We start from the raw sequence: 57,671 nt of genomic DNA, 5'->3' as shown, positions 1-57,671 counted from the left end.
CCTCAAAGGACTGAACAAGCTGTTGTTAAACAACGATGCTATTGCTGCCGACCTGGAAAATAACTGGGCTGTAGTTGCAGAGGCGATACAGACCGTACTGAGAAGAGAAGCATATCCTAATCCGTATGAGGCGCTGAAAGACCTTACACGTACGAATGCCAGGATCACTGCACATACCATGGCCGAATTTATCGACGGCCTGCAGATTGATGAAGACCTGAAACAGGAATTAAAGCAAATTACCCCTTTTAACTACACGGGTGTGTTTTAACTTCTTTTGATCACACTGGTGTATTTAGCATCTTTAAGTACACGAGTGTGATTTAACTTGTCTTGATCACACTGGTGTATTAGCATCTTCAACTACCCGGGGCGTGTTTTAACATATAATGACCTAAATCAGACATCGATATCTGGATTTGAATTACGAATTAATTATTTTTGTAAGAAAAAGAGACCATGACTATTAACGTATATACAGAACAAACCCCGAATCCTGCCACTATGAAGTTCATGGTAAATAAACTTCTGATCAATGGCAGTGAAGATTTCGCTACCAGGGAAAGCGCTGAGCATTCTCCCTTTGCGAAAGAGTTATTCAAGTTTAATTTTGTAAACGGAGTGTTCTTTGCAAGTAACTTCGTAACTGTTACAAAAACTGATGATGCTGAGTGGGCGGATATCGAGCCGATTTTAAAAGAGTTTGTGAAAGGTGCTGTTGAATCAGAATATAAAATTAAAGAAGCTACGGCAGAAGAAATGCCTGATTTTGAGGGCTCTGACCTGGAGGTAAAAATCCAGCAGATCTTACACGATTACGTACGCCCTGCTGTTGAACAGGATGGTGGCGCGATCAGCTACAAATCATTTGAAGAAGGCGTAGTAACAGTTGAGCTTCGCGGTTCATGCAGCGGCTGCCCTTCGTCTACCATTACCTTAAAATCAGGTATCCAGAACCTGTTACAGCGTATGGTTCCTGAAGTAAAAGAAGTTGTTTCCAACGCTTTATAACCAGGGAAATTGAGCAGGCAACAGACCTGTCCGACCCGGTGAATAAAAAAAAAGTGATCATGTAATTCATGATCACTTTTTTTATAACTGACAATTTAATATCTGCCGGGTACAGCTACCTGTATTCTTCGGGAAGCTATACTTTAACTGTTAAAATTTCTTTGCAGGGCTTCCAGCATTTCCTGATCGAGCAAACCGTTGGTTGCAAGGATCTCACGCTGGTTGATAAATTCGGGGCCTCCGCTGAAATTCATGATCTTCCCCCCTGCCTGCTGCACGAGGTAAGCACCGCCGGCAACATCATATGAATTCAGGTTATATTCAAAGAAAGCATCAAATCTCCCGCAGGCTACATAGGCCAGGTCAACAGCCGCTGAACCAATACGCCTCAGGCCATGTGTTTTCTGCATCAGTTCTGACAGCAGCTGCATATACTGAGGCTGTTTATCAAACTGGTAATAGGGGAACCCCGTCGCCAGCAGGCTGTCTGAAAGATGGGCCCTTTGAGAAACCCGGATTTCTTCATGATTTAAAAAAGCCGGGGCATCTTTATAGCTATGGAACATTTCTGCTCTGTTGATCTCATAAACAACCCCTAAAACAGGTTGCTCCTCTTCATAAAGCGCAATGCTGATGGAATATGTTGGCAGCCCATGTATAAAATTGGTAGTACCATCCAGCGGATCAATAATCCAGTTATAGGTTTGCCCCCTGCTGTTGACGGTATCTTCTTCGGTTTCAAAACCAGCGCCGGGTATCAGTTTAGAGAGATTGCCTACCAGTTGCTCTTCAGCAGTTTTATCCACGTAGGATACAAGGTCGTTGAGCCCTTTGAATTCAATAGCAGCAGCATTGAAGTTCATGGATTCTTTTCTGATAAAATTTCCTGTCAGCCGCGTGATAGCGATCACCTGTTCAGTCAGTAATTCGTAATTCAAATCTTAAAATTTAGTAGTTCGCGTGTTTTTCTTTATTTCTAACAGCAAACACAACAAGGAGCAGGCCACAAATAAACAGCAGTGAAGAAATCAATTCTGCCTGGGTGAATGAAAGCCCGCCTACGTGATATCTTGTATTTACACGGATCAGCTCAACGGAGAACCTTTCCAGGCCATTCATCATCAGGTATATTCCGAACATCATGCCCGGAAGTTTGATCTGTTTGCGGATATTCCAGAGGATCAGAAACAGAATAAAACAAACGATCACCTCATAGAGCGGCGTAGGATATACGGGCAGAGGAAGTACGCTGCAAAAACGACCGGTACAACCAGGAATGGCAACACCTTCCATCGCTACGTTATTTGGATAGGTATAAGCCCAGATCCAGTCGGGCATCCAGCCAAAAGGTTTGGGATGCAGGTTTACAATGCCCCAGTCGCCATCACCAGACAAATGACAGCCAATACGGCCAACGCTGTAAGCCAGCATCATGCCCGGTCCGCCCACGTCAAGCATATGCAGGGGCTTTATAACATTCTTTCTGGCGATATATAATACCGCAGCCCCTCCGCAGATCAGTCCGCCATAAAATGTAAGTCCGCTGAAGGACAATAAACCACCTATAGGGTCTTTAACAAAGCTGTCCCAATGTTCCAGGTTATCAAAGATCTTGGCACCAAGCAGGCCCCACACCGCAGCCCAGACAATCATGTGCCCGGTAAGCTCATAAGGATGTTCGGTTACTTCAACCTGTTTTGGCTGGCTAAGTTTAAATTTACTTTTCTCTTTATAATCCCAGTAAGCGAAAATAGCCGCAAAAACCAATCCTCCCAGCAGGCTTCCTTTAGAGGAAAGCAATACGCCCTGGGAGTCATTTACAAATAAACGGTAATTTAGGAAAGCATATACGAGTTTGTACCCAATCAGGAAGCCGAACAGGGCATTCATAATTATCTCATTGGTGGTAGCAGGCTTGCCCACTGTCACTATTTTTTTAACAGGATGCAATATGCCCAGTGCTTCCTTGCGTTTCAGTTCTTCTGAGAAGGCCCAGTAACCGGCTACAAACGCAAGCGCAACAAGCAGCCCGAAAGTATTTAAGGGCAATGGGATCTGTACACCAAAAGCATACTCAATGAAATGGGAAACCGTAGGGAACATTTGCGTAATTTTTTTACGCGAATATAGGATTAATGTGCTAAAACTTCTTCAGTTTCCATAACTTCTACCTCGCCGTCTGCAGTCATCTCCATCAGCTTCACAGTTTTGATTTCATTGACCATTACGGGATCATATTTGGCTTTTACCTTCACATAGTTTTTGGTGAAGCCGTGCATAAATCCGTTTTTCTGATCGTCTTCAAATAAAACTTCGGCAACAGTGCCCAACTGCGACTGATAAAATGCCCTGCGTTTTTTGTCTGACAATATATGGAGCATCTTGCTCCTGTCTGCACGGGCACTTCCGGTAACTACACCAGCCATATCAGCAGCCTCGGTCTGCTCGCGTTCAGAATATGTAAACACATGCAGGTAAGAGACGTCCAGCTCATTTAAAAACTGGTAAGTGTCCAGGAAATCTTCATGTGTTTCGCCGGGGAAGCCCACAATTACATCCACACCGATACAGCAGTTGGGTATCAGTGCCTTGATCGTAGCCACACGTTCTGTATACAGATCTCTGCGGTAACGTCTTTTCATCAGGCCAAGGATCTTGTCAGAGCCGGATTGCAGCGGGATATGAAAATGTGGTACAAATCTTTTTGAACCAGCCACAAAGCTGATGATCTCATTGCTCAGCAGATTGGGCTCAATAGAGGATATACGAATCCTTTCAATTCCTTCTACTTCATCCAGTGCTTTTACAAGGTCGAAAAATTTATCCTCGCGCTGGCCATTACGGATACCGAAATCACCAAGGTTCACACCTGTCAGCACAATTTCTTTCACGCCGCTTTCAGCGATCTGTCTGGCCCTGTTTACCACATTTTCTATGGTATCACTTCTGCTTCCCCCTCTCGCAAGCGGGATCGTACAATAGGTACAAGGGTAGTCACAGCCATCCTGAACTTTCAGAAAAGTCCTGGTCCTGTCACCTATTGAATAGGCGGCAATAAAATTATGATTTACTTTTTCGATATTTTGCTGATGAACAACGGCTTTAGGCAGTTTTGTGAGGTCAGAGATATATTCCACAATGCGGAATTTCTCTGCCGCCCCCAGAACCATGTCCACACCTTCAATTTCAGCTATTTCAGCAGGTTTGAGCTGTGCATAACAGCCTACGATGGTGATATAAGCATTTGGAGCATACTTCAATGCCTCTTTCACCACCTTGCGGCATTTTTTATCCGCATGTTCGGTTACTGAACAGGTATTGATTACATATACATCAGCAGCGTCGGTAAAGTCTACCACAGCATAACCTGCGTCAGTAAAAAGACGGCCGATGGTCGAAGTCTCAGAAAAATTTAACTTGCAACCTAATGTATAAAATGCTACTTTTTTCATGCGTATCTGATTGCGGATCTGCCAAATGCTAATTTTACCAGTTCCATCCAAAATGCAAAGATAACTTTTTACACGGGCATATGGATGACAAACGATTTGCGGATTGTCAAATTCTAAGAATTTTCACTCCAGCGATAGCTTTCCTGTTCCAGTCCCGCGAGATCAATCACACGGCTCACTACAGTTTGGGCAACCTCTTCAATGGTTTTAGGGATACTATAGAAGGATGGGTTGGCAGGGCAGATAATCCCGCCGGCTTCTGTCACAGCTTTCATATTATTAATATGGATCAAGCTAAAAGGCGTGTCCCTTACCACTGCGATCAGTTTCCTCCGCTCCTTTAAAATCACATCGGCTGCCCTGGAGATCAGGTCATTTGATATGCCATGGGCAATTCGTCCCAGCGTTCCCATCGAACAGGGTATAATGATCATGGTATCAAACTTAGCTGAGCCAGAAGCAAAAGGTGCATTAAAATCCATTTTCTGATAAAAATCAAAAGGGTAATGATCATAGTCACTATTCCCAAGCTCAAAGCGCCATACTTCTTTTGCATTATCAGACATGACCACACCAACTTTCTCAATCTGTGAGGATAGTTGCTGCAGGTTGTCCATTAACAATTTAGCGTAGACGGCGCCGCTGGCACCGGTAACTGAAACAATGATTTTCTTCTTTTTCATGGGCGGGCTAAAGATACATAACGTGCAGAAAAAAAAAGGGCCGAAAATAAATTTTCGGCCCTACATCTACCTATGAAAAACATACCCTTGAAAGGGTAAGCCCAAATGTAATATTCTTTTCCAATAAAACGAAAGTTTGAACATTCTTTTTTGGGCGAATGTTAAACATTTAACATTTGGATGTTAATTCTTGTTGATCTATAGCGCCTGCTAAATCCCTGCTAAACCGGCGTAACAGGCATTCAGGCTATATTTTTCACAAATCCGTGTATTAAATGAAATTTTTTATTTTTTTTTCGGTTGCAATAAGCTGTTTATGAATTGTTTAAAAAAAATTTCAAATTCTTCTTCAAAAAGATTTGTATAGATACATTAAAATTGTACTTTTGTCAAACTGAAAAACATGGTGGTTTTAGCTCAGTTGGTTAGAGCATCGGTTTGTGGTACCGAGGGTCGTGGGTTCGAGCCCCATATTCCACCCAAGTTTTGAAAGCAGCCTCAAAGGGCTGCTTTTTTTGTTTAAGAACAAATTTAAAAAGCTCAATACTCCAGAAACATAAAAATGATTGAGATTTATACTGACGGCGCAGCAAGCGGCAATCCAGGTCCGGGCGGGTACGGAGTGATCCTCCGTTCCGGCAGCCATTACAAAGAAATGAGCGGCGGATTTCGCATGACCACCAATAACAGGATGGAATTACTGGCCGTCATTGTTGGACTCAGCACGATCAAAAAACCAGGACAGCAGGTAACCGTTTATTCAGATTCCAAATACGTAGTGGACTCGGTGGAAAAAAAATGGGTATTCGGATGGGTAAAAAAAGGATTTCAGGGCAAGAAGAACAAGGATCTGTGGATCCGCTTTCTGGCCGTGTATAAGCTGCACGACGTCAAATTTGTATGGATCAAAGGCCACAACAGCCATCCGGAAAATGAAAGGTGCGATGTGCTGGCCGTAGCAGCCGGCAAACAAAAAAGCAGCCTCGAAATCGATACAGAATTCGAGGCTGAAAGGCAAAAAGGTACTTTGCTGGATTAAAGGTTCTTTGCTGGATTAATTGATGACTACATGTTGATCGCCCCTGCTTCGAGGGCAAATTCTGTCATCATCTGCTCCGCCATCCTTACCATTTTCTTTGAACCTATAAAGATGGATGAGCGCTGGTGAAGTTCTACCGGCTCTATTTCTAAAATTCTTTTAAATCCGTCAGAGGCAAATCCGCCTGCCTGCTCTACAATAAAGGCCATCGGGTTACATTCATATAACAACCTCAGTTTTCCATTAGGAGAGCTGGCTGTGGTGGGGTAAATATAGATCCCGCCCTTGATCAGGTTACGATGGATATCGGCCACCATAGAACCGATATACCTTGATGTGTACGGCCGGTTGGTAGCAGCATCATGTACCTGTGCATATTTGATATATTTCTTCACGCCTTTTGGGAAATGAACATAGTTCCCTTCATTGATCGAATAAATGCTGCCGTCTTCAGGCATTTTCAGGTCAGGATGCGAGAGACAGAATTCCCCGATGGAAGGATCGAGGGTAAAACCGTTTACGCCTTTGCCCGTGGTATACACCAGCATGGTTGAGGATCCGTAGATCACATATCCGGCAGCTACCTGCTCGGTTCCCTTTTGCAGGACGTCGGCAATTGTTGCCATGCCATCCGTGGATTTTCTGCGGTAGATGGAGAAAATCGTACCTACAGCCACATTTACATCAATATTCGAAGATCCGTCCAGCGGGTCTATACAAACAATATATTTCGCATTTTTTGATACCGGGGAATCTATCGGCACAAATTCATCTTCCTCCTCGGTAGCCACGATGCAGCATTCTCCCCCGCTGGTTAAAGCAGAAATAAACTGGGTATTTGCAAATATGTCGAGCTTCTTTTGTCCCTCTCCCTGGATATTGACAGTGCCTGCATCTCCAAGAATGTCAACCAGGCCAGCCTTGTTCACCTCGCGGTTTACGATCTTCGCCGCAATGCCGATATCTCTTAATAACCTTGAAAGTTCGCCTTTGGCGTAAGAGAAATCAGCCTGTTTCTCAATGATGAATTGTCCTAATGTTTTTATACCCGACATAGTTTACTTAGTGTATTTAATACGTTATCTATTACCTAATTCTATTGCCTCTAAGGTATGTATTTTTTCATATGAAATACAAAAACGTATTAATGTTTTCACTTTGTGCCAGCCGGATTTGCCTGCTGCACCGGGATTTATGTGCAAGCACTGGATCTTTGGATCGAACATAACTTTTAAGATATGTGAGTGCCCTGTGATGAACAGCTTTGGGGGCTTATTGTATATTTCTGCCTTAACATTGGGTGCATATTTGCCCGGATATCCTCCGATATGCGTCATCCAAACATCCACTTCCTCGCAGCTAAATCGTAAATGCTCCGGAAACCGGGCGCGGATCTCTTTACCGTCAATATTTCCATACACACCTTTCAACGGTTTGAACGCGGCAAGCTGATCTGCTACATCAGGACCAAAATCTCCGGCATGCCAGATTTCATCACATTCCTCAAAGTGCTTAAATACCGCATCGTCTAAATAACCATGGGTATCAGATATGAGCCCTATTTTCTTCATATTATTTTTTTTGATACGACTAAAAGTTGTGCAGCCTGGTTAAAACGCCAGGAAAAAATCCTTCAGCAGCTGTTTATACTGATCTGTGTACTGCCCCTGCGACTCATAAATATAAACATGTTCTTCCTTTAAAGGTTTAGCACCATTGAAATCCAGACAGATGATCTGTCTGAATTCAGGTTTAAATTTGTCTGAATAGATATGGACAATCCGGGCAGGATGCAGTTGATACAGGACCGCGCTGATTATCACTTCCTGTGCCTGTTTAACAGGTAGTATCATCCATAAAGACCCTGTGCTGCTGAGCATTGCGGCAGACTTGCGTGTGAGCATCTCAAAAAAGTCTTCCGGTGCATGGCGCGCTACCTGCTTGCGCTTTTCAGGGTTCTTCAGGTCGTTTACAAAATATGGAGGATTAGAAACGATCAGGTCATACTTTACAGCACCGCTGAATTCTTCAAATGATACCGGATAAGCCTTCATCCGGTCTGCAAAAGGAGAATGAATAAAATTCTCAGCTGCAGCTGCCCCTGCTGCAGGGTCTATTTCAACGGCATCGATCCTGGCGTCAGGATAGCGCTGGGCCATCATCATAGCAATTACTCCGGTACCCGTACCGATATCCAGGATGTGCAGGGGCTGCTGCTGAACAGCAATGGCGCCCAAAAGGACGCCATCCGTATTTATTTTCATTGCACAGCCATTCTGGTTCACTTCAAACTGCTTAAACTTAAATATACTTCCCATCAGTATTGATATAATTCGAGCGGCAAACCATCCGGGTCACTAAAAAAAGTGAACAGCTTACCGGTATGCTCGTCTACCCGGATATCTTCAGTAATTACACCTTTTGCATTCAGCTCTGCTGCCACAGCAGCCACATCATCTACTTCAAAAGCCAGGCGGCGCAATCCCCGCGATTCAGGTCTCGATGGCCTTTCGGGAGGGTTCTCAAAAGAGAAAAGTTCAATCTGATAGAGCCCGCCTACAGAAAGGTCCAGTTTATACGACTTTCTTTCCACCCTGTAAACTTCCTGTACCACCTTAAGGCCTAATATATTCACATAGAAATTTTTGCTGGTTGCATAATCAGAGCATATAACAGCAACATGATGAATTCTTTTTAACATACAGCAAAGATAAACAAAGAGCCGGCAATTGAAATCGGCCCTTAGCTTTCTTAGTGGCTCAGCATAAAAGATAAAGGCATATTGTAACGCACCCTCACCGGAAGATTATGCTGCATCCCCGGTCTCCATCTTGGCGATTTCCTGATCACGCGGATGGCCTCTTCATCGCAGCCTCCGCCTATTCCTTTTACAATGTTCACATTAGAGATTGTGCCATCCTTCTCTACTACAAAACTCACAAATACCTTTCCCTCTATCTCCCTTTCCATCGCCATTTCGGGATACCGCAGGTTGCGCTGGATAAATTTTGCCCATGCACCCATTCCGCCCTCAAACTCGGGATAAAGCTCTACTCCGCCGGTGTCATAAACTGTATTATCTTCGGCAGGCACCGCGCCAGTGCCGGTACCGCTGCCCGTAACCGGAGTAACCGTTTCATGTGTAGCCTCTCCTGCCTGGTTTAGCTGTCCCACAACCGCGTTTTCAATTTCTTTCACCGTAGGCGGTGTTTCGTCCGCCACAGGTTGCTCCACCACTGTTATTTTGGAGGGCAGCTTTACGGTTTTCACGTTGTCATGCACTGGCTCAGCCTTAGGCGGTTCTTCTTTTTTCAGCGGAGGTTTGCTTATGTCAGGACTGATGGGCCGCAGTTCAACCGGAGTGCTGATAACAGCGGGTTCAATCTGTTTTGGGCTGAATTTCCGGTACAATACCGGCCCCGCAAACAGGAGCACAAAAGCAGGGACAACGATTAAAAGCGAACGGGCAGTGATGGATGACGACTGGGCGCGCAGCTGGTAGGCACCATAAGCTTTGTTCCTGTTTTTAAAAACGAGTTCTGTCCAGCTTGATTTGTAAAGATCGGATGAAATATTAATCATGATGTTTGGAATTAGGTTCTTTAACATGATGACATAAATTATCCAATTCCATAACGAAAAAAGATTAAATTAAAGGAGATAAACGCCCTGATCTGCCAATAAAGGGTACATGTGAAATCAGCAAAATAATCGAATCTGATCCGGCGATAAACAATGAAACAAAGATCTCCCACCAATGTTGTAGATTTTTGAATTTTTTACATCATTTTGTTGATATTTTAATTATTAAAATTCTATTTTTGGTCAAATTTTAAAGAAACTAATGAAAAGCTTAAGAACAAATGCATTAAAAGAAGCACAAAATAGAGTTTCCCCGGAAGTTATAGCCCCATCGGTTAAGATTTCTGAGTTTTTCGGCTCTAATGTGTTCGATAGAAAGAAAATGAAAGATTTCTTATCGAAAGATGTTTATGAGAAATTGGTGTCGGCAATCGAACAAGGTGAGTTAATCAATTCTGATGATGCTAACCAGATCGCTACAGCAATGAAACACTGGGCAATGTCTAAAGGTGCAACCCATTATACTCACTGGTTTCAGCCGTTGACAGGTTCAACAGCAGAGAAACATGATTCATTCTTTGAGCCAAGCAGTGAAGGTGCAATTGAAAAATTTGCTGGCAGTGCATTAGTACAACAGGAGCCAGATGCTTCAAGTTTCCCGAACGGTGGTATCAGGAATACTTTCGAAGCCAGAGGTTATACGGCATGGGATCCTTCTTCACCCGCATTTATTATGGAAAGCAAAGCTGGAAAAACATTATGTATCCCTACAGTATTTGTAGCTTATACAGGCGAAGCCCTGGATTATAAAGCACCTTTATTAAAAGCACTGAACGCATTAGATAAAGCAGCAGTTGATGTTTGTCAGTATTTTGATAAAGGAATCAATAAAGTAACTGCTTCTTTAGGTATCGAGCAGGAATATTTCCTGGTTGATCTTGCATTGTTCAATGCTCGTCCTGACCTGGCATTAACCGGCCGCGCTTTGTTCGGTCATATGTCTGCCAAAGGACAACAATTGGATGATCATTATTTTGGATCTATTCCTGAGCGTGTTTTCACTTTCATGGTAGATTTCGAAAATGAATCACTGAAATTGGGTATCCCTCTTAAAACACGTCACAATGAAGTTGCGCCATTACAATTTGAATGCGCTCCTATATATGAAGAAATCAACCTTGCAATTGACCACAATCAATTGTTAATGGATGTGATGGAAAAAGTTGCCCGCAGACATAACTTCAAAGTGTTATTGCACGAGAAACCATATGCAGGCATCAACGGTTCTGGTAAACACAATAACTGGTCTCTGATTACAGACACTGGTAAAAACTTACTTGCTCCGGGAAAAACTCCAAAAAACAACCTGATGTTCCTTGCTTTCTTTGTGAACACAATCAAAGCTGTACATGAGCACGCAGACCTGTTAAGAGCAAGTATTGCTTCGGTAAGCAACGATCACCGTTTAGGTGCAAACGAAGCTCCGCCGGCAATTATCTCTATCTTCCTTGGCCAGCAGTTAAACGAAGTGTTAGACGAGATCGAGCACTCACGCATCAGCAAAAAAATCAAAGAAGACAATGCACTGTGGTTAGGTATCCCTAAGATCCCGCAAATTCTTTTAGATAATACAGACCGTAACCGTACTTCGCCGTTTGCCTTCACTGGTAACAAATTTGAATTGCGTGCGGTAGGTTCTTCTGCCAACTCTTCTGCTCCAATGACTGTATTGAATACAATCATGGCAGACCAACTGATTAAATTCAAAGTTGACGTAGATAAACTGATCAAAAAAGGAGAGAAAAAAGATATCGCTCTTTTAACTGTAATCAAAAAATACATTAAAGAATCAAAAGATATCCGTTTCGAAGGAAATGGTTACAGCCAGGACTGGGAAGACGAAGCAGCTAAACGTGGTTTGGCAAACATCAAAACTACTCCGGTAGCTTTAGATGCTTACATTTCTGACAAATCAACTGATCTGTTCGAGAAAAACAATGTATTCACTAAACGCGAATTACATGCCCGTCATGAAATTCTTTTAGAAAGCTATTACAAAAAACTTCAGATCGAAGCAAGGGTTATGGGCGAGGTTGCCAATACCATGATCATTCCTGCTGCTATCGCTTATCAGAATGAGTTATTGCTGAACGCAAAAAGCCTGAAAGAAGTTGGTTTGAGCAAAGAAACATTAGAAACTCCGCTTTCAATCATCAACAAATTATCAGAGCATTTAGCTGTAGTAAAAACAAGTATTGATGCAATGCTTGAAGAACGTAAAACTGCCAATGGTATTGAAGACCACAGAGAGAAAGCTATCGCTTACGATCTGCATGTGAAATCTCACTTTGACACGATCCGTTACCATGCTGATAAACTGGAGCAAATGGTTGACGACAGCGTTTGGCCATTGCCTAAATTCAGAGAATTATTATTTTTAAAATAAAATATCCTCATTCAATGATTATAACCTCTGCCCTAAAAAAGCAGAGGTTATTTTTTTTTAACCTGTATCGTGTACATTCGCGCGTTTCCCTATCTTTGCAGCAATATGAGTGATAACCGGTACAACCAGCGTGGCGTCTCAGCCTCGAAAGAAGATGTGCACCAAGCCATCAAAAACATAGATAAAGGTATTTTCCCACAAGCTTTTTGCAAGATCATCCCTGATATTCTGGGCAATGATGATGCCTTTTGTAATATCATGCATGCTGATGGTGCAGGTACCAAATCATCGCTCGCTTATGTATACTGGAAAGAAACCGGTGATATCTCTGTGTGGAAAGGTATTGCACAGGATGCAATCATAATGAACCTGGACGACCTGATCTGTGTGGGTGCTACCGATCATATCCTGCTTTCTTCTACCATCGGCAGAAATAAAAACCTGATCACCGGCGAGGTCATCGCTGCCGTGATCAACGGAACTGAAGAAATTCTGGCAGAACTGCGTGAAATGGGCATATCTATCTATTCTACCGGCGGCGAAACTGCCGATGTAGGTGATCTGGTACGTACAATTATTGTAGATTCTACTGTTACCTGCCGTATCAAACGTGAGGATATCATCAGTAACCATCTGATCCAGCCGGGCGATGTGATTGTTGGTTTGTCTTCCTCAGGACAGGCTACCTATGAAACGGAATATAACGGAGGGATGGGCTCTAACGGGCTGACTTCTGCCCGTCATGATGTTTTTGATAAATCTGTTGCAGATACTTATCCTGAAAGTTTTGATCCTGCTGTTCCTTACGACCTGGTATTTTCCGGTGGCAAAAAACTAACAGATAAGATCAGGATCGACGAAAACACCGAGATCACTATCGGAAAACTGGTACTGTCCCCTACCCGTACCTATGCACCTGTCATCAAACAGGTACTGGAAAAACACAGAAAACAAATCCACGGACTTGTGCACTGCAGTGGTGGTGCCCAAACTAAGGTGTTGCATTTCATCAATGAAGATATCCATGTAATCAAAGATAACCTATTGTCTGTTCCGCCGCTTTTTGAGCTCATACAGGAGCAATCAGGCACAGCATGGGAAGAAATGTACAAGGTATTTAATATGGGCCACAGAATGGAGCTATACGTGCCTCAGGAAATTGCTGACAGTATCATTGCGATCTCAAAAAGTTTCAATATCGATGCGCAGATCATTGGCCGCGTAGAAGCTGCTGATCAAAAGCAGGTGACAATTATCAGCGATAAGGGAACTTTCAACTACTTATAAATTTAATTTATTGCATTCTCAGTTCAATGCAATGATTATATTATTTTAAGACGGGTGGAAGACAGTTGAAAGACAGATATGTCCTTCAACTGTCTTCCACCCGTCTTTTAACTTTGCACCAGAAGATAATCGAGTCAAATCCACAGGTGAACTTGATGAATGACTACGCTGGTTTTATCAGGTTGTGTCACTGAAAGACAAGTCATTTTAAATAGTCAGTGGTCGTGTATCAGCCATATACTAGTCGTATAGTAGTCGTATACGGACCTGGCAATACCAATCAAAGAGAAGGCCTATGAACATGTCAATACCTGCCAATAAATGCGAGCAGGCCATGGCGGAACCAGCCAATTTTAGAACAGCACATCACCCTCGCAATACCGACCACCACTGGAAGGATATGCGAACATGACACATAACAAAACAGCCGCACCATAATTAAATGATGCGGCTGTGTTTATTTACCAGGTCAATTGCCCTGCAGATTAATCTGCATGCAATGTACCTTCGTGCTCTTCAGGTTTATAATTTGCCTGCAGCTCTGCAAGTTTTTTCTTGCCATAAGCCAGTTTTGTGATCAGTACAAACAGTACCGGTACAATAAACAGCGCCAGGATCGTTGCTGAGAGCATACCCGCAGCTACCGTCCAGCCAATGGTCTGACGGGATACTGCACCTGCACCTGTAGAGATGATCAGCGGTATAACCCCAAGGATAAAGGCCAGGGAAGTCATGATAATTGGTCTCAACCTTAGTTTAACCGCATCAATGGTCGCAGCGATCAGCTCCATACCCCAGTCCACACGCTCCTTCGCAAACTCTACGATCAGAATCGCGTTTTTCGCGGAAAGACCAATCAGGGTGATCAGACCAACCTGTGCATAAATATTATTATCCAGTTTAGGCAGGAAGATCAGCGCAAGGATCGCACCGAATAAACCTAGCGGTACTGCTAACAGAATGGAGAAAGGTACCGACCAGCTTTCGTACAGCGCTGCAAGCAGCAGGAATACAAAAACAACGATCAGTCCGAAAATCAGGGTTGTACTGTTACCCGCTTCAGTTTCTTCCAAACTCAGTCCGGAGAAGTTATAGGTATATCCCGGTGGCAGTGTTTGTGCAGCAACTTCGCGCAATGCCTGCAAGGCATCACCAGAGCTGCTTCCCGGTTTGGCAGATCCACCGATCTCGATTGATCTGAATAAGTTATAGTGATTGATAATTGCAGCGTTTTCCGCAATATTGGAAGTCACCAAAGTATTGATCGGAACAGGAGTACCCTTATTGTTCTTCACATACAGTTTGCTCATATCCTGGATGCTGCTTCTGAAACTGGTATCAGCCTGCGTTACTACCCTGAAACTACGTCCGTATTTGGTAAAGTCGTTCACATAGCTACTTCCCAGATAAGAGGAGATCGTGCTGTAAACATCACCGATAGAAACACCCATTTTCTTCGCTTTATCACGATCTACGTGGAATTGATAGTTTGGTGTTCTGGCGTTAAACAAGGTATAGGCCATTCCAATTTCAGGACGCTGGTTCGCTGCAGCAAGGAACTTCCCTACCACCCCTTCAAACTTCTTGATATCGCCCGTCTGCTGTTCCTGGATCTGCAGGGTAAAACCACCACTGATACCTAAACCTGGAATCGGAGGCGGAGTTACCGCGATCAGACTACCTTCCTTGTCACCAGCAAACATCGTAGAGACGTCTGTGAGTACACTCTGGATATCATTATCACGCTCATCCCAGTTTTTCAGCTGCACGAAGAACGTACCGGCATTCGATTTGAACGACCTGTTCAGGATGTTGATACCATTGATCGCTGAAATATTTTGTACCTCCGGGTGTTTCTTCTGGATACTGTCAGTAATCCTGTCCATGAAATGGTCAGTCCTGGCCGACGATGAACCCTCAGGAAGCGTAACCCCCATGATAAAGATACCCGCATCCTCTGTTGGAATAAATCCGGAAGGTTTTTTGATGAACAGACCAACTGTACCTACATAGATACAGGCCAGGATGATCATCACCAGTGGTGCTTTTTTCAGCGCCCATTTTACCCCATTGGAATATTTGTCGGTCACTCTTGCAAACCAGGTATTGAATTTATAGAAGAACTTGTTCAATCCCCTGCTGTCTTCATTCAAATTCATTGGTGTGAGCAGCAGCGAACACAATGCAGGTGTAAGAGACAATGCGATAAATGCTGATAACAATACCGAAACCGCAATCGTGATTGCAAACTGCTGATAAAGCAGCCCTACCATACCCGGAATAAATCCTACCGGGATAAATACTGCAGCCAGGATCAGTGCAATCGCAATAACCGGAGCGGTTATATCTGCCATCGCTTTGCGGGTTGCATCAGGTGCAGAAAGGCCTTCATGGTCCATATAGTGCTGAACCGCCTCTACCACAACAATCGCATCATCCACCACAATACCAATCGCGAGGACGAAACCAAACATCGTTAATACGTTGATTGAGAAACCTAAAAGCGTAAAGAGAATAAATGTACCGATGATGGATACAGGAATTGCCAGTACAGGAATCAGGGTTGCCCTCCAGCTTTGCAGGAAGAAGAATACCACGATCGTTACCAGGATCAGTGCCTCTACCAAAGTATGTACCACCTCACTGATGGATACCTTCACAATTGATACTGTTTCGTAACCTACCTTAAAATCCAGATCCTTAGGGAAGTTCTTTTTCAGTTCGGCCATTGCCTTGTCGATACCGTCAGCAGTTTCCACAGCGTTACCGCCCGGAGTCTGATTGATCGCCATCAGGGAAGCTACTTTACCATTTACCTTTGAGGTAGTAGGATAAGAGAATTCACCCAGTTCCACCCTTGCCACATCTTTCAGATAAACAGGTGAACCGTTCTCACTGGTTTTGATCACAATATTTCTGAACTGTTCTTCGGTATTTAAATCACCGTCCATTACAACCGAGAACTCGAAAGTCTGCGCGCTGCTTTGTGGCCTTCCGCCGATGCTACCACCTGGGATACGTGTATTCTGTTCATTAATTGCAGCAGATACGTCAGCCGGCGTTAAACCCAGCCGGCTCATTTTATTGGCATCAAGCCATACGCGCATACTGAAAGGCTGGCCAAAGGCCTGTACATCACCTACACCTTTGATACGCAACAGCGCATCCTTGATATATAAGTTGATATAGTTGGAGATAAATTTCTGGTCGTACGTTCCGTTTGGAGAGTACAAACCGATTACCATCAGGATATCGTTATTTGCTTTTTTGGTAGTAATCCCCAGACGCCTTACCGCTTCCGGTAAACCTGGTTCAGCGATGCCCACCCTGTTCTGCACATCAAGTGCAGCAATATCGATATTGGTACCCACATCAAATGTAACGGTAATCGCAGAACGTCCGTCGGATGTACTGTTGGACTGCAGGTACTTCATTCCCGGCGTACCGTTGATCTGGCTTTCGACCTGTGTGGTTACTGTTTGCTCAACAGTCTGGGCATCCGCACCTGTATAGGTACCAGTAACCGTAACTGTTGGCGGGGCAATACTTGGGTACTGACTGATAGGCAATGTGGTGATCACAATAGCCCCGATCAGTACAATTAATATGGAGATGACGATTGCCGTGACCGGCCGCCTGATAAATACTTCTGATATCATATGCTTGAAAATCTTTTAATAACTATTTTTTTGCTGGTGCTGCTGCTGGTGCGCCGGCTGCCTGATTTGCTTCCTGCGGAGAAACTGCTTTCACAACTGCTCCCGGTCTTACATTCTGTACACCGTCAACCACAATTACTTCCCCTACTTTCAGTCCGCTGGTCACAACTATGTTTTGATCAACCTGTCTGCCAACTTTAATTATTTTTGGAACAGCCTTGCTGCTGTCACCAACGGTAATCACGTTGAACTCTCCCAATTGTTCCGTTACAGCTTTATAAGGGATGACGATTTGATTTCCAATTTCTTTGTTCAGGGCCAATAGGTTTACATTCATACCTGAAACCAGGTTGCCGCCTTCATTTGGATAACTGATCCTCACTTTAATGGTACCCGTAGCAGGGTCAACTGCACGGTCGATCGCAACAATCCTTCCGCGACGTTTGTAGACACTTTTATCAGGCATTTCGATACTGAACAAAGAATCTTTAACAGCAGAAGTACTTTTTTGCAGTTGTACGAAACGTGGGATTTCAGCCTGCGCTACTGCGATGTCAACGGCAATCGGATCGTTTGTAGATACCGTATTCAGGAGCGTAGTTCCCGGAGAAGCCAGAGCACCAAGCTTAACCTGTGAAATACCGATCGTACCTGTTAGCGGAGAAACGATGACAGAACGCTGATAGTCGTTAGCCGATGAAGCCAGTGCAGCCTGTGCAGCAGCTACCTGAGATTCGGCATTGGCCAGATCCGTCAGTGCATAATCCACACGTTGTTTAGCTACCGCTTCCTGTGCAGCAAGTTTGGTATAACGGTCGGCATCTTTTTTTGCTTTATCACGGTTTGCCTTTGCTACCGCTACATCTGCTTTTGCAGCATTGTAAGCCGCAAGATATTTTGTACGGTCAATTTCATATAACTTCTGGCCTTTGGTTACTTTCTGACCATCTTTAATATAGATAGCAGTAATATACCCTCCTACCTGCGGGCGCAGTTCAACCTCGTTTAAGGCTACCACAATACCCGGATAAGTATCAGTAGTTGTTACAGGCTGTTCCGCTACGGTATAGGTACTTACCGGAGTGGCCGGTGGTGGCCCCTGCTGCTGCGCGGCTTTATCGCCGCCGCCGCATGATGCCAGCGTAATGGAACCAAGAATTGCAATGCTTAATTTTATGTAATGTGTGTTCATGTCTGTTATGGATTAACTGTTATGGTACCTAATGCTTGTTTTACGTCGAGTTTTGATGAAAGTAGATTATATAATGAATTCAGGTAATTGATCTGCGCGGTACGAAGATCAGTTTCTGCAGTCATCAGGTCCAGGTAGGTTTTGATACCTTCATCATACTGAAGTTTCATGGTATTGTATACTTGCCTGGAAAGATCGACATTGGATCTGTTGGTGTTCAGATCGTTGCGGTTGGCTTTATAAGTTGCCATTGCCTGCTCATACTGGGTATTGATCTGATTCTTTGTATTCAGCAGGTCGAGGTCAATTCTGCTTTCCTGCAATTTAGACTTTCTGATCTCCTGCGTACGTTTGCCACCAAGAAAGATAGGTACTGCCAGTTTCAATCCTACAACCGATCCCGGGTAGTTGGTATCGTACAAACCATTGATCTTGGCATTCTGATAATTGAAACTGTAATTGTAGAATCCAGAGAGAGATGGCATGTAAGCCAGTTTGTTATAGCTCGTATTGATTCTTTGCAGTTCACGCTGGGTTTGAAGCAGACGGTATTCGACGCGATTCTGGTAAGTCATTCCCGCGGTAGTATCCACATCGATTTCTTTTTCCATCGCATTGTTTTCATAAGAGAGGTTAAATTCTTTATCGGCACTATATCCGATCAGCTCTCTCAGGTACGCATATTTATATTTTAACAGTTCTTCAGTTCTTTTGCGGTCTGCCTTAGAATTGCTCAAACTGATTTGTGCCCTTTGAAAATCAGTCTTGTCAACCAGTCCCGCATCATATTGTGCACTTGCATCCTTCAATTGTTTCTCCAGCCGCGCGATGTTCTCAGCGATGATATTCAATTGTTCTTTGCTGGTAAGCACATCATAAAACGCTTTACTTACATCAACCACCGTATTGATCTTGGTATTCTCGGTATTCTGTTTGTATTGCTGTCTGTAGTACTTTGCAGTTTTTGAAGCCTGGATCAGACCTGCATTTAAGATCTGCTGATCTGCCTGTAACACAAATGATGATGTATTTTTTGCACCTACGGTAATGAGTGACTGCTGACCATTGTTTGTTAAAACAGAGGATTGCTGTTTAAAATTGTGATTGGCAGTTCCGGTACCATTGATTTGTGGCAACCAGCCAGACAGGGCTGATTTGATGTCAGTTTCGCCAATTTCCTCATCAATTAAGGATTGCTTTACTCCCGGCCTGTTGCCGAGCGCATAGTCAATGCAATCCTGAAGTGTAGCGTTGGATAATATTGGCTGCTGCTCTCTGACGGTGGTCTGCGCATACATTGTCCCTGGCAGGAGAAGTGGTATACACAAGAGCAATTTTAGTAAATTGTAGTGTTTCATATATATATTAAAGGGTATTGAGTGTATTAGCTTAATGGTATACTGTATTTTACTGTCTTTTAATTCCGTCCCACACGATGTTTATAATTTCGATCACATCCTCATCTGAAAACGCTGTATGCTGGGACAACTGAATATTCGCTGCGGCAACTAATGTACCCTTTACTGTGGGCGCTAATAATCGGGGATCAATATTCCGGAAATAAGCATTTTCTATGCCATAATTGAAAAACGTATGTACCTTATCTATAAATATCTGGCTGTCGTTGAGAGGGTAGTTTTTTGCATACGGTGAGTTCACATATTGCTCCAGGAACAGCAGGGCGTCCGGGTTGCCGATGTAAAAATTAAACTGGTTGATCATCAGGTTAAAAAACCTGTCTTTATAGGGCATCGCGGCATCGTCATTTGCCAGGATTGCCATAGCCAGCCTGTCTTTCACATAGATATATAATTCAAGGATTAAGGTTTCTTTGGAATCAAAATAATGGTATATGGTACCTGCTGCCACGCCGGCATGTTTGGCGATCATGCTCATGGGCGTACCATGAAAGCCATGCTCTTTGATTAGGGCAAGCGTACTGTTGAGAACAGTCTCCCTTTTTCCGCTGATATCTTCTAATTGAACGTTCATTCGGTAACAAAGAAACAGAAAAAATTTGTTTAACAATATTGTTTAACCCAATATGACAGAAAGCTGATGCGTGTCACAAAGCTGTTAATATTTATCTTAAGGATACAAATTCTGATTTTCATGACCGAAGCCAGAACCCTGAATATTAAAAAAGCCCATCCGGATGACCGGATGGGCTTAGCGTTTCCGCCCCAAAGTTAAATGGGACAGGTATAATGCTTAGTTAAAGTTATAACGAACTCCGAACTGCATGTAATAAGTAGAACTGATACTTTGTGTAGTACCAAAAGTTGACCTTACCACATCACCGTTAACAGGGTTCAGTTTGAATGTTGGAGCTACGTTCTCAGTGATTGCAGCAGTATTTTGTGGTGCAAGAAGTGACTGAGAATTTACGAATTTGTAAACGCCCCATTTCCTGTTCAACAGGTTACCAATGTTAAATACATCCATAGTGAATGAGAATGAGTTTTTGGCTTTGCCAACGTTTCTGAAAACTTCCTGAACCAATCTGAAGTCAAAATTGCTTCTCCATGGAAGGCTGGCACCGTTACGTTTAGCCTGCTCACCTTTGTGTTTGCTCAGATATGGATCCTGATTGATGTAATCCATAAAGATTTGTTTTTGCTCATCAACAGTATAGGTTTTGGTTGGCTGACCTGTAGTAGTAATTACCAGGGGCCCGCTGATTGGCAATTCCGAAGCGTCTCTCGGGATATAGATCAGGTCGTTTCCTGATACACCATCACGGTTGTAGTCACCCACATAAGTGTATGAATAACGTCCCTGTGCACTTCCTTCGTAGATCAACGAGAATGAAGTTGCTAAGTTCTGAAGGTATTCTTTTTTGTAAGATACCGTAGCTACAACCCTGTGCGGTGCTAAGTTACTTGAGGTACTTAACTGAGGATCATTTGGATTTCCGCTTGTTGCAGGAAGAGACCATAAGTTCAGTAACTGGTCACCACCCTGATCACCATAGTTACGTCCTTCAGCTCTTGTATAGGCAGCCATAACCGATAGTCCCTGGCTGAATGATTTTGTCAGTTGTGCTGTTGCAGACCAGTTATAACCGCCTTTTTTGTTGGTCATTTTGATCGCATTCACTACCTGCGTGCCACCTGTAGACGGAACACCTGCGGCAGTTGTATTCACTGCCTGTCTTGCGTTAGCAGTACTGGCAAAGAAAGGACGGCTGTCCGGATATCCGTTGATTGTGGTAAAGATTGGATCTTTAAGGTTCACGTTAACCGCTGTTGCAGCGTAAAGGTCTTTACCATAAATACCTTCCAAAGTACCTACAACTCCCCATGGCAACTGTACATCAACTGCTAAACTTGATTTCCATACCTGCGGGAATCTCAGGTCCTTAGACAATGCACTGATCGTACCCGGGATAGTAGTTCCTACGGCACCTTTTGCAGTTGTCAGATTTGGCGCAATGCTCGGGCTGAAAAAAGGAGCATTTGCACCAGTGTAGGTCTGAGTGTACTGTAGTAAACCAGCATCTCCTGATTGTGAAACGATCCATACAAATGGAATCCTTCCGGTAAAGATACCCGAACCACCACGAACCTGTAAAGTGCGGTCACCTTTAACATCCCAGTTGAAACCGAATCTTGGAGAGAAGTTAAATCTCGGTTCAGGAAGCTCACCAGTATTAATTTTCTGACCGTTTGCGAATGTTTGCTCAGCAATCAGAGGGTGAGTTCTGATTTCAGACACATCAGGATAAGTAGCTCTTTCCACACGTAAACCCGCAGTCAGTTTAAAGCGGTCAGAAATGCTGAACTCATCCTGAAGATATGCAGAATATTGTGCAAATTTAAAGCTTGGGAAAGCCTGTGAACCATCATCCGTTAACGGATAGGTTACAGTATATTGTAATGGTTTAACTGTTGCACGGTTAAGGAAATCATCCCATGTCCTGAACGTATAGAAACCCGTTCCGAAACGTTGGAAACCATTTTTAGTGGTGCTGTATTCAGCCTGTGCACCTAAAGTGATGTTATGTTTACCCAATGCGATGCTTAGATCGTCACTGTAGGTATATGTTTCCACATCTCTTAAGTTACCATAACTGAATGGTTCGTAACCAAAGGTTGTCAGCACACTTCCAAGATTTGAATTACTTGTTGGTTTACCATCAAGAATATCTACCAAAGGGAATGGGGAGCTATCCGTTGTTCTTGGGTCATTCTGGTGAGAGTAAGTAGCGCGGGCAACGTTAGTAATCTTGCTGCCGAATGATGAGTTTAACTCAGCTACTCCCGAATACAGGTTTTGTGCCTGATAATAATTAGAGTTAGAGAAAGGGATTCCTGCGTTCAATGCTGTACCTGACCTTGCATTCACGTAAGCAAAATTGGTAACAGAACCAATTGCCGATCCGCTTGTAGAAGTACTGGCTAAACTTGGAGTTTTGCTTTCCACTCTATTGTAACGAACACTGAAACGGTGGTTATTGTTGATGTTCCAGTCTAACCTTGCAAAGATTTTTTCATTTGTACTGATATTGCTGTATCCCTGGTATACACCTGGATCATAACCTAGGTTGGTTCTCAGATAGGATTGTACCTCATTAAGAAACGATGAAGTAGCCTGTACAACGGTACTAGGAGTTCCCGGTGCACCATATGCCAGTCCCGGAGTTGAAGCGATCCTGCTTGATCCCGGCTGTGTGATATTCTTTTTCTCGTAGTTTACAAAGAAAAACAACTTGTTTTTGATGATCGGTCCACCTAAGCTGAAACCAAAGTTCTTCTCATCATAAGGCTGAACCAGGGCATCAGTAAGTCTGAAATCACCGATTCTTCTTCCTTGCATATCATCGTTACGCATGGTGTAGAAAGCACCTCCGGTAAAGTCATTTGTACCAGATCTTGTTACTGCAGTAACCGAACCTCCTGTGAAACCCGATTGACGAACGTCATATGGGGTAACATTCACAGAAATCTGCTCCAATGCATCGATAGAAATTGGAGAACCACCTGCAGGAATGTTTGTTCCAATACCAAACTGGTTGTTGAAGTTTGCACCATCCACAGTAAAGTTATTTGAACGGTAGTTACCGCCACCAATACTTGTTCCGTTAGATTGTGGTGTTAAACGTGTAATATCGTTTACACTTCTTGAAATTGCAGGAAGGCTCTGGATTTGTTGTCTTGTAATTACTGTAGAAGTTCCGTTTCTGTTGGAATTCATTACAGAGTTTTTGTTTACTCCAACAACTTTAACTTCACTTAAGTTAGAGGCATTATCCGACAATGTTAAGTTCAAAACATAAGGCTCGCCTAATTTAAGGTTTACACCTTCTATTTTCTGAGGAGCAAATCCAACGAAGCTTACTTCGATAGTATAAGGACCACCTACACGCATACCACCGATAGTGAAACGGCCATCTGCATTAGTAGTTACTCCATAAATAGTTCCTGTAGGTGTGTGAACGGCTTTGACACTTGCACCTGGCAACGCAGCCTGAGGATCTTTTATAGTACCGGTCATAGATGATGTAGTAACCTGAGCATTTGCGGAGAAGATAATCCCAACAAAAGCAAAAACGAGAACTACAAATTTAAAAAGTAGAGTTTTTTGCATACGTTTTGACGTAAAAGTTATAAGTAATGTGCCCGGAGCACTTAAATAGTTAATTGCCAGCAAAAATATATATTAAAATTCCAATTTAATGTGTTCCAATGTTAAGAAATCATTAAGCACACACATTATTTTTCCACATTTAACAATAATAACATAGCCTTAACTGGCAGTTGACCAGTTATTTATTTACTAGAATAGCGATAGGCCATTTCCTATGCTTCAAATTATTACTATTCATTTACAGAAAACATCGCTACAAAAATCTTATTCGCAGTTTTAATGAACATTTTTTTTAATTTTGGGCTTTACTTAGTTAATTCCCATTTAATAAGATATGAACTACGATGTAATTATAATAGGTAGCGGTCCCGGCGGATACGTTGCTGCAATCAGAGCGTCACAGTTAGGTTTAAAGACTGCAATTGTTGAGCGTGAATCATTAGGAGGAATCTGCCTTAACTGGGGCTGTATTCCAACAAAAGCATTGTTGAAAAGTGCACAGGTATTTGAATACATTAATCACTCTGCTGATTATGGTATCACTACTGCCGGTGCTGATGTAGACTTTGCTGCAGTGATCAAACGCAGCCGCGGTGTGGCAGACGGAATGAGCAAAGGCGTACAATTCTTAATGAAAAAAAATAAGATTGACGTGATCATGGGAACTGGTAAAGTTAAACCAGGAAACAAAGTAGAGGTTAAAGGCGCTGATGGTACCACACAGGAACATACAGCAAAAAATATCATCGTTGCTACAGGCGGCCGTTCTAAAGAACTGCCAAGTGTAAAACAGGATGGCAAAAAAATCATCGGTTACAGACAGGCAATGGTTCTGCCTGAATTGCCTAAATCTATGCTTGTTGTAGGTTCTGGTGCTATAGGTGTAGAATTCGCATATTTCTATGCAACTATGGGAACTAAAGTAACCGTAGTAGAATTCCTGGACAATATTGTTCCGGTAGAAGATGAAGACATCTCCAAACAATTACTGCGCAGCTTTAAGAAGGTTGGTATCGAAGTAATGACTTCTTCAAGCGTTGAATCTGTTGATACTTCGGGCAGCGGATGTAAGGTACAGGTGAAAACAGCATCGGGCATGCAAACGATCGAATGTGATATCGTTCTTTCTGCTGCCGGTGTAGTTGCCAACATCGAAAATCTTGGTTTAGAAGAAACAGGTATCAAAACTGAAAAAGGCAAAGTAGTGGTAGACGAGTTCTACAACACAACTGTAAAAGGTTATTATGCCATTGGTGATATCGTTAGCGGACAAGCCCTGGCGCACGTTGCTTCTGCAGAAGGAATTATTTGTGTAGAGAAAATCGCAGGCCATAGTCCTGAGCCATTGGATTACAATAACATCCCGGGATGTACTTACTGTACACCTGAAATCGCTTCTGTAGGCTATACTGAAAAAGCTGCAAAAGCTGCAGGTTATGAGCTAAAGATCGGTAAGTTCCCTTTCTCTGCTTCAGGTAAGGCAAGTGCCGCAGGTGCAAAAGACGGTTTTGTAAAATTAATCTTTGATGCAAAATACGGAGAGTTGTTAGGCGCACACATGATTGGTTTCAACGTTACTGAAATGATCGCTGAAATTGTAGTTGCCCGCAAACTGGAAACTACAGGCCATGAGATCATCAAGTCTGTTCACCCCCACCCTACCATGAGTGAGGCGATTATGGAAGCTGCTGCTGATGCGTACGGAGAAGTAATCCACTTGTAATCCACAGAACAAATAATATCTAAAACCCGCTGATAACTCAGCGGGTTTTTTAATTTTACGGGCAATCAAAATCCGCATATATGATTTTACATACAATAGAAACCGGGCTTTTTAAACTTGACGGCGGCGCCATGTTTGGCGTAGTCCCTAAATCCATATGGCAAAAGAGCAATCCTGCCGATGAGAATAATCTGTGTACGTGGGCCATGCGCTGTCTGCTGGTTGAGGAAGGCAACCGCCTGATTTTGGTAGATACCGGCATTGGCAACAAACTGGGCGAGAAAATGCTCAGCCACCTTTTTCTTCATGGGGATGATACTCTTGAAAAGTCCCTGGCCGCAAAAGGATTCAGTACTGATGACATAACCGATGTGTTCCTAACACACCTGCACTTTGATCACGTAGGTGGCGCGGTTGTGCGCCAGGGCGATCAGCTGCTCCCGGCTTTTAAAAACGCGGCCTACTGGAGCAACGAAAAACACTGGGACTGGGCGGTACATCCAAACGTGAGGGAAAAACCATCGTTCCTGACTGAAAACATAATTCCTATCCGGGAAAGCGGACAGCTCAGGTTTATTGACACCCGGCAACAGATAGAATTTTTACCTGATTTCAATGTACGTTTTGCATTCGGGCATACCGATGCCATGATGCTGCCTCAGTTGAAATACAAAGGCCGCACGATCATCTATGCAGCTGATTTACTGCCATCTACAGGGCACATTCCCCTACCTTATGTAATGTCTTATGATATGTTTCCGATGCAAACTTTAACAGAGAAAAAGGAAATCCTGGAAGAAGCAGCGGCAAATGAATATATCTTTTACCTCGAACATGATCCCCTAAATGAATGCTGTACGGTGGAACAAACAGAAAAAGGAATTAAATTAAAGAATATCTTTAAATTGTCAGATTTATAATACGGCCAGGGTTGCGATAAACATTTTATATTTTCCCGCGTTTAAAATTCAATGCGAAATTATAAATTACTCTATTTGCTGCCACTTTTTCTATTTGGCTGCGGTGCGGCTGAATTTAGCCCCAATCAAAAATTTGACTCCGACTCTCCGGAAAATGTGAATGCCACACAGATTACTGCCCTGAGCAGGAAAACTCCAGGTGCAGTCATCAGAATTGCTGTTTCAAGTGATACACATACTGACTATGAGGACAGCCGGGCCTTTGTAAATTATGTCAATACTCAGGGAGGGTTCGACTTCGTCATGCTCAATGGCGATATCACAAACTTTGGGTTGCTGACTGAGTTTGAGGGCATCTATAAGATCTATGCCAAACTCAATACACCATTTATTACGGTAGTTGGGAACCATGATGAAAATGCTGAGGGAAATCACGTCTTCCGCCGGATGTTTGGCGAGCAGAATTTCACCTTCAGTTACGGCGGTATCAAATTTGTTTGCCACGATTCCAACAGCAGGGAACATACTTTTGATCATACCACACCTGATCTGGGCTGGCTGCAGCAAAATCTCACACAGGACGCAGACAACAAGTTTATCGTAGGATTTTCACATGTCCCTCCTATTGATGCCGACTTTGACCAGGACCTCAGACTGAAGTATGAAGAGCTCTTCAACAGTACGCCCGGCGTACTGGCTTCAGTGCATTCGCACCGTCATTCGGCCGATTCAATTTACAGGGCCAAGGGAGCCGGCATTCCATTTATCATCACCAATACTATACTCAACAGAACCTTTACAGTTATCGAAATCACTAATGGTAAACTTAGCACGCACCCCGTTACTTTTTAGCCTGATCATCATCCTGGGCTGCTGCACGTTAGGCCTTAAGGCACAAAATAAATTTCTCAAAGCAATTACGCCCGATCAGGCCATTCTGCAATATGCAGGCAGTATTGGCTATCTGAGCGCAGGTATAGGCTACGATTTCTTCAAAGAGAAGAGCTCCCTAAGCTTCCTTTATGGTTACGTGCCTAAAAACAAAGGCGGCGAGCTGGATATCGCTGCCGTCAAATTTGATTACAAGCCCTTTAAGGTAAAAATAGGCAATCAGCTGGTCTGGCACCCCATTAATCCTGTAGCCTTTGTTTCCTATACTTTCGGGCAGGAATTTGGCTTTGAATTTGATTCAAACGTATATGCAGACGGATATTATTTCTGGTCGCCCGCTTTACGTGAACACCTGGGAGTAACTTCAGAATTAAAGATCCTTGGAGACGGAAGTACCAAAATCAGATCAATCAGCCTGTATGCAGAAGCGAACACTAACGACCTTTATGCCATTAACTGGTACCATGACAGGAAAGGGATCGCTTTTACAGACATATTCCGTCTCGGATTTGGTTTAAAGGTGAATTTTTAAAATATATGTGTTAACTGCATCTGCCGAATCCAGGATAACAAAAAAAACGTAATATATTATAAAACAACTATTTATTATTGATTAATAATAAAAAAAAGATAAATATAAGTATATAACAGCACGCATGACAAAAGGACTTTGGAATAATTTTTGCTGTTTAACTATTCTATAATCAAGCATTGTAAAGTGTAACGTTTTCAGGAATTTATGACTTAAATTGCCTTTTAATCCTTACTTTTGCACGTTCAATACATAACGAGTACCAAAGCACATAAATGAGACAACTCAAAATCACCCAATCCATAACCAATCGCGAGAGTCAATCTCTAGACAAATATCTTCATGAGATTGGTAAAGTAGATTTAATCACCGCAGAAGAGGAAGTAATACTGGCCAGAAAGATACGCGAAGGTGACCAGGCTGCTTTAGAACGCCTAACAAAAACGAATTTACGTTTTGTGGTGTCGGTGGCAAAGCAGTACCAGAATCAGGGACTGACTTTAGGTGATTTAATTAATGAGGGTAATCTCGGTTTGATTAAAGCGGCAAAACGTTTTGACGAAACTAAAGGTTTCAAATTCATCTCTTATGCTGTATGGTGGATCCGTCAGTCGATACTACAGGCAATTGCAGAGCAAAGCCGTATCGTACGTTTGCCTTTAAACCAGGTTGGTTCACTGAGCAAAATCAGTAAAGCATTCTCCAAGCTTGAGCAGGAATTTGAACGCGAGCCTTCTCCGGAAGAGTTAGCAGATATCCTTGAGACAACTGTAGATAAAATATCAGATACTTTAAGCAACTCAGGAAGACACGTATCAATGGATGCTCCATTTGTACAGGGAGAAGAAAATACGCTCCTTGACGTTCTGGAAAACCATGAGCCTAATACAGACAGCAGCCTGATCAATGAGTCTCTTTCTGAAGAAATCAAACGGTCACTGTCTACTTTAACAGAACGTGAAAGAGAAATCATCGTATTGTTCTTTGGCCTGAGCACAAATCATCCGCTTTCACTTGAAGAGATTGGTGAGAAATTTAACCTGACACGTGAGCGTGTTCGTCAGATTAAAGACAAGGCGCTGCAACGTTTGCGCCATACTTCAAGAAGCAAAATATTAAAATCATATTTAGGCTAGTTTACCAGCCTTTATCTTTTTATAAAACGCGGCTGTCAATTCATTTTGACAGCCGCGTTGTTTTTTACGCTATCCCGGAAATTCCACATCTGTTCTTGTCCAGAAACGGCCATCAACATCCTTCTGGTACTCGCCCTCGGTGTGGTATGCACCACAGATCACTGCAGGACTAAACTTCTTGTCCTTCAACAGCTTCCATCCAGCCTCATCAATCGTTGAGTAATCCATAAATAATGTCAGTGTGCACAGACAGCCCGCAGGAAGCTTAAAGCTAAAAGTGTGGGGAGCTGTCATTTCATTTGCTTTCTCTACAACGATACTCTGTACCTCTGCCCTGCGGATCATCTTCTGGTCTTTCAGCCTGAACAAAGACAGCGCGGCAGTGATTTTGCACTTGAAACTCCTTAAGGGGAATTTGAAATCTTGCAGAAGCGGCTGCTCAAGCGTCAGACTAAGTACATCACCGTTTAAAATGCCCAGCGGATTTTCCTGCAGCAGGTTGATTACTTTAGATTTCGAGTTAAATTCCAATTGCTGCAGCCGTGAAAAGCTGTGAAGATCAAACTTGTAATCTCCTGTTTCCGGATCACAACAGTCTTTCAAAATCGGATACATCCGGCCGGTCAAACCATTAATGATATCATTGCCGAATAACCCTGCGTATTGACCGGAAACTGATTCCCGGAGCAATCTGCTCAGGGATGCAGCTTTGCCGAATACCGTTGAGGCTTTCTTTGTTGCACGGCTTTGTTTCATGGTTCCCGGGGCTACTGCTTTGGATACAAGCTGCTCACCGTTTCTAACACTAAATTTCAGAGGGCCCAATACGCCCGATAAAAAATTCTTTTTTGCTTTCATAATACATTGTTTTTTAAGTATATACAAATATAATACGTAAATGAAGGATTGCATCCAGCTATTTTAGCTATTGCAAACATTCACATTGATATATGTAAATTATTTCAATACATGTAATAAAAATTACTTATTTTATTGCTGTCAGCAATAAATAGACTTGGTCCTGAGCTTGTTTTGACTTTGATCGTAGTTTGTTTTGGGCAATACCACTCCCGAAACATTACATCTACACCTCCAGAGCACCAGGATATACGTCATGGTGCTCTGGAGGTGCAGTTGTAGTGCTGTTCTGGTGCAGTTGTCCAAACCAAACTACGATCAAACTACGGTGCAACTCCGGAGAAAGATTATAATTATGCGGCTCCATGATGAGGGGTATTGCAGAAAATTTTAGGTTTATAGATCAGGTACATACACTAGCAAATTTAATTTTTCCATTTGTCCCTTGATGTGTCATTAATTTGTAATATATTAGGCTTTACGTAATACACTAAAGCTGTACTAAAACACCTATTGCTATGAAATTATATTTACTCCTGCCTCTGGTTGCGACATTGGGTTGCAATGCGGTAAAAACATCTAATCTCCCGGCGCACTCAGATCAATTATTAAAAGACGTTCAAACGCTTTCTTCAGACACGTTTGAAGGCAGAAAAACAGGAACCAAAGGCGCCGAACTGGCTAGAAATTATATCAGTAAGCGCTTTAAGGAGATTGGCTTAAAATCTTTCCCCCTGCTGAACACTTACCAGCAGCCCTTTTCTTTTTCAGGTATAGATGACCCAAAAATTCAGGGGAAAAATATAATCGGATACCTGCCCGGCTCCAGCAGCAAGGTGATTGTAATCTCAGCTCATTACGATCATCTGGGTGTAATCAATGGCAAGATCTTTAATGGTGCCGATGATAATGCATCCGGAGTAGCCGGCATGTTAAAAATAGCAGCGCATTTTGCCAAAAGCAAACCAAATTACACGCTGATCTTTGCAGCATTTGATGCCGAAGAATTTGGCAGGAAGGGTTCAGAGTACTTTGTGAACCATCTTCCTATCGATATTAAAAGGATTAAGCTGAATATCAACCTGGATATGATCAGTCATAATGATAAGGGGGAGCTTTATGCTACGGGTACCTACAAAAATCCGCAGCTCAGAAATTATATCGTAACCACAAATCCCGACCTGAAAATTCTTTTTGGCCATGACAACCCAAAATTAGGGGTTGACGACTGGACGGAACAAAGCGACCAGGCAGCCTTCAATAACAAGAATATTCCATTCGTCTATTTTGGCGTGGAAGATCACAAGGATTACCATAAATCCACTGATACGTTTGAGAATATCAATCAGGAATTCTTTATCAATGCAGCAAACAGTATTCTGGAGATTACTGATAACTTTGATAAAGACCGTACAATCCAGAAGGTGTTTAAGGAGAAACTGCAGTCGAGGAGATAGCAGGCGTTTAATCGCCGTAAAACAAAGATGCCCGTCAGGTTTACAGCTGACGGGCATCTTTGTTTTAAATTCAGAGGGCTATGGCTGCCCCTTATTTCTTTACCGTGCGCCGTTTCTCTATCATCCCGGTAAATTCGCTGTTTGGATTGACAGGCCTTGTACCGGTAAAATCCGTAGCAGCTGCGCGGGCAGTTCTGTCGGCAACAGCACTTGAAGCACTCTGGCTTGTTGAACCGGGAGCGATGATCGTTAATGCAGCAGATAATAAAGATTCATTTTCATTTCCAAACGGATAGTATGAAGGATCGCTAACGGCCTGGTCAGGAACCATTCCGGTATAATATTTACCCTCACCTTTTGAGTTGACTGTTTCAAACAAAGGCATGAAGACCTCATAACGGTTCTCCAGGGTAATCGGAAAAAAGCCTACTGGTTTTCCATAAGTAGTGGCGCCCACGAGTTTCACCGTCACATAAGGTTTAAGCGAGTTGATCAGCAGTTCACTTGCAGAGGCAGTGCTCCCGCTTACCAGGAATACTACATTAGTCACTGTATTCAGCGAGCCTTTCTTTGAAAATTTCGTGATGTTATCCGCGCTTGTTGCAGAATAATCCTGATCACCATAGGTGTAAAAAGCTCCACTGCTTCCACTCTTGTACTGTAACTTTCCTGCAGCGGTAAGCAATGGCTGATGCTGCAGAATTGTTGCCTGCTTGTTCTGCATCGTTGTATTATAAATTTCTGTGAACATCACTCCGTTACCAACACTCGATGGTGCAATCAGGTTAGCCAGATACTCAGCAGTGTTGATATACCCTCCGCCATTGTAGCGTAAATCAACAACCATATCTGTCACCCCTGCCGCACTGAAACTTGCGAATACCGGATCAAGATTGGCATCCGTTCCACCGCTTAAGTTGGTCAGTGTAGAAAAACGGGCAAATGCCAGGTAGCCTATTTTTTTACCCGATCTTGTGATTACAGATGAAGTGTAGACAGGACTGCTTTTATAGGAGGTTTTGGTTAATGTTACGCTGAATGCAGCTTTCGTAATATAATTTATACCCTCGATTTTTACTGATGAACCTGCTAAAGAATTCACGATTGCAGCATTTTCTGATGAATAGTTGGTACCTGCAATTGCAACGTCATTGATTTTTTGAATTTGCCAGCCGCGCTGAACACCATTGGTTGCTGCCGATGATCCGGGATATACTGCGGTGATCATTAATCTGAAACTGCCAGATGTACCGCTCGCGCTCGTGAGATAAAAGATAGGTCTTATGCCAATATCAAAGCCATTGCCTTCTGTATCTACACTTGCCTTGTTATTTACATTGGCAGTAGCATCCGGATTATTTTGGGTAATGTCATTAATGTAAGAATACTTTGGATAACCGTCGCCATAATATTCATAAGCTACACCAGTAGTAGGATCTTTCTTTAACTGACTGATCGCATACAGCTCGTCATCATAATTATCCAGATCAAGCGTCTTGGCTGAATATTGCCTTGGATTGAACACGCTGTACTCAGGCAATGCATCATTCCAGAAATAGATCTGCTTTGCATAGAGAAAGATTGAATCAAGCGTGAGCTGTTTGCGTGAACCTGTGGTTGGTACGGTTGTGGTACCAGTCGTGGTGGTAGTATTTTCGTCGGAATTGTTTTTCTTACAGGCCGCCAAACCGCCCAGGAAAAGTATACAGACAGAAAAAATACTAAATCGTTTTTTAGTAAAAAGCTTCTTCATAGGTATGTGATATAGAGTGCTGGTAATTACGCAATTAAGTTACAGAAAGATTGTTGTTAGTAACAAACCTTAAAGTGTTAAAATATGCTAAATCTGCAGCGTCTTTTGGCTTGCCTACAATCAGTAAATCTTCTTTCTGAAGATCATTTTCGGCGCAAATTTTCTCTATACCGCCCTGGTATCCCTGATCCATTTCTTCCACGAAATACACCTTTAAATATCTTTCAAGGCCATTCCACTCCATTTGCCTGATCTTATTGAGCTGTTCAGCAGGCTTTCCCTCCACCAGCAAAAACACAGGTTTACCGGCGTCCTGTATGGCCTGGATAAACTTCAGCACAGGCGCAAAAAGCAACAATCTCAAGGGTAAGCGCGCATTTTCCTGCAGCAAATTAAAATTAATATGATACTTTTCTGGCAATTGAAATTGTGCTGCAGTTTTTTCGAAAATCCCGGCGCGGCCTTCAAGGCGGTAAGCCTCTTCCATAAAACGGATGATTCCATTCGCATCTATCTGCTCTCCGTATTCAATAAATTGTGCAAACAGGTAGTATACCTGCAGCCAGTAATCTTTTGCCGGATACAATACATCGTCGAGCTCAAACACAAAGGCTTTGTTGTCCTTTATATAATCCTGATGTTTCATTACGAAATGGTAAATAAGGTGTACTTTAATCCTTCAGTTGTCTGATCGATATAAAATACTCCGTTTAATCCTTCATGATATCCCGCAGCAATCTCCGGAACGGAGGCATAGATCAGTTCACCTTTATCATATACTGCCCAGCTTTGCAGATTAACTGCACCGGTGAGCGGGTATTGCTCAAAGGTTACCAGATCGGGAAGCAATACATGGATATTGAATTCTTCAAATAATACTGCTGATTTCACCACCGCTTCAAGTTCAAAGGCATACAATGGCAATAAACGCTGCGCATCCTGATCAAGACAGGCATTCAGCAGATTATGCGCTGTAGTATCTTCATTTCTTCCACCAAGGCTTACAAACTGATATTGCGCAGAGGAAAAAGAAGGTGCCTCGCCATAATCAGCCAGAAGAACCTGGTCTGCGGTAAAGGCTTTTAATAGTTTTAGTGCCTGGGAGGATTTCCCCCCGGTTATTAATGTTTTCAAATCTTATACAATTAGACCATCTTTCATGGTAACCACCCTGTCGCTGATTGTGGCAAGGTCTTCATTATGTGTAACGATCACAAAGGTTTGTTTAAAGTTATCACGCAAAGTGATAAAAAACTGGTGGAGCGATTGTGCATTGGCAGAATCCAGGTTTCCCGATGGTTCGTCTGCAAGGATGATCGAAGGGTCATTGATCAGCGCCCTTGCTACGGCAATACGCTGCTGCTCGCCGCCGGACAATTCATTGGGTTTGTGCGAGGCGCGTGCTTTTAAACCCAGCAGGTCCAGCAGCTCCAGTGCGCGGATCTCGGCATTCTTTTTACTTTTCCTGGCAATGAAAGCCGGGATACAGATGTTTTCGAGCGCGGTAAATTCCGGCAGCAGATGATGAAACTGAAATACAAAGCCTATATTTTCATTTCTGAAAACACTGAGCAGTCCGCCCGAAAGTTTATTCACCTTTGTGCCGTTCAGTTCCACCGTACCTTCATCAGGCTTGTCCAGGGTACCGAGAATATGCAAAAGGGTACTCTTGCCAGCGCCGGAGGCCCCGATAATACTGACGATCTCTCCCTTACCGACCTCAAAATCTACACCTTTAAGGATGGGGAGATTTCCGTAAGCTTTTTTAATACCGATGGCTTTTAGCATGTAGCAAACTTACAAAAAGTTGAGATTAAAACTGGATAACGTGAATATTACACCTTTTAATGCCCGATAAAACCCAGAATAAGTTTTTAAAACCAATCTGAAATTGTAGATTTGGATCAAATTTTTCAGCTAATGAATATACACGAATATCAAGGTAAAGAAATACTTAAAAGTTTCGGTGTTGCCGTACAAGAAGGCATAGTTGCCGAAACTGTTGAGCAGGCTGTAGAAGCTGCTAAAAAGATGAAAGCAGACTATAACTCTGACTGGGTAGTGATTAAAGCACAAATCCATGCCGGTGGCCGTGGAAAAGGTGGTGGTGTTAAATTGGCCAAAAACCTGGACGAGGTTAAACAAAGAGCTACTGATATTTTAGGTATGCAACTGGTAACTCCTCAAACCGGAGCTGAAGGTAAAAAAGTAAATAAAATTCTGGTTGCCCAGGATGTTTACTACCCGGGAGCTTCTGAAACAAAGGAATTCTATGTGAGCGTTTTATTAAACCGTGCAGCAGGCAGAAACATCATTATGTATTCTACCGAAGGTGGTATGGATATCGAAGAAGTTGCTGAACACACTCCGCACTTAATTTTCAAGGAAGAAGTTGATCCGGCAGTTGGCCTTCAGGGCTTCCAGGCACGTAAAATCGCTTTCAACCTCGGTTTAAGTGGTGCTGCCTTCAAAGAAATGGTGAAATTTGTTTCTGCTTTATACAAAGCTTATGACAGCACTGATTCTGCAATGTTTGAGATCAATCCTGTTTTAAAAACATCTGACGATAAAATTATTGCTGTTGATGCAAAAGTAGATTTAGATGAAAATGCTTTATTCCGTCATGCTGATTACGCAGCAATGCGTGATAAACTGGAAGAAGATCCTACTGATGTTGAAGCAAGTGAATCTAACCTTAACTATGTAAAACTTGACGGAAACGTGGGTTGCATGGTAAATGGTGCCGGTTTGGCAATGGCTACAATGGACATTATTAAAATTGCCGGTGGCGAACCTGCCAACTTCCTTGACGTAGGCGGAACTGCAAATGCACAAACTGTAAAAGCTGGTTTCAACATTATCCTTAAAGATCCAAATGTTAAAGCTATCCTGATCAATATATTTGGTGGTATCGTTCGTTGTGACCGCGTGGCACAAGGTGTAATTGATGCTTATAATGAAATAGGTGATATCCCTGTTCCGATTATCTGCCGTTTACAAGGTACCAATGCTGAAGAAGCAAAAAAATTAATTGATGAATCAGGCCTGAAAGTATTCTCGGCGATTGCATTGAAAGATGCTGCGGCCCTGGTTACTGAGGTTCTAGCGTAATACTATTAAAAGGTTAACCCCTTTATCATATTTTATAATGCCAGTTGTATTAAATCAACTGGCATTTTTTTTTGCTTTTATCATCCGGGAAATGCCCTAAACAAAAAAATCCTCCAACTTGTGGGTCGGAGGATTTTTTAAACCAAATATAAATTAAACGAGCAATACAAACATACGAATTATTTGAACAAATGCAACACTTATTTTAAAATTTTCAATCAAAAAGAAGTGATAATAGAACAGCAGCCCTAAAATCAACGATTTAATTATATAAAACACCGAATATTTTTACATATTTTAAGATAAAATGCATTAATGTTCATATAAATCAGAATTTTTAGGCCTAAAGACAAATAAAATACCGTCAATTACATCCTTAACATTGATTTAATAAAGAATAAACACCAAATGTTTTGGAAAAATCACTTTTCAGGGATTGAAAATGAATTTTTAGACAAATATTATTACAGTTGCCAATGCTTTAAACTTCTCCACAATCCCCCTGTATTTTCTTAATTGAAATCCTTATTTTTGAGCGCTCCACAAAAAGATCATGATTAAAAGAGAAAAAATAAAAAGCCTGTTAGATACTACAGATTTTAACAGAGAAGTCACCGTAATGGGTTGGGTAAGAACATTCCGCAACAACCAGTTTATTGCCATCAATGATGGATCATGTATGGGTAATATTCAGATCGTTGTTGATTTTGCAAATACATCCGAAGAATTACTGAAAAGAATTACTACCGGCGCTGCAGTAGCTGTTACAGGCACACTTATCGAATCTCTGGGCAAAGGACAAAGTGTGGAAGTAAAAGCCGTAACGATTGAGATCCTTGGCGACAGTGATCCTGAGAAATTCCCTTTACAGCCTAAAAAGCACAGTCTTGAATTCCTGAGGGAAATTGCACACCTGCGTTTCCGTACCAATACATTTAATGCCGTTTTTAAGGTCCGTCATGCACTGGCTTTTGCCATACATCAGTTTTATAATGAAAAAGGTTTTGTTTACATGCACACGCCCGTAATCACAGCTTCTGATGCTGAAGGTGCAGGAGAGATGTTCAAAGTAACTACGCTTGATTTCGATAAAACACCAAGGACTGACGACGGTCAGGTAGACTTTTCGGAAGACTTTTTCGGTCGCGCTACCAACCTGACCGTTTCTGGTCAGCTGGAAGGTGAACTGGCAGCAATGGCCTTTGGCCAGATCTATACCTTTGGACCAACCTTCCGTGCCGAAAACTCAAACACCACGCGTCACCTTGCCGAATTCTGGATGATTGAACCAGAGGTTGCTTTTGCCGATCTGGAAGACAACATGCAGCTGGCAGAGGATATGATGAAGTACGTGATCAGCTATGCCCTTGAAAACTGTAAGGAAGAGATTGAATTTTTAAACAGCCGTTTGCTGGAAGATGAAAAAACAAAGCCTCAGAATGAGCGCTCTGAGCTGTCGCTGATTGATAAACTGAATTTCTGTTTGAATAACGAGTTTCAGCGTCTTACCTATACTGAGGCAATTGCGATCCTCCGCTCTTCTAAACCAAACCAGAAGAAACAATTCAAATACCTGATCAACGAATGGGGAGCAGACCTGCAGTCTGAACACGAACGTTTCCTGGTAGAAAAACATTTCAAAAAACCAGTGATCCTTACGGATTATCCGGCAGACATTAAATCCTTCTACATGCGCCAGAATGAGCCGGATGCTGAAGGGCGCAAAACCGTTGCAGCAATGGATATCCTGTTCCCCGGCATTGGTGAAATGATCGGCGGATCCCAGCGTGAAGAACGTCTTGATAAACTAACCCAGCGTATGGATGAACTGAATATCCCGCAGGAAGAACTTTGGTGGTACCTGGATACAAGAAAGTTTGGTTCAGCACCTCATGCAGGTTTCGGACTGGGCTTTGAGCGTTTGGTATTGTTTGTAACAGGCATGACCAACATCAGGGATGTGATTGCCTTTCCGCGTTACCCTAAAAACGCTGAGTTTTAATTCAGCGCACTTTGAAATATTTAAGCATTTTGGAATATTTAAAAGCTCCCTGCACAGGGAGCTCTTTTTTTTTGCAGGCTAAACCCCCGACTCCATAGTATCTGAAAACGAATTAGCATGTGCATAGTCAACAGATGTCACTCTGTAATCCGTAGGTGCAAAACTCGCAGAGGTGCTGAGCGCCATTCCCAGTTCAAACCTCAGCGGATAAGGCGTATTCAGTAAACTTCCTTCAGGAATATAGGGGAATGTTTCAATATAAGCCTGTATTGTATTAGTGGATACTCTCCTGTTGATGTACGCCCTTGTAAGCTGATAAGTATGCCTTAGCCCTGCTGCTCCCAGTAATTCTACAGCACTGGCCACAGTAAGCCGGTGATAATTGAAAACACGAACCTTTTTATCATCTACCACAAGCCCTTTCATCAGACTTGGGTCTTGCGTGGCTACACCTGTAGGGCAGGTATTGCTGTTACATTCCAGCGCCTGGATACAGCCCAGTGCAAACATCATCCCTCTGGCAGAATTGCACAAATCGGCACCAAGAGCAATATTCTTCACGAGGTCGAACCCGGAAGACACTTTACCCGAGGAGATAATCTTGATGTGTTTCTTCAGGTCGAACCCCGCGAGCACATCATAAACAAAGGCAAGCCCTTCCCTTAATGGCATGCCCACCGCATTTGAAAACTCCTGCGGCGATGCGCCCGTACCGCCCTCGCCTCCGTCAACAGTGATAAAGTCTGCCAGGATCCCGGTTTCAATCATCGCCTTACAGATCGCAAAGAACTCGCTTTTGCGGCCAATGCACAATTTAAAACCTACCGGTTTTCCGCCGGAAAGGTCCCTCAATTTTTTCACAAAGGCCATCATTTCCAGGGGTGTGGAAAATGCAGCATGTGCCGGAGGAGAGATCACGTCAAAACCTTCTTTTACCAGCCTGATCCTTGCAATCTCGGGCGTCACCTTCTGTGCAGGGAGGATTCCCCCGTGACCGGGCTTGGCACCCTGAGATAGCTTGATCTCAATCATTTTGATCTGTTCATCTTTGGCCCTGGCGGCGAAGGCATCATAATTAAATGTACCATCATGGTTGCGGCAGCCGAAATAGCCGGTACCAATCTGCCAGATCAGATCGCCCTTGGGCGCAGCGTGATAATCGCTGATACCGCCCTCGCCGGTATTGTGCGCAAAGTTACCCATAAAGGCGCCTCCATTTAAGGCAAGGATCGCATTCTGGCTCAGGGAGCCAAAACTCATCGCAGAAATATTGAAGATGCTGGCAGAGTAAGGCAGGGCGCAATCCGGCCCTCCTACCAGTACCCGCGGGTCTTCATCCAGCTCATGATGGCTGATGGCAGCAATACTGTGGCTTAACCATTCGTATCCATTTTCATATACGTCCAGCTGCGTACCAAAAGGGATAGTATCGTTTTCCTTTTTTGCACGCTGATAAATCAGGGAACGGTTAAGCCTGTTAAAGGGCTTTCCGTTCGTATCGCTTTCAACAAAATATTGATATACTTTAGGTCTCAGGTCCTCTGCGAGGTAGCGCAAACGGCCGATTACGGGATAATTTCTGACAATGCTGTGCTTAGGCTGATACAGATCGTAAATGCCCAGCAGGATCACGGGGCCGATAAAAATGAATGCCCAGTAAAAAGGTGGCCAGGCCAGGCTGATCATCAGGGTTGCTGTGACCAGGAACGCCGCAATCGCAACAAATGCTTTTCTCATACAAGTTAGGTTTAACGTTTAATCTTCAATAGTACGATAATTTATAATTAACCCGGGGCCTGTGTCTTTATTTTTACAACAGGAAGATGATGCAAACTATGGCTAAGCAAAGTTTTTAGTAAATTTACATATGCTTATCAAAATATATCCGGAGAATCCTAATCCCAAGGCCATCGAACAGGTAGTCGAGGTTCTTAAAAAAGGAGGAATTATTATTTATCCCACCGATACTGTGTACGGACTGGGCTGCGATATTACCAATCAACGAGCTATAGAAAGGATCTGCCAGATCAGGGGAATTAAGCCGGAAAAGGCAAACTTCTCCTTTATCTGCTCAGACCTGAGCCATATTTCGGACTATGTGAAACCGATAGATACAACTGTTTTCCGTCTGTTAAAGAAAGCACTGCCAGGGCCATTTACCTTTATTTTCAATGCCAGCAACAATGTGCCTAAGCTGTTAAGCTCCAACAAAAAAACAGTAGGCATCAGGGTTCCTGACAATACCATCGCACGGGAAATCGTAAAGGTACTGGGAAACCCAATCCTGTCAACATCCATCAAAGATGATGATGAACTCATTGAATATTCCACAGATCCGGAACTTATCCATGAGAAATATGAAGATCTTGTAGATATGGTAATTGATGGTGGTTATGGAGACAATGAGCCTTCTACTGTAGTGGATTGTACAATGGGCGAGTTTGAGATCATCCGTGAAGGAAAGGGAATACTGGAGAATTATCTTTAAGGTTATCCTAATAAAAAAAGCTGGTATCATATGAGGGCTGCATAATTTTGCTGCGCAAAAAGACGCCAGGCCATCATATGATACCAGCTTTTTTTATCTGAATTCCTGCATAAAAGTACGGATGTTCTCCTGCAGATCTCCGGTTTCAACTGCTTTTACAAAGGCCGTCCCAATGATACCGCCGTTGGCATATTTACAGGCTTTTTCAAAGGTTTCCTTGCTGTTGATCCCAAACCCGATCATGATCGGGTTATCCAGGTTCATCTCAGCAACTCTTGAAAAATAAGTTGTTGTGATATCGGAGACATTCAGGTTTTTCCCGGTAGTGGCCGAGGCAGAAAGTAAATAAATGAAACCATTGCTTAAACCATCGATTTTACGGATACGTTCTTCGGAGGTTTGGGGCGTAACCAGGAAGATATTGCAGAGATTATTTTTCAGGAAGATTTCCTGGTACAGTTCTTCATACTCGTACATCGGCAGATCTGGTACGATTACGCCGTCAATTCCCGCTTCAACACAAGCCTTACAGAAGTTTTCTACGCCAAACTGCAGTACAGGGTTGACATAGCCCATCAGCAGCACCGGGATCGTCACCTTTTTACGGAGTTCTTTCAGTTGCGCAAACAACAGGTTAAGGTCCATACCACTGTCCAGTGCCGCTTTACTGCTGGCCTGGATTACCGGTCCGTCTGCCACAGGATCAGAATAAGGGAAACCTATTTCAAGCATATCAGCTCCGGCTGCCTGCAGCGCTTCGGCAATGGCAACCGTATCACCTAAGCCCGGATAGCCTGCGGTATAGTAAATAGAAAGTATATTGTTTTTTTTCTCTTGGAATAATTGGGTAATTCTGTTCATTTGATGTTTGTATAATAAATTGCTGCCGTTAAAGTCCGAAGTGAGTGATATATGTTTCCATATCCTTATCTCCCCTTCCGGACAGGCAAACCACAACATTCTCGTTTCCTGTAAATTTCATTTTCTCCAGATACGCCAGCGCATGTGCGCTTTCAATGGCAGGAATGATACCTTCCATCTGTGTACATAATAATCCTGCATCCAGCGATTCGTCGTCTGTGATAGAAACGTATTCTGCCCTGATGGTTTTAAACAAATGCGCGTGCTGTGGGCCAATGCCCGGGTAATCCAGTCCGGCAGACACGGAATGTGGTTCTACCACCTGTCCGTCGGCTGTCTGCATCACAATGCTCCTGCTGCCATGCAATACGCCCTCTTTACCTAAAAACGTAGTAGCTGCAGAAAAACCGCTGCTCACCCCTTTGCCCGCAGCCTCAATGGCGATCAGTTTCACTTTTTCATCATCGATGAAATGGTAGAACATTCCCATGGCATTACTTCCGCCGCCAACACAGGCAAGCACATAATCAGGCTGGTCGCTGCCGGTTTGTTCCAGCAGTTGTTTTTTGGTTTCTTCAGAGATGACCGACTGGAAAATTGAAACCATATCAGGATATGGATGCGGGCCTACTACAGAACCAATGATGTAATGCGTATCTACGGGATTATTGATCCAGTCGCGCATCGCCTCATTGGTAGCATCTTTCAGCGTCTTGCTTCCTGATACTGCAGAAATCACGGTTGCGCCCAGCATCTTCATCCTGGCAACATTTGGTGCCTGGCGTTTGATGTCTACCTCTCCCATGTAAATCACACATTCCAGTCCGCGCAGGGCACATACAGTTGCAGTAGCCACTCCATGCTGTCCGGCGCCGGTTTCGGCAATGATCCTTTTCTTGCCAAGCTTTTCTGCCAGTAGGATCTGGCCTATGGTATTGTTGATCTTATGCGCACCAGTATGGTTCAGGTCTTCCCTTTTCAGGAAAATATTGGCGTTATATTTTTTTGATAAGCGTTTGGCAAGGTAGAGCGGCGAAGGCCTGCCTACATAATCTTTTAGTAATGCGTGAAATTCCTTCTGGAAGTCAGCATCATTGATAATCTTGAGATAATTTTGTCTCAGCTCTTCAACATTCGGATAAAGCATTTCAGGAATATATGCTCCCCCAAAATCTCCATAGTAACCTTTTTCGTTTACAAAATAGTTCATAGTGTTATCATTTAATCAGCTGCCCTGATCATTAGCAGCCCAGTAATTTTTTAAATTCATTGAGTTTACCGATATCTTTCAGCGCCGGTGATAATTCAAACCTGCTGTTTACATCCATTGCGTAAAAACGGTTATCTTCAATTTGCTGCAATTGAGGAGCATTCTCCAGACCTATTCCACCGCTTAGGAAATAAGGCTTATTCAATATATAGCTTTCCAGCAAACGCCAGTTGAACGACTTTCCCGAACCACCATGTTCAGCTGTTTGTGTATCAAACAAAAAATAATCCACAACGTTTTCATATGCTGAAAGTATACTGAAGTCGAAAGTTTCGTCAATTCCAAAGGCTTTGATGATTTCAAAGTTGTTTACTTCATTTCCAGCATCCGGGGCTTCTTTCAGCTGCCTGCAATATTCCGGGCTTTCAGTGCCGTGCAACTGAACGGCTTTAAAACCATATATTTCAATTGCTTTTATCACAGCGCCCGGTTCTTCATCAACAAATACCCCTGTGGTTTTAATTGCCGCGGGAACAGCCTTAACAACTGCAGGATCGAGGTCTGCGATAAACCGTTTAGAGCCGGGATACATCAGGAAGCCCATATAATCAGGTTGCAATTGGGCAACAGCATTAATATTGGCGGGCTCCCTCATTCCGCAGATCTTTAGTTTTGCCTTGCAGGCCTTTACCGCTGCGCTCATCCTATCAGGCTTTTGAAACTTTTTAAGGCTGCACCGCCAACGAGCGATGTTTCTGCTTCATAGTAACAATCCGCAAAAGACTGCTCCGGTTTAATCGTTTGGATAGCCATAGCTGCATTGCACAGTACCACATTGTTCTGCGGATCTGTCCCTACACCTTCCAGTACGTGCATAAAGATGTCTGCGGAAGACTCAACAGTATCACCTCCTACGATTTCATTGACATTGATGGTCTCAAATCCCAGATCAGATACCGTAAGCAAAGCTTCGCCGCTTTTACTGAAGGTCTTTACATCACAGGTAAGCGAGATCTCATCAAAACCGTCAACAGCGTGTATGATCGTATAGTTTTTATCCGTTTCCTGATACAAATAAGCATACAAACGTGCCAGCTCAAGACTAAAAACCCCAACGATCTGATTTTTAGGCTCCGCGGGATTAGCCATCGGGCCGAGCATATTGAAGAAGGTTTTCACCCCAAGGTCTTTACGGATCGGTGCAACAATTTTCATCGCCGGATTAAACAGCGGGGCGTGGATAAAACAGATCCCGGCCCTGTCAAGGCTTCTTTTCAGTTCGTCCTGATCGGCAGTGAACTTGTAGCCAAGATATTCCATCACGTTAGAAGAACCGCAGCCGGAAGACACCCCGTAATTACCGTGTTTGGCAACATGATAACCTGCACCTGCCACCACAAACGATGCAAGCGTGGAGATATTAAAAGTATCTTTCCCATCCCCTCCGGTACCGCAAAGGTCTATCAGTTCATAGTCTGACAGGTTTACTTTTACACAGAGGTCGAGCATCGCATCGCGAAAGCCCTGAAGTTCTGCAACGGTGATATTCCGCATTCCTACAGCCGTGATAAAGGCTGCAATCTGCGAAGTGTTAAATTCACCATTGGCAATGGAGGTCAGGATTCGCTGGGATTCCGGCCTGCTGAAGGATTTGTTTTCAAATAAGTGGTTCAGTATTTTCTTCATGGTCTTAAAACAAAAAAGGTTGCTATAAAGCAACCCTCTTAAATATTTTTATATAAAAATAAAACGTACAGAATGGGGTTACACACGCTAAGCGTTGTGCCACCACCAGTTTTGTTGTCCGTTTGTCAGTATCATTGAAACAAATATGTAATAGTTTTTTAAGAATTGCAAACGCTTTTTAAAATATTACTTTGTAAGGGCTAAAAACTGAAGAATATACCCATAAAGCTGGTTGCTGCCAAATATCATCTGAGCGATCATCCCTACATGCTTCTTCCGTTTGATCACGTGGAGTTCTGAGGGAACTTTCTCTGCGGTAAGCAACTTTTCAAGTCGGGCAGACTGGATCTGTATTGCAGGATAGGTCTTTGCACCGTAGAAAATCAAATGCGGGTTCCTGATATTTTTAACATAATGTAGCGGAGAGCCTTTTTCCCAGTTCTGCGGATCACTGCTAAAGGTTCTTAAAAAATCCATATAATTATCGTCCTTCTCAGCAGTGCCCAGGTATTCTTTCATGTCCAGGCCAAAGGGATCATCAAGGATCAGCCCTTTAATAGGGTTCCTGATGCCGGCTCTGTTAAAATATTGCGGATCGGCATTGATGAGTTCGGCCAGCTGTCCCCCTGCAGAATGCCCCATCAGGAATATTCTGGAAGGATCGCCGCCATAATCTGCAATATGGTTTTGCACCCATTTTACTGCCTGTGCACAGTCATCTCCCATCTGTAAGTACTGATTGTCGGGCGCCAGGCCATAGTTGATCGTCACGGTTACCACTCCTTTTCTCGCCATATTACGGCCCAGCCACCAGTAAATATCTTTTTTACCGCTGCTCCAGGAGCCACCATGGATAAAGATGATCACATCTTTTGCTTTTTTCAGATCTTTCTGGTAATACACATTGAGCTGCCTTCTCTCATCGTTCTGCGGGGTATAGTTTATATTTTTCTCCACTTTTACCTTTGCAGACAAAACGGAGATCTGTGACAGGAAAGCAAGCAGCATCAGCGTATTTTTCAGATTGATCATTCTATATATTATTCTTTCAGTGTTCCTTCTTTCACGTAGTGTTTATACACCAGTTTATCCGTCAGCGCAGGAAAAAGTTTATTCATCCAAACGGCCAGTTTCCCTTGTCCGGTCATGATCAGATCACGTTTACGGCCGGCTATACCATCGGCGATTCTTTGGGCAACTTCTTCAGAAGACATCATTTTTTCCTCCTCCATATTGGTAGCACCATGCGCAACGCCATTTTTGTCGAGCGCAGTTGCACGGATATTTGAAGCGGTAAATCCCGGGGAGGCCACCATAACATGCACATCTTTCCGCAACAATTCCGTCCTCAGGGCTTCCATAAAACCATTTAACGCAAATTTGGAAGCCGTATATGCCGTCCTTCCCGGCAGGCCGCGGTAGCCAGCAGAAGAAGATACGCCAATAATGGCCCCTTTGGTTTTCAGGATTTCGGGCAATGCAAATTTTGTACAGTAAACAGTACCGTAGAAATTCACCTCCATTACTTTTCTGATGACCGACAGATCCATGTCAATGAACAGGGAACGCATAGAAATACCGGCACTGTTGACCAGAATATCTACTTTGCCAAACGTGAGCACTGCCTGCTTGATCAGATGCTGGCATTCCTCTTCCTGAGTTACATCCGTCTGCACGGCCAGGGCTTTAATACCATATTGCTGTTCCAGCGCCGCAGTAATTTCGCAAAGTGTTACAAACTGACGGGCAGCCAGCACCAGGTTTGCGCCGCGCCTGGCAAATTCCCCGGCACAGGCTTTGCCTATACCAGAAGAAGCACCGGTAACAACCACTACTTTATTCTTAAAATTCATCCTTATTATTTTATAATTGAATTGACATAGGGCACACGGGTAACGATAGAACGTCCCAGTGTAATCTCATCTGCATATTCCAGCTCGCCTCCAAAGGCTATTCCGCGGGCAATTGTGGTGATCGGCACCTGGAAATCCTTGAGTCTTTTGTACAGGTAAAACAGTGTGGTATCTCCTTCCATGGTGGCACTGATGGCCAGGATAATCTCCTTTACAGGGGTTGTAGCCACGCGCTGCACCAGCGAATCGATAAAAAGATCCGACGGGCCAATACCATCCATAGGCGAAATCAATCCCCCCAGTACATGGTAAGCGCCAAAAAACTGGGAGGTGTTTTCTATAGCCATAACATCGCGGGTATCTTCTACCACGCAGATCACTTCTTTTTCCCGTTTAGGCGATGAACAGATGCTGCAAACCGGCAGGTCTGAGATATTATGACAGATATTACAATGTTTGATATCCCTTTTGAGCCTGATGATGGAATTGCCAAAAGTATCAACTTCTTCCTGCTCCTTGCCCAGCAGGTGCAGCACCAGCCGCAATGCGGTCTTTTGCCCTACCCCCGGTAATTTAGAAAATTCATTGACAGCATCTTCGAGAAGCTTGGAAGAAAAGTTCATTCTGCAAATTTAGATTTATCTTCTGTTATTTTGATCTTTAAAATATGATTTTTCTTACATTCGCTTTCAGCCTGAACCAACCATGACCCCAACTATACTTTTATCTTTCCTGTTAGGATACTTTGCCCTCCTGGTAGGTGTCGCCTATTTTACATCAAGAAATTCATCAGATAATGCTTCATTCTTTATCGCCAACAGAAATTCAAAATGGTACCTGGTAGCCTTTGGGATGATCGGCACTGCCCTTTCCGGGGTAACTTTTATTTCCGTGCCCGGAGCCGTTGGTAAAAGTGAGTTTGGCTATTTCCAGTTTGTACTGGGAAATGCTGTTGGCTTTATCATTATTGCTACCGTGCTGCTGCCCCTGTATTACAGGATGAACCTGATTTCGATCTATACCTACCTTGAAAAACGACTCGGGCCGCACAGCTATAAAACCGGGGCAGTGATTTTCCTGCTTTCCAGGACTATCGGGTCTTCATTGCGCCTGTTCCTTGTAGCTATCGTATTACAGCGTTTTATATTTGATGCCTGGAACGTACCGTTCTGGCTTACCATTGTGCTTTGCCTGGTACTGATCTGGTTGTATACGCACAAAGGGGGACTAAAAACGATTATTATTACTGACACCCTGCAAACTGTGTTTTTACTGTTATCGGTAGTGTTGTCCATCATCTTTATCTCCAGGTCCTTAAACCTGGATGTAGCCGGCACCTTCGAAGCCGTAAAGAATAGCAGTTACTCAAAGATGTTTTTCTGGGAAGATTTTATGGGCACCAAATCCCATTTCCTGAAACAGTTTCTGGGCGGGATCTTTGTGACCATCGCCATGACAGGTCTTGATCAGGACCTGATGCAGAAAAACCTGAGCATGAAAACCATTGGCGAAGCACAGAAAAATATGTTCACTTTTACAGGGGTATTTGTGGTAATGAACATCTTTTTCCTTAGCGTAGGCGCATTGCTGTACATCTTCGCTGCAAAAAACGGGATTGATGTAGCAACCCTTAAAACGCCAGACAACCTGTACCCTGAAATTGCCCTGAACCACCTGAATATTATCCCGGGAATAATCTTTATGCTGGGCTTAACAGCCGCAACATTTGCCACCACAGATTCAGCGCTGACAGCATTAACGACATCATTCTGTATGGATTTCCTGCATTTCGATAAAAAGGAAGATCAGAATACTCCTGAACTGGTGAGGCAGCGGCATATGGTGCATATTGGCTTTTCCATTCTGATGGTGATTGTTATCCTGATATTCAAGATGATCAATGATGATTCTGTAGTAAATTCTATGTTCATCGCAGCAACTTACACGTACGGACCCTTACTTGGGCTTTTTACCTTCGGGATGTTTACCAACCGCGCGGTGTCTGACAAGTTGGTACCATATATCTGCATAGCGTCACCTTTATTATCATTCTATATCAAAAGCAACAGTCTGTTATGGTTTGGTTATGAAATAGGTTTCGAATTGATTATCTTGAATGCCCTCATTACATTTATACTACTTTGGATAACGGGAAAAACCGCCCTTACCCAAACCAAATTTTAACATCAAATTTACGAGCATGAGCATGACGAGTGAAGAGAAAATAAGAAGCGCTTTCGAGAATAAAAACTGGCAGGAAATTAAGGTCACAGATTCGTGGCAGATCTTTAAGATCATGGCCGAATTTGTAGACGGATTTGAAAAGCTGGCAAAGATAGGCCCCTGCGTATCCATTTTTGGTTCAGCCAGAACAGCAGAAACCAACAAATACTATGAAATCGCAGTAGAATGCGGCAAACTGCTTACAGATCGCGGTTACGGGGTGATTACCGGCGGCGGACCGGGCATTATGGAAGCCGGAAACAAAGGCGCCCATATGAACGGCGGTAAATCAGTAGGTTTAAATATTGACCTTCCCTTTGAGCAGTTCCACAATAAGTATATAGATCATAACAAGCTCCTGGAATTTGATTATTTCTTTATCAGGAAGGTCATGTTTATGAAATACTCACAGGGTTTTATCGTCCTTCCGGGCGGTATGGGCACTATGGATGAGCTTTTTGAAGCGATCACCTTAATCCAGACCGGCAAAATCGCCCGTTTCCCTATCGTACTGGTAGGCAAGGATTACTGGGGCGGACTGGTAGACTGGATCAAAAATACGATGCTGGAGAAAGAACACAATATCCATGCAGAAGACCTGAACCTGTTCAGGGTAGTAGATACAGCTGAAGAAGCCGCAGAGCACATCTTCAGGTTCTACGATAAATATGTACTGAAACCAAACTTCTAAGCTAAACTATCGGCGGGGTGATATGACTAACACCTCCCGATACAACAAGTTTCATTGCTTCGGCAGCACTGATATTCAGCTCTTTTACTTTATCTCTGCTTACCACACAAACCTGACCTGCAAAGGAATAGGAAAAGGGGAAATAAACCACACACTCTCCCGGCAGACCAATGGCCTCAAGGTCGTTTTGTGTTAGAAAGCCTATCCTTTTGATATCGCTATTCATTTCTACCAGTACAGGATGGTTAAATTTCTTTTCATCGCCAACAAATGCTTCGGTAAGGTCTTTGATCGATGAGTAGATAAAGTTTAGTCCCGGCAACCTGTTCATCCAGCGGGTAAACCAGTTGTACATCGGCTCGGTCACAAAATTGGTCACGAAAATTCCGGCAACCAGGATCAGCGTAACCACCAGTGCAAGCCCTAAACCGGGGATATTACGGCTCGCGCCTGTTCTGGGATCAACACCCAGTATATTATTGACGTTCAGCCAGCTGTCAACCGTAGTTACCGCCCAGATCACGATATAAATACTTAATGCAATGGGCAGAACAATTAACAATCCCTTGATTAGGTAATTTAATAAAGCCCCTCCGATCTTGTTCATATTACAAAATTACTCATAAAAATACACCCGTTTAACCCTTTGGGAAATATTTGTTAAAATCTCATAGGGAATGGTCCCAATCTGCTCTGCTAAATCGCCAATTGTAAGCTGATCATTAAAAACGATCACCTCATCACCTGTTTTGGCATCGATACCGGTAATATCCAGCATACACATATCCATCGCAATAGAACCTACTGTGGGTGCCGCTTTACCGTCCACCAGCATTTTCCCAACGCCGTTTCCAAAAGAACGGCGATAGCCGTCAGCATACCCTATTTTTACCGTGGCAATGGTCCCGCCCCCGGGCAAACTTCCCCTGCGGCCATAGCCAATGGTCTCCAGTGGCCCTACCTTTTTAATCTGTGTGATCGTAGTTTTTAAGACCCCAACAGTATGCAGCCCGGAATTACCTTTAATACCACTGTCAAACCCGTACAGCCCGATCCCGATCCTTACCATATCCAGCTGGGCATCGGGATGCCGCGTAATTGCCGAAGTATTGGAAATATGACGGATAAAATCATATCCCAGTTCTGCCCTGATTGTTGCGGCCATGGTATTATACCGCTGCAGCTGATAGGCTGTAAATTCATCCTGCTGAGCATCTTCACTGGCAGCCAGGTGTGAAAAGGCAGAAACTATCCTGATTTTTTCTTCAAGTCTGAGCACCGGGAGCAGATCCGGGAGATCGGGTTCCTCGAACCCGAGGCGGTGCATCCCTGTGTCAATTTTAAGGTGCACAGGATAGGAGAACTGGGTATCCGGCAGGAAGTCGATAAAGGACTTCAGGATATCCATATTATAGAGTTCAGGTTCGAGCTTATGTTTTACGATGGCTTCAAATGCAGAGGGCTCGGGGCTCATGACCATAATCGGCATGGTAATACCTGCTTTTCTCAAAGAAATCCCTTCGTCAGCATAGGCTACAGCCAGGTAATCTACCTTCTGGTACTGCAGCAGGTTGGCGATCTCAAAGCTGCCGCTGCCATAGGAAAAGGCTTTTACCATGGCCATTACTTTTACGCCGGGCTTGAGCTTTGCCTTATAGTACTTGAGGTTATTTGCCAGTGCGTTCAGGTCGATCTCCATGACGGTATCATGGATCTTTTGGGTCAGCAGTTTGCTGATGCGCTCAAATTCGAAGCGCCTTGCTCCTTTTACCAGGATGGTTTCATTGCTGAAATGCATGGCCGGGAAGTTCTGAATAAAATCCTGTGTGCTTTCATAGAAAGAACTTTCCAGCTCAAACAGGCCTGCAAACGCAGAAATATGTTCACCGATACCAATCAGCCTTCCCACCTGCTTTTGTTTCAGCAGCCCTGCAATTTCTGTATACAGGTCTTTATCACTTTTGCCGGTTTCGTACAGATCGGAAAGGATCAGGGTCCTTATCACATGCTGGTTCTGCAGCCGGAGAAAATCAAGTGCGATTGCCAGTGAAGAGATATCTGCACTGTAAGAATCATCTATGACAGAACATTGGTTGATGCCGTGTTTCAGCGTTAGCCGCATGTTCACTGCGGTAAGTTTCTCCAGGCGGAGATCGGCCTCTTCAGGGCTATAGCCCATCGCCAGCAGCGTAGCCCAGCAGATGATCCCGTTTTCTACCGATGCCCTGTCACTAAAGGGGATCAGGCATTCAATTTCTTCATCTTTATAGCGTGCCCTGATATAGTTCCTGCCTTTGATCGGCTCCACAAACAGGATTTCAAGATCGGCTTTCACCGTAGTGCTCCAGGAGAATTTGCGTTCTCCGGGAAGATCTTTAACAGCTACTCCTGTGGTATAATCCGGAGAATATATAAATAATTTTATGTCCTTAAACAGTTTTAGTTTTTCCAGCAGCTTGTCTTTGGGAGAGGCAAAACCTTCGGCATGAGCCTCCCTGATATTTGTTAGTATACCCGTAGCAGGCTGGATAATTGCTGCCAGCTGTGTCATTTCATCACTTTTGGAAATCCCCGCTTCAAAGATCCCCAAAGTATGTTCGCTGCTGATCTGCCACACAGAAAGCGGCACGCCCAGTTGTGAATTGAAACTTTTGGGGCTGCGCACAATATTGAAATCTGCCGCCAGCAGCTGGTACAGCCATTCTTTCACCACGGTTTTACCATTGCTCCCGGTAATCGCGATCACATCCAGGTTAAATCTGCTTCTGTGGCCTGCCGCCAGCTGCTGCAAGGCCTGCTGAACATCGTTTACCAGGAGGAAGTTCGCATCCGGGTAGAGGTCTGCATAGGCGGGGTCGCTGATCACAAAACTTCTGATTCCGCTGGCGTAGGCATCGCTGATAAACTCATGTCCGTTGCGATGTGCCTGAATAGCAAAGAACAAGGAGGTCTCCGGGCTGATCACACTCCTGCTATCGATCAAAAGGGTGCTGATCAAAGTATCATATTTTACTTTAAAAGATCCGATGTTCAATTGCTCAGCGATCTGCTGAATGGTATAACTGCTCTCACTCATTTATCAGGATGACTAGGTTGCAGGTAAAGTTAACAAGTAAATGCAGATATTTGCGTACTGAAAGCTTAAGCATTGGAAAAATCAAAACCCATTTACGATAAGAAGGCCGCACACGCCAAAGCAGAAAACTACTGTGCCTATCAGGAGCGTTCACAGCAGGAAGTGCGCGACAAGCTGTACGACTGGGGATTGCATCACAACGAGGTGGAGGAGGTGATTACAGAACTGATCCTCAGCAACTTTTTGAACGAGGAGCGTTTTGCGATGGCTTATGTATCCGGGAAGTTTAATATCAAGCGCTGGGGCAAGATCAAAATCAAACAGGGGCTAAAACTGAAACGTGTTCCGGAGAAAATGATCATTAAGGCTCTAAATACGATCGACTACGACGATTATCTGGGAGCTATTCTGGCTGCAGCAGAAAAAAAAGCCCCGTTCATAACAGAAAAAGACCCTTATAAAAAGAAATATAAACTGGTAACCTACCTGATGGGAAAGGGATTTGAAAGTAATTTGATTTCTGAGGTACTGAAGTCCAATAACTTAAGCTAGAAGCCCGATTTATTATGAAAAATAACTTGACAGTAATCTAAAAGTATTTATATTTGCAAACCCAAACGGAAACAAGGTAATCAGTTTTTAACTTGTATTGAATGGGGAAACATCGGATGATGTGAATAAAACCAATGCGAAAGTAGCTCAGTTGGTAGAGCACGACCTTGCCAAGGTCGGGGTCGCGAGTTCGAATCTCGTCTTTCGCTCTAAATGTTTTCCTTACCAGGAGGCATTTAATTTAAAAGGTTAACACCTGCTCAGATGGTGGAACTGGTAGACACGCAGGACTTAAAATCCTGTGACCTTAAAAGTCGTGCGGGTTCGATTCCCGCTCTGAGTACAATAATACCTGTATCATTAAGATACAACAATAACATACCAATGCGAAAGTAGCTCAGTTGGTAGAGCACGACCTTGCCAAGGTCGGGGTCGCGAGTTCGAATCTCGTCTTTCGCTCTAAAGCCTTCTTTATTGAAGGCTTTTATTTTTAACAAGGTTTTACACCTGCTCAGATGGTGGAACTGGTAGACACGCAGGACTTAAAATCCTGTGACCTTAAAAGTCGTGCGGGTTCGATTCCCGCTCTGAGTACAAAACCGGAAAGCAGCATATCCTTTTGCTTTCCGGTTTTTTTATGCCCAATCCTCTAAGCCCGGGTAAGGGTAAACAGCATCATGCGTGTTTCAGCAATAAAGAAACTCCAATGGCAGCTATTCAATCCCCGGGATTATACCTCCCTTCAATTAAAAATAACCTGTTTATGATAACAGGCACAATAAAGGTCCTTCTGACAGTTTTATTAATTACAACAAGCCAGTATGCTTATTCGCAGCTGGGCGGCCCCCTGAACACGGTAGACCTGAATACAACATACGTTCCGGCAAGTGGGTACCTTCATTCAAAGGACAGGACACAGGGCAATTTAAAGACCACCCAGCAGACCACAAATCTGGGTTACAGCTTCCTGATTTCGTCTAAAAGTGATTCATTGAGCGGAAAATCCAGTAGCTGGACAGGTATCATCAGCGGAGGGTATTCACGGCTGATCAATAAGAATGATAACAATACGCTGATACCAGACAAGTTACTATCCTCAGACCTTGGTGTACTTTATTATCACTCTATCAATGCAAAATGGTCGTTGGTATCATTTTTTTCAGCAGGCATCAATTCTGATCTTGAAAAAATAACTTCACACGATTTGTTTCTAAATGGGGCTTTCCTCTTTATCAGAACTTACAGCCCGCATTTTTCTATAGGTTTTGGCGGGGCCATTTATAATGCGATCAATATGCCGATACTGCTGCCGGGCATCTTATTGAAATGGGACAGCCCCGGCAAGTTTAAAATTAATGTAGATCTTCCTTCTGAACTTAGCGTAGCCTATGACGTTTCTAAAAAAAGGGAACTTAAACTGGCATTGCGGCCTAAAAATATCTTCTACGATGTAGAAAATAACCTTGACCCAAAAAAGACGCTGCTGAATTACTGGGAGCTGCCTGTTGGGCTTGAGAATAAGTGGAAAAGGAAAAGATGGGATTTTATGTTATCTGCAGGCGTGATGAGATTGAGGAGCTTTCAGTTTGGAGAAAGAGGGATCAAAAATATTTATCAAAGTCCTCCGGCTCATATGATGTCTGCCAACTTCTTTGTAAATGCCGGGATCAGTTACCGTATAAAAAAATAACATCAAATTGATCTCAAAATACTTTCCCCTGCACCAACTTCCAGGATGTGCTGAACTCCACATTTCAGCGCCATATTGTTTCTCTGGTGCCCTACGGGGAAGTCAAAACACACAGGATAATTATATTCACTCACTTTCTCCATCACAATCTGTTCAATTGATTTTCCAAATTCTTCTCCGGAATCATCCGGTTTGAGCTTAAACCCGCCAATCACCAGCCCGGCGAGCCTGTCCAGTTTGCCCCTGCGTTTCAGGCCCCAGAACATCCGGTCTATCGTATACAGATATTCTCCGGTATCTTCTACAAATAAAATCTTCCCTTCGGTGTTAAGGTCAGACACGGTTCCTGCAACAGATTCAATGATACTTAAGTTACCGCCAACCAATTGCCCCCGCCCTCTTCCCTCACGGTTGGATGTGGTTGCAGGTACCGTATACTTAAAGTCTTCTCCTGTTAAAGCCTGCCTGACAGACAGGATCGTAGAAATCTGTATCGGCTCTGCCTTTGCCCAGTCGTCCGGAAAACTGTTGCACATTTTAGAATGCAGTGTGGCAATATTGAAATTCCCGTGGATATGTGTGTGTAGTACCGTAACATCACTAAAGCCAATTACCCATTTCGGATGTTTCACGAAAGACCTGAAGTTGATCTGATCGATAATTCTTACTAAACCATAACCTCCTCTGGCACATATTACTGCCCCGATCTGCGGATCGTCCAGCATCTGCTGAAGATCAGCAGCCCTTTCTGTATCCGTACCGCCATAAGTAAAATCTTTTTTTCCGATGCTCTGGCCCACCTGCACCTTAAATCCCCAGCTCTCCATCAGCGCAACCGAAGACCGGATTTCCTCCAGGCCGATGTACCCTGCCGGACTGGTGATGCCAATCGTGTTTCCCGGCTTTAGATATGGAGGGATTATTTGGCGGCCCATGAATGCAGGAGCAGCCGAGATTGGCGCCGGTGGTGCCGACCAGCCATCTGCCGCAGATAACACCGCTCCTGATGTAATCAGTGAAGAGATAAAAGATTTACGGTTCATTTCATCAATTTAGATAGTGTTAAAGATAGAACTTTCTATTGAAGCAATTAGTTGAGACCCAATTCAAAATATTGTGTAAATTGTAGATAGCTAATTCACCTCTCATGACTTTTAAATTTTACTGCGTTATCCTGTTCGTTACGGCCAGCATCCATCTATCCGCGCAATCTTATCAGCCCGCAGTATTTACCGATCAGAACAGGTTACAAAAGATAGCAGTTGCTTTTCCGGTAATTGATCAGCTGTACAAAGAATATGCAGAGAAGAACCATATTCCGGGAATGGTATATGGGATTGTTATGGATGGCAAACTTGTACATACAGGTAATACCGGTTACGCAGATATAGCCCATCAGGTACCTGCCAATCCGGAGTCGGATTTCAGGATCGCATCTATGACAAAAAGTTTTACCGCAATGGCTGTTTTAAAGTTGAGGGACGAAGGAAAGTTAAAACTGGATGATCCGGTAGGGATGTATATCCCTGAGATGCAGAATATGAAATACCCAACAAAAGATGCTTCAGAAGTTACCGTGAGGCACCTGCTGACCCATGCTGCCGGATATCCTGAAGATAATCCCTGGGGCGACAGGCAGCTGGCAGATACCGATGAAGAGCTTCTGGCAATTTATCAGAAAGGTGTTTCATTTTCCAATGATCCGGGCCTGGGTTATGAATACAGTAATCTCGGCTTTGCCACATTGGGTTACCTGATCAAAAAAGTTTCAGGCATTCCTTATCAGGACTATATTACAGAAAATATCCTGAAACCGCTGGGTATGACGCATACTTACTGGGAATATACAAAGGTACCAAAAGAACAACTGGCACATGGTTACCGTTGGATAAATAACGGCTGGGAAGAACAGCCGCTGCTGCATGACGGATCTTATGGAGCAATGGGCGGACTGATCACTACCATTGAAGATTTCAGTAAGTATATGGCGCTGCACCTTTCGGCATGGCCACCAAGGGACGACCAGGAGCTGGGCCCTGTTAAGCGAAGCTCGGTCCGTGAAATGCAGTACCCCTGGAATATTTACGCCTTAAATGCGAATACAAAGACTGCTGAGGGTGTCCTATGCCCCACCGTTAATGCTTATGCCTATGGTATAAGATGGACAAAGGACTGCAATGACCGCATAACTATCGGACATACCGGAGGATTGCCCGGCTTTGGGAGTCAGTGGGCTGTGATGCCGGAATATGGCATTGGCATCGTTGCCTTTGCCAATGCCACCTATGCCAGAGCAGGGATCATCAATACGCAGGCGCTGGAAACACTGCTCTCGGTATCAGCACTTGCACCGCGCCAGCTTCCTGCATCAGCTATCTTAAACCAGCGTAAGGACGAGCTGATGAAGATCCTGCCGGAATGGAACAATGCTGGAAAAAGTGGATTATTTGCACAGAACTTCTTTCTGGATTATTTTTCCGCCCAGCTAAAAGCTGAAGCCCTTAAAGCGTTTTCGCAAGCCGGAAAGATCAGGGTAATACATAAGATAGTTGCAGAAAACCAGCTGAGGGGATATTTTATTGTAGAAGGAACAAATGCCAATATCCGGATTAGTTTTACTTTGACTCCGGAGAATCCTGCACTGATACAGGAATATCATCTTGAGCTTTTATCTAAATAACAAGCTCAGGAACTTTGTGGTATGTTTTATGAATAATTTGTAAATTGTAACACTTACAAATCCCTGCCCCATGAAATCCTTCAAGAGAACAGTCTTTTTATCTGTAACAGCCCTGATAGCCTTTAATAGCACATTCGCTCAGCAAATCATCTTGAGCGGGAATGTGAAAGAAGCTATGGGCCAGGTGCAGCCTGATCAGATCAAAGCTGATATTACCTACCTTGCAGATGACAAACTGAAAGGCCGTATGCCCGGCACGGAGGGTTATCAGATGGCAGTGGATTATGTGACCGCCCGTTTAAAATCATTATCGGTACAGCCTTCCGGCGAAAATGGCA

At 43.5% G+C, this 57,671-nt stretch carries 51 protein-coding genes and 5 tRNA genes (2 of these 56 running past the window's edge); 25 read left to right on the top strand and 31 right to left on the bottom strand.

Annotated features, from left to right (window positions below; genetic code table 11):
- Positions 1-271: the 3' portion of an adenylosuccinate lyase gene (gene purB, locus FN831_RS15405; RefSeq protein ID WP_142529066.1), read on the top strand. It extends 1,076 nt beyond the left edge of the window; the window shows 271 of its 1,347 coding nt (coding positions 1,077-1,347); its start codon lies beyond the left edge, outside the window; it ends in the stop codon at positions 269-271.
- Between the two features lie 188 nt (positions 272-459).
- A complete protein-coding gene (locus tag FN831_RS15400; protein WP_142529065.1) occupies positions 460-1,011 on the top strand; it encodes a NifU family protein in 552 nt (183 codons plus the stop codon).
- 143 nt (positions 1,012-1,154) lie between these two features.
- Here FN831_RS15400 and FN831_RS15395 read toward each other — a convergent pair whose 3' ends face one another.
- From FN831_RS15395 to FN831_RS15380, 4 genes are all read right to left on the bottom strand, one after another.
- Positions 1,155-1,949 carry an inositol monophosphatase family protein gene (locus FN831_RS15395; RefSeq protein ID WP_142529064.1) on the bottom strand — a complete coding sequence of 265 codons (795 nt, stop codon included), beginning with the start codon at positions 1,947-1,949 and terminating at the stop codon, positions 1,155-1,157.
- A 10-nt stretch (positions 1,950-1,959) separates the two neighbouring features.
- Positions 1,960-3,114: a prolipoprotein diacylglyceryl transferase gene (locus tag FN831_RS15390; RefSeq protein ID WP_142529063.1), complete on the bottom strand. Its 1,155-nt coding sequence runs from the start codon at positions 3,112-3,114 to the stop codon at positions 1,960-1,962.
- 29 nt (positions 3,115-3,143) lie between these two features.
- Positions 3,144-4,463, bottom strand: a complete 1,320-nt coding sequence (mtaB, locus tag FN831_RS15385) for a tRNA (N(6)-L-threonylcarbamoyladenosine(37)-C(2))-methylthiotransferase MtaB (RefSeq protein WP_142529062.1) — start codon at positions 4,461-4,463, stop codon at positions 3,144-3,146.
- A gap of 113 nt (positions 4,464-4,576) precedes the next feature.
- Entirely contained in the window at positions 4,577-5,146 is a 570-nt protein-coding gene (locus FN831_RS15380) for a UbiX family flavin prenyltransferase (protein WP_142529061.1), read from the bottom strand.
- Between the two features lie 405 nt (positions 5,147-5,551).
- Here FN831_RS15380 and FN831_RS15375 point away from each other — a divergent pair.
- Positions 5,552-5,627 (top strand) — tRNA-His (locus FN831_RS15375).
- A gap of 81 nt (positions 5,628-5,708) precedes the next feature.
- On the top strand, positions 5,709-6,185 hold the full coding sequence (gene rnhA, locus FN831_RS15370; protein ID WP_142529060.1) for a ribonuclease HI: 477 nt from the start codon (positions 5,709-5,711) through the stop codon (positions 6,183-6,185).
- A 26-nt stretch (positions 6,186-6,211) separates the two neighbouring features.
- Here the strand turns inward: rnhA and fbp are convergent, their stop codons facing one another.
- The 5 genes from fbp to FN831_RS15345 are packed head-to-tail and all read right to left on the bottom strand — an operon-like array spanning position 6,212 to position 9,794.
- On the bottom strand, positions 6,212-7,240 hold the full coding sequence (fbp, locus tag FN831_RS15365) for a class 1 fructose-bisphosphatase (RefSeq protein ID WP_142529059.1): 1,029 nt from the start codon (positions 7,238-7,240) through the stop codon (positions 6,212-6,214).
- A 24-nt stretch (positions 7,241-7,264) separates the two neighbouring features.
- On the bottom strand, positions 7,265-7,756 hold the full coding sequence (locus tag FN831_RS15360; protein WP_142529058.1) for a metallophosphoesterase family protein: 492 nt from the start codon (positions 7,754-7,756) through the stop codon (positions 7,265-7,267).
- A 39-nt stretch (positions 7,757-7,795) separates the two neighbouring features.
- Positions 7,796-8,503: a tRNA1(Val) (adenine(37)-N6)-methyltransferase gene (locus FN831_RS15355; RefSeq protein ID WP_142529057.1), complete on the bottom strand. Its 708-nt coding sequence runs from the start codon at positions 8,501-8,503 to the stop codon at positions 7,796-7,798.
- Entirely contained in the window at positions 8,503-8,886 is a 384-nt protein-coding gene (gene gloA2 / locus FN831_RS15350) for an SMU1112c/YaeR family gloxylase I-like metalloprotein (RefSeq protein ID WP_142529056.1), read from the bottom strand. Before gloA2 ends, FN831_RS15355 begins: the two co-directional genes overlap by 1 nt.
- Before the next feature lie 50 nt (positions 8,887-8,936).
- Positions 8,937-9,794: an energy transducer TonB gene (locus FN831_RS15345; protein WP_142529055.1), complete on the bottom strand. Its 858-nt coding sequence runs from the start codon at positions 9,792-9,794 to the stop codon at positions 8,937-8,939.
- A gap of 235 nt (positions 9,795-10,029) precedes the next feature.
- Between FN831_RS15345 and FN831_RS15340 the strand changes: the two genes are divergently transcribed.
- On the top strand, positions 10,030-12,213 hold the full coding sequence (locus tag FN831_RS15340; RefSeq protein WP_142529054.1) for a glutamine synthetase III family protein: 2,184 nt from the start codon (positions 10,030-10,032) through the stop codon (positions 12,211-12,213).
- Positions 12,214-12,318: 105 nt separating this feature from the next.
- Positions 12,319-13,500 carry an AIR synthase related protein gene (locus tag FN831_RS15335; RefSeq protein WP_142529053.1) on the top strand — a complete coding sequence of 394 codons (1,182 nt, stop codon included), beginning with the start codon at positions 12,319-12,321 and terminating at the stop codon, positions 13,498-13,500.
- 485 nt (positions 13,501-13,985) lie between these two features.
- Here FN831_RS15335 and FN831_RS15330 read toward each other — a convergent pair whose 3' ends face one another.
- The 5 genes from FN831_RS15330 to FN831_RS15310 all read right to left on the bottom strand — a co-directional run bounded on the left by FN831_RS15330 (position 13,986) and on the right by FN831_RS15310 (position 23,940).
- Complete coding sequence (locus FN831_RS15330) at positions 13,986-17,159, bottom strand: efflux RND transporter permease subunit (protein WP_142529052.1); 3,174 nt, start codon at positions 17,157-17,159, stop codon at positions 13,986-13,988.
- A gap of 22 nt (positions 17,160-17,181) precedes the next feature.
- Positions 17,182-18,351 (bottom strand): efflux RND transporter periplasmic adaptor subunit, encoded by a 1,170-nt coding sequence (locus FN831_RS15325; protein WP_142529051.1) that lies wholly within the window; start codon positions 18,349-18,351, stop codon positions 17,182-17,184.
- Positions 18,352-18,356: 5 nt separating this feature from the next.
- On the bottom strand, positions 18,357-19,709 hold the full coding sequence (locus FN831_RS15320) for a TolC family protein (RefSeq protein WP_142529050.1): 1,353 nt from the start codon (positions 19,707-19,709) through the stop codon (positions 18,357-18,359).
- Positions 19,710-19,758: 49 nt separating this feature from the next.
- On the bottom strand, positions 19,759-20,343 hold the full coding sequence (locus FN831_RS15315; RefSeq protein WP_142529049.1) for a TetR/AcrR family transcriptional regulator: 585 nt from the start codon (positions 20,341-20,343) through the stop codon (positions 19,759-19,761).
- Positions 20,344-20,562: 219 nt separating this feature from the next.
- Positions 20,563-23,940 carry a TonB-dependent receptor gene (locus FN831_RS15310; protein ID WP_142529048.1) on the bottom strand — a complete coding sequence of 1,126 codons (3,378 nt, stop codon included), beginning with the start codon at positions 23,938-23,940 and terminating at the stop codon, positions 20,563-20,565.
- A gap of 334 nt (positions 23,941-24,274) precedes the next feature.
- Between FN831_RS15310 and lpdA the strand changes: the two genes are divergently transcribed.
- From lpdA to FN831_RS15285, 5 genes are all read left to right on the top strand, one after another.
- Complete coding sequence (gene lpdA / locus FN831_RS15305; protein ID WP_142529047.1) at positions 24,275-25,663, top strand: dihydrolipoyl dehydrogenase; 1,389 nt, start codon at positions 24,275-24,277, stop codon at positions 25,661-25,663.
- Between the two features lie 80 nt (positions 25,664-25,743).
- Complete coding sequence (locus FN831_RS15300) at positions 25,744-26,583, top strand: MBL fold metallo-hydrolase (protein WP_142529046.1); 840 nt, start codon at positions 25,744-25,746, stop codon at positions 26,581-26,583.
- A 51-nt stretch (positions 26,584-26,634) separates the two neighbouring features.
- A complete protein-coding gene (locus tag FN831_RS15295; protein ID WP_142529045.1) occupies positions 26,635-27,435 on the top strand; it encodes a metallophosphoesterase family protein in 801 nt (266 codons plus the stop codon).
- Positions 27,401-28,006 (top strand): hypothetical protein, encoded by a 606-nt coding sequence (locus FN831_RS15290; protein WP_142529044.1) that lies wholly within the window; start codon positions 27,401-27,403, stop codon positions 28,004-28,006. Before FN831_RS15295 ends, FN831_RS15290 begins: the two co-directional genes overlap by 35 nt.
- 275 nt (positions 28,007-28,281) lie before the next feature.
- Positions 28,282-29,142: a sigma-70 family RNA polymerase sigma factor gene (locus FN831_RS15285; RefSeq protein ID WP_062547391.1), complete on the top strand. Its 861-nt coding sequence runs from the start codon at positions 28,282-28,284 to the stop codon at positions 29,140-29,142.
- 69 nt (positions 29,143-29,211) lie between these two features.
- Here the strand turns inward: FN831_RS15285 and FN831_RS15280 are convergent, their stop codons facing one another.
- Both FN831_RS15280 and FN831_RS27730 read right to left on the bottom strand, forming a co-directional pair.
- On the bottom strand, positions 29,212-30,000 hold the full coding sequence (locus FN831_RS15280; RefSeq protein WP_142529043.1) for a hypothetical protein: 789 nt from the start codon (positions 29,998-30,000) through the stop codon (positions 29,212-29,214).
- Between the two features lie 226 nt (positions 30,001-30,226).
- The gene (locus FN831_RS27730) at positions 30,227-30,367 is read right to left on the bottom strand and encodes a hypothetical protein (protein ID WP_185960497.1); all 141 of its coding nucleotides are present in this window, start codon (positions 30,365-30,367) and stop codon (positions 30,227-30,229) included.
- A 151-nt stretch (positions 30,368-30,518) separates the two neighbouring features.
- On the opposite strand from FN831_RS27730, the gene FN831_RS15275 reads away from it, so the two are divergent.
- Positions 30,519-31,457, top strand: coding sequence for a M20/M25/M40 family metallo-hydrolase (locus FN831_RS15275; protein WP_142529042.1), 939 nt, complete (start codon positions 30,519-30,521; stop codon positions 31,455-31,457).
- 91 nt (positions 31,458-31,548) lie between these two features.
- Here the strand turns inward: FN831_RS15275 and FN831_RS15270 are convergent, their stop codons facing one another.
- Genes FN831_RS15270 through FN831_RS15255 form a run of 4 tightly spaced genes read right to left on the bottom strand, consistent with a single transcriptional unit; the run spans position 31,549 to position 34,998 of the window.
- Positions 31,549-33,210: a S41 family peptidase gene (locus tag FN831_RS15270; RefSeq protein ID WP_142529041.1), complete on the bottom strand. Its 1,662-nt coding sequence runs from the start codon at positions 33,208-33,210 to the stop codon at positions 31,549-31,551.
- Positions 33,211-33,244: 34 nt separating this feature from the next.
- A complete protein-coding gene (locus FN831_RS15265; RefSeq protein WP_185960496.1) occupies positions 33,245-33,856 on the bottom strand; it encodes an HAD family hydrolase in 612 nt (203 codons plus the stop codon).
- Positions 33,856-34,344, bottom strand: a complete 489-nt coding sequence (locus FN831_RS15260; protein ID WP_142529040.1) for an ATP-grasp domain-containing protein — start codon at positions 34,342-34,344, stop codon at positions 33,856-33,858. The genes FN831_RS15265 and FN831_RS15260 overlap by 1 nt, the downstream gene beginning before the upstream one ends.
- 3 nt (positions 34,345-34,347) lie before the next feature.
- Positions 34,348-34,998: an ABC transporter ATP-binding protein gene (locus tag FN831_RS15255; RefSeq protein WP_142529039.1), complete on the bottom strand. Its 651-nt coding sequence runs from the start codon at positions 34,996-34,998 to the stop codon at positions 34,348-34,350.
- Between the two features lie 132 nt (positions 34,999-35,130).
- Between FN831_RS15255 and sucC the strand changes: the two genes are divergently transcribed.
- Both sucC and asnS read left to right on the top strand, forming a co-directional pair.
- A complete protein-coding gene (sucC, locus tag FN831_RS15250) occupies positions 35,131-36,321 on the top strand; it encodes an ADP-forming succinate--CoA ligase subunit beta (protein ID WP_142529038.1) in 1,191 nt (396 codons plus the stop codon).
- A 553-nt stretch (positions 36,322-36,874) separates the two neighbouring features.
- Complete coding sequence (gene asnS, locus FN831_RS15245) at positions 36,875-38,323, top strand: asparagine--tRNA ligase (RefSeq protein ID WP_142529037.1); 1,449 nt, start codon at positions 36,875-36,877, stop codon at positions 38,321-38,323.
- Between the two features lie 78 nt (positions 38,324-38,401).
- Here asnS and FN831_RS15240 read toward each other — a convergent pair whose 3' ends face one another.
- Entirely contained in the window at positions 38,402-40,060 is a 1,659-nt protein-coding gene (locus FN831_RS15240; protein ID WP_142529036.1) for an FMN-binding glutamate synthase family protein, read from the bottom strand.
- Positions 40,061-40,190: 130 nt separating this feature from the next.
- On the opposite strand from FN831_RS15240, the gene FN831_RS15235 reads away from it, so the two are divergent.
- The gene (locus tag FN831_RS15235) at positions 40,191-40,811 is read left to right on the top strand and encodes an L-threonylcarbamoyladenylate synthase (RefSeq protein ID WP_142529035.1); all 621 of its coding nucleotides are present in this window, start codon (positions 40,191-40,193) and stop codon (positions 40,809-40,811) included.
- A gap of 93 nt (positions 40,812-40,904) precedes the next feature.
- Here FN831_RS15235 and trpA read toward each other — a convergent pair whose 3' ends face one another.
- The 7 genes from trpA to recR all read right to left on the bottom strand — a co-directional run bounded on the left by trpA (position 40,905) and on the right by recR (position 47,044).
- A complete protein-coding gene (trpA, locus tag FN831_RS15230) occupies positions 40,905-41,672 on the bottom strand; it encodes a tryptophan synthase subunit alpha (protein WP_142529034.1) in 768 nt (255 codons plus the stop codon).
- 28 nt (positions 41,673-41,700) lie between these two features.
- Complete coding sequence (gene trpB, locus FN831_RS15225) at positions 41,701-42,882, bottom strand: tryptophan synthase subunit beta (protein WP_142529033.1); 1,182 nt, start codon at positions 42,880-42,882, stop codon at positions 41,701-41,703.
- Between the two features lie 31 nt (positions 42,883-42,913).
- The gene (locus FN831_RS15220) at positions 42,914-43,585 is read right to left on the bottom strand and encodes a phosphoribosylanthranilate isomerase (protein ID WP_246101550.1); all 672 of its coding nucleotides are present in this window, start codon (positions 43,583-43,585) and stop codon (positions 42,914-42,916) included.
- Entirely contained in the window at positions 43,582-44,568 is a 987-nt protein-coding gene (trpD, locus tag FN831_RS15215; protein WP_142529032.1) for an anthranilate phosphoribosyltransferase, read from the bottom strand. The genes FN831_RS15220 and trpD overlap by 4 nt, the downstream gene beginning before the upstream one ends.
- A 186-nt stretch (positions 44,569-44,754) precedes the next feature.
- Positions 44,755-45,600 carry an alpha/beta hydrolase gene (locus tag FN831_RS15210; protein WP_185960495.1) on the bottom strand — a complete coding sequence of 282 codons (846 nt, stop codon included), beginning with the start codon at positions 45,598-45,600 and terminating at the stop codon, positions 44,755-44,757.
- Between the two features lie 8 nt (positions 45,601-45,608).
- The gene (locus tag FN831_RS15205) at positions 45,609-46,421 is read right to left on the bottom strand and encodes an SDR family oxidoreductase (protein WP_142529031.1); all 813 of its coding nucleotides are present in this window, start codon (positions 46,419-46,421) and stop codon (positions 45,609-45,611) included.
- 5 nt (positions 46,422-46,426) lie between these two features.
- Positions 46,427-47,044, bottom strand: a complete 618-nt coding sequence (gene recR / locus FN831_RS15200; protein WP_142529030.1) for a recombination mediator RecR — start codon at positions 47,042-47,044, stop codon at positions 46,427-46,429.
- 82 nt (positions 47,045-47,126) lie between these two features.
- Here recR and FN831_RS15195 point away from each other — a divergent pair, with 82 nt between their 5' ends.
- On the top strand, positions 47,127-48,605 hold the full coding sequence (locus FN831_RS15195) for a sodium:solute symporter (protein ID WP_142529029.1): 1,479 nt from the start codon (positions 47,127-47,129) through the stop codon (positions 48,603-48,605).
- 22 nt (positions 48,606-48,627) lie between these two features.
- Positions 48,628-49,335: an LOG family protein gene (locus FN831_RS15190; protein WP_142529161.1), complete on the top strand. Its 708-nt coding sequence runs from the start codon at positions 48,628-48,630 to the stop codon at positions 49,333-49,335.
- Between the two features lies 1 nt (position 49,336).
- Here the strand turns inward: FN831_RS15190 and FN831_RS15185 are convergent, their stop codons facing one another.
- Entirely contained in the window at positions 49,337-49,942 is a 606-nt protein-coding gene (locus tag FN831_RS15185; RefSeq protein ID WP_142529028.1) for a DUF502 domain-containing protein, read from the bottom strand.
- 9 nt (positions 49,943-49,951) lie between these two features.
- Positions 49,952-52,411: a bifunctional UDP-N-acetylmuramoyl-tripeptide:D-alanyl-D-alanine ligase/alanine racemase gene (locus FN831_RS15180; RefSeq protein WP_142529027.1), complete on the bottom strand. Its 2,460-nt coding sequence runs from the start codon at positions 52,409-52,411 to the stop codon at positions 49,952-49,954.
- Between the two features lie 72 nt (positions 52,412-52,483).
- On the opposite strand from FN831_RS15180, the gene FN831_RS15175 reads away from it, so the two are divergent.
- The 6 genes from FN831_RS15175 to FN831_RS15150 all read left to right on the top strand — a co-directional run bounded on the left by FN831_RS15175 (position 52,484) and on the right by FN831_RS15150 (position 54,653).
- Positions 52,484-52,963, top strand: coding sequence for a regulatory protein RecX (locus tag FN831_RS15175; RefSeq protein ID WP_142529026.1), 480 nt, complete (start codon positions 52,484-52,486; stop codon positions 52,961-52,963).
- 136 nt (positions 52,964-53,099) lie between these two features.
- Positions 53,100-53,172: transfer RNA gene (locus tag FN831_RS15170), tRNA-Gly, on the top strand.
- A gap of 49 nt (positions 53,173-53,221) precedes the next feature.
- Positions 53,222-53,306 (top strand) — tRNA-Leu (locus tag FN831_RS15165).
- A 43-nt stretch (positions 53,307-53,349) separates the two neighbouring features.
- Positions 53,350-53,422, top strand: a tRNA-Gly gene (locus FN831_RS15160).
- A gap of 50 nt (positions 53,423-53,472) precedes the next feature.
- Positions 53,473-53,557: transfer RNA gene (locus tag FN831_RS15155), tRNA-Leu, on the top strand.
- A gap of 112 nt (positions 53,558-53,669) precedes the next feature.
- The gene (locus FN831_RS15150; protein WP_142529025.1) at positions 53,670-54,653 is read left to right on the top strand and encodes a DUF6268 family outer membrane beta-barrel protein; all 984 of its coding nucleotides are present in this window, start codon (positions 53,670-53,672) and stop codon (positions 54,651-54,653) included.
- A gap of 2 nt (positions 54,654-54,655) precedes the next feature.
- On the opposite strand, the gene FN831_RS15145 is transcribed toward FN831_RS15150, so the two are convergent.
- Positions 54,656-55,696 carry a S66 peptidase family protein gene (locus FN831_RS15145; RefSeq protein WP_142529024.1) on the bottom strand — a complete coding sequence of 347 codons (1,041 nt, stop codon included), beginning with the start codon at positions 55,694-55,696 and terminating at the stop codon, positions 54,656-54,658.
- 104 nt (positions 55,697-55,800) lie between these two features.
- On the opposite strand from FN831_RS15145, the gene FN831_RS15140 reads away from it, so the two are divergent.
- Both FN831_RS15140 and FN831_RS15135 read left to right on the top strand, forming a co-directional pair.
- A complete protein-coding gene (locus tag FN831_RS15140; RefSeq protein WP_142529023.1) occupies positions 55,801-57,333 on the top strand; it encodes a serine hydrolase domain-containing protein in 1,533 nt (510 codons plus the stop codon).
- A gap of 70 nt (positions 57,334-57,403) precedes the next feature.
- Positions 57,404-57,671, top strand: the 5' end (the start) of a protein-coding gene (locus FN831_RS15135) for a M28 family peptidase (RefSeq protein ID WP_142529022.1). It continues 1,367 nt past the right edge of the window; only the first 268 of its 1,635 coding nucleotides appear in the window; the start codon lies at positions 57,404-57,406; its stop codon lies off the right edge, out of view.

The organism is Pedobacter westerhofensis, assembly GCF_900182595.1.
Classification (GTDB): Bacteria; Bacteroidota; Bacteroidia; order Sphingobacteriales; family Sphingobacteriaceae; genus Pedobacter; species Pedobacter westerhofensis.
This window is presented reverse-complemented; position numbering and strand designations above follow the sequence as displayed.

What these genes read in the sequence shown, in the direction of transcription:
- FN831_RS15400 (WP_142529065.1), top strand. Translation starts at nt 460, where the DNA reads ATGACTATTAACGTATATACAGAACAAACCCCGAATCCTGCCACTATG.
- FN831_RS15390 (WP_142529063.1), bottom strand. Translation starts at nt 3,114, where the DNA reads ATGTTCCCTACGGTTTCCCATTTCATTGAGTATGCTTTTGGTGTACAG.
- mtaB (WP_142529062.1), bottom strand. Translation starts at nt 4,463, where the DNA reads ATGAAAAAAGTAGCATTTTATACATTAGGTTGCAAGTTAAATTTTTCT.
- FN831_RS15380 (WP_142529061.1), bottom strand. Translation starts at nt 5,146, where the DNA reads ATGAAAAAGAAGAAAATCATTGTTTCAGTTACCGGTGCCAGCGGCGCC.
- rnhA (WP_142529060.1), top strand. Translation starts at nt 5,709, where the DNA reads ATGATTGAGATTTATACTGACGGCGCAGCAAGCGGCAATCCAGGTCCG.
- fbp (WP_142529059.1), bottom strand. Translation starts at nt 7,240, where the DNA reads ATGTCGGGTATAAAAACATTAGGACAATTCATCATTGAGAAACAGGCT.
- FN831_RS15360 (WP_142529058.1), bottom strand. Translation starts at nt 7,756, where the DNA reads ATGAAGAAAATAGGGCTCATATCTGATACCCATGGTTATTTAGACGAT.
- FN831_RS15355 (WP_142529057.1), bottom strand. Translation starts at nt 8,503, where the DNA reads ATGGGAAGTATATTTAAGTTTAAGCAGTTTGAAGTGAACCAGAATGGC.
- gloA2 (WP_142529056.1), bottom strand. Translation starts at nt 8,886, where the DNA reads ATGTTAAAAAGAATTCATCATGTTGCTGTTATATGCTCTGATTATGCA.
- FN831_RS15345 (WP_142529055.1), bottom strand. Translation starts at nt 9,794, where the DNA reads ATGTTAAAGAACCTAATTCCAAACATCATGATTAATATTTCATCCGAT.
- FN831_RS15340 (WP_142529054.1), top strand. Translation starts at nt 10,030, where the DNA reads ATGAAAAGCTTAAGAACAAATGCATTAAAAGAAGCACAAAATAGAGTT.
- FN831_RS15335 (WP_142529053.1), top strand. Translation starts at nt 12,319, where the DNA reads ATGAGTGATAACCGGTACAACCAGCGTGGCGTCTCAGCCTCGAAAGAA.
- FN831_RS15330 (WP_142529052.1), bottom strand. Translation starts at nt 17,159, where the DNA reads ATGATATCAGAAGTATTTATCAGGCGGCCGGTCACGGCAATCGTCATC.
- FN831_RS15325 (WP_142529051.1), bottom strand. Translation starts at nt 18,351, where the DNA reads ATGAACACACATTACATAAAATTAAGCATTGCAATTCTTGGTTCCATT.
- FN831_RS15320 (WP_142529050.1), bottom strand. Translation starts at nt 19,709, where the DNA reads ATGAAACACTACAATTTACTAAAATTGCTCTTGTGTATACCACTTCTC.
- FN831_RS15315 (WP_142529049.1), bottom strand. Translation starts at nt 20,343, where the DNA reads ATGAACGTTCAATTAGAAGATATCAGCGGAAAAAGGGAGACTGTTCTC.
- FN831_RS15310 (WP_142529048.1), bottom strand. Translation starts at nt 23,940, where the DNA reads ATGCAAAAAACTCTACTTTTTAAATTTGTAGTTCTCGTTTTTGCTTTT.
- lpdA (WP_142529047.1), top strand. Translation starts at nt 24,275, where the DNA reads ATGAACTACGATGTAATTATAATAGGTAGCGGTCCCGGCGGATACGTT.
- FN831_RS15300 (WP_142529046.1), top strand. Translation starts at nt 25,744, where the DNA reads ATGATTTTACATACAATAGAAACCGGGCTTTTTAAACTTGACGGCGGC.
- FN831_RS15295 (WP_142529045.1), top strand. Translation starts at nt 26,635, where the DNA reads ATGCGAAATTATAAATTACTCTATTTGCTGCCACTTTTTCTATTTGGC.
- FN831_RS15290 (WP_142529044.1), top strand. Translation starts at nt 27,401, where the DNA reads ATGGTAAACTTAGCACGCACCCCGTTACTTTTTAGCCTGATCATCATC.
- FN831_RS15285 (WP_062547391.1), top strand. Translation starts at nt 28,282, where the DNA reads ATGAGACAACTCAAAATCACCCAATCCATAACCAATCGCGAGAGTCAA.
- FN831_RS15280 (WP_142529043.1), bottom strand. Translation starts at nt 30,000, where the DNA reads ATGAAAGCAAAAAAGAATTTTTTATCGGGCGTATTGGGCCCTCTGAAA.
- FN831_RS27730 (WP_185960497.1), bottom strand. Translation starts at nt 30,367, where the DNA reads ATGGAGCCGCATAATTATAATCTTTCTCCGGAGTTGCACCGTAGTTTG.
- FN831_RS15275 (WP_142529042.1), top strand. Translation starts at nt 30,519, where the DNA reads ATGAAATTATATTTACTCCTGCCTCTGGTTGCGACATTGGGTTGCAAT.
- FN831_RS15270 (WP_142529041.1), bottom strand. Translation starts at nt 33,210, where the DNA reads ATGAAGAAGCTTTTTACTAAAAAACGATTTAGTATTTTTTCTGTCTGT.
- FN831_RS15265 (WP_185960496.1), bottom strand. Translation starts at nt 33,856, where the DNA reads ATGAAACATCAGGATTATATAAAGGACAACAAAGCCTTTGTGTTTGAG.
- FN831_RS15255 (WP_142529039.1), bottom strand. Translation starts at nt 34,998, where the DNA reads ATGCTAAAAGCCATCGGTATTAAAAAAGCTTACGGAAATCTCCCCATC.
- sucC (WP_142529038.1), top strand. Translation starts at nt 35,131, where the DNA reads ATGAATATACACGAATATCAAGGTAAAGAAATACTTAAAAGTTTCGGT.
- asnS (WP_142529037.1), top strand. Translation starts at nt 36,875, where the DNA reads ATGATTAAAAGAGAAAAAATAAAAAGCCTGTTAGATACTACAGATTTT.
- FN831_RS15240 (WP_142529036.1), bottom strand. Translation starts at nt 40,060, where the DNA reads ATGAGAAAAGCATTTGTTGCGATTGCGGCGTTCCTGGTCACAGCAACC.
- FN831_RS15235 (WP_142529035.1), top strand. Translation starts at nt 40,191, where the DNA reads ATGCTTATCAAAATATATCCGGAGAATCCTAATCCCAAGGCCATCGAA.
- trpA (WP_142529034.1), bottom strand. Translation starts at nt 41,672, where the DNA reads ATGAACAGAATTACCCAATTATTCCAAGAGAAAAAAAACAATATACTT.
- trpB (WP_142529033.1), bottom strand. Translation starts at nt 42,882, where the DNA reads ATGAACTATTTTGTAAACGAAAAAGGTTACTATGGAGATTTTGGGGGA.
- FN831_RS15220 (WP_246101550.1), bottom strand. Translation starts at nt 43,585, where the DNA reads ATGAGCGCAGCGGTAAAGGCCTGCAAGGCAAAACTAAAGATCTGCGGA.
- trpD (WP_142529032.1), bottom strand. Translation starts at nt 44,568, where the DNA reads ATGAAGAAAATACTGAACCACTTATTTGAAAACAAATCCTTCAGCAGG.
- FN831_RS15210 (WP_185960495.1), bottom strand. Translation starts at nt 45,600, where the DNA reads ATGATCAATCTGAAAAATACGCTGATGCTGCTTGCTTTCCTGTCACAG.
- FN831_RS15205 (WP_142529031.1), bottom strand. Translation starts at nt 46,421, where the DNA reads ATGAATTTTAAGAATAAAGTAGTGGTTGTTACCGGTGCTTCTTCTGGT.
- recR (WP_142529030.1), bottom strand. Translation starts at nt 47,044, where the DNA reads ATGAACTTTTCTTCCAAGCTTCTCGAAGATGCTGTCAATGAATTTTCT.
- FN831_RS15195 (WP_142529029.1), top strand. Translation starts at nt 47,127, where the DNA reads ATGACCCCAACTATACTTTTATCTTTCCTGTTAGGATACTTTGCCCTC.
- FN831_RS15190 (WP_142529161.1), top strand. Translation starts at nt 48,628, where the DNA reads ATGACGAGTGAAGAGAAAATAAGAAGCGCTTTCGAGAATAAAAACTGG.
- FN831_RS15185 (WP_142529028.1), bottom strand. Translation starts at nt 49,942, where the DNA reads ATGAACAAGATCGGAGGGGCTTTATTAAATTACCTAATCAAGGGATTG.
- FN831_RS15180 (WP_142529027.1), bottom strand. Translation starts at nt 52,411, where the DNA reads ATGAGTGAGAGCAGTTATACCATTCAGCAGATCGCTGAGCAATTGAAC.
- FN831_RS15150 (WP_142529025.1), top strand. Translation starts at nt 53,670, where the DNA reads ATGGCAGCTATTCAATCCCCGGGATTATACCTCCCTTCAATTAAAAAT.
- FN831_RS15145 (WP_142529024.1), bottom strand. Translation starts at nt 55,696, where the DNA reads ATGAACCGTAAATCTTTTATCTCTTCACTGATTACATCAGGAGCGGTG.
- FN831_RS15140 (WP_142529023.1), top strand. Translation starts at nt 55,801, where the DNA reads ATGACTTTTAAATTTTACTGCGTTATCCTGTTCGTTACGGCCAGCATC.